The sequence below is a fragment of the Pseudomonas sp. NPDC087803 genome (assembly GCF_044742995.1).
Taxonomy (GTDB): domain Bacteria; phylum Pseudomonadota; class Gammaproteobacteria; order Pseudomonadales; family Pseudomonadaceae; genus Aquipseudomonas.
Genome location: NZ_JBIUVO010000025.1, coordinates 1 through 57,671 on the forward strand (window position 1 = coordinate 1; position 57,671 = coordinate 57,671).

Annotated in this window: 44 protein-coding genes and 1 tRNA gene (1 of these 45 running past the window's edge); 11 read left to right on the forward strand and 34 right to left on the reverse strand. The window is 61.3% G+C overall.

Features of this window, described 5'->3' with window-relative positions; all coding sequences use genetic code 11:
• Positions 1-539: aminotransferase class III-fold pyridoxal phosphate-dependent enzyme (locus ACIOUG_RS14725; RefSeq protein ID WP_401066564.1), on the reverse strand; the 539-nt coding region annotated here is incomplete at its 3' end.
• A 185-nt stretch (positions 540-724) separates the two neighbouring features.
• Positions 725-2,167 (reverse strand): NADP-dependent succinate-semialdehyde dehydrogenase, encoded by a 1,443-nt coding sequence (gene gabD / locus ACIOUG_RS14730; protein WP_401066565.1) that lies wholly within the window; start codon positions 2,165-2,167, stop codon positions 725-727.
• A 444-nt stretch (positions 2,168-2,611) separates the two neighbouring features.
• On the opposite strand from gabD, the gene ACIOUG_RS14735 reads away from it, so the two are divergent.
• A tRNA-Arg gene (locus tag ACIOUG_RS14735) sits at positions 2,612-2,688 on the forward strand.
• Positions 2,689-2,972: 284 nt separating this feature from the next.
• Complete coding sequence (locus ACIOUG_RS14740) at positions 2,973-3,974, forward strand: restriction endonuclease (protein WP_150369365.1); 1,002 nt, start codon at positions 2,973-2,975, stop codon at positions 3,972-3,974.
• A gap of 245 nt (positions 3,975-4,219) precedes the next feature.
• Here the strand turns inward: ACIOUG_RS14740 and ACIOUG_RS14745 are convergent, their stop codons facing one another.
• From ACIOUG_RS14745 to ACIOUG_RS14765, 5 genes are all read right to left on the reverse strand, one after another.
• Complete coding sequence (locus tag ACIOUG_RS14745) at positions 4,220-4,450, reverse strand: hypothetical protein (RefSeq protein WP_401066567.1); 231 nt, start codon at positions 4,448-4,450, stop codon at positions 4,220-4,222.
• A 56-nt stretch (positions 4,451-4,506) separates the two neighbouring features.
• Complete coding sequence (locus ACIOUG_RS14750) at positions 4,507-5,106, reverse strand: hypothetical protein (RefSeq protein WP_401066569.1); 600 nt, start codon at positions 5,104-5,106, stop codon at positions 4,507-4,509.
• Positions 5,103-5,690, reverse strand: a complete 588-nt coding sequence (locus tag ACIOUG_RS14755; RefSeq protein ID WP_401066626.1) for an RNA polymerase sigma factor — start codon at positions 5,688-5,690, stop codon at positions 5,103-5,105. Before ACIOUG_RS14755 ends, ACIOUG_RS14750 begins: the two co-directional genes overlap by 4 nt.
• Before the next feature lie 29 nt (positions 5,691-5,719).
• Positions 5,720-7,405, reverse strand: a complete 1,686-nt coding sequence (locus tag ACIOUG_RS14760; protein WP_401066570.1) for a von Willebrand factor type A domain-containing protein — start codon at positions 7,403-7,405, stop codon at positions 5,720-5,722.
• Between the two features lie 88 nt (positions 7,406-7,493).
• Positions 7,494-8,054 (reverse strand): YbhB/YbcL family Raf kinase inhibitor-like protein, encoded by a 561-nt coding sequence (locus ACIOUG_RS14765; RefSeq protein ID WP_401066572.1) that lies wholly within the window; start codon positions 8,052-8,054, stop codon positions 7,494-7,496.
• A 139-nt stretch (positions 8,055-8,193) separates the two neighbouring features.
• Between ACIOUG_RS14765 and ACIOUG_RS14770 the strand changes: the two genes are divergently transcribed.
• Positions 8,194-9,717 (forward strand): FAD-dependent oxidoreductase, encoded by a 1,524-nt coding sequence (locus ACIOUG_RS14770; RefSeq protein ID WP_401066574.1) that lies wholly within the window; start codon positions 8,194-8,196, stop codon positions 9,715-9,717.
• 124 nt (positions 9,718-9,841) lie between these two features.
• On the opposite strand, the gene pgaD is transcribed toward ACIOUG_RS14770, so the two are convergent.
• The 15 genes from pgaD to ACIOUG_RS14845 all read right to left on the reverse strand — a co-directional run bounded on the left by pgaD (position 9,842) and on the right by ACIOUG_RS14845 (position 25,575).
• The gene (gene pgaD, locus ACIOUG_RS14775; protein WP_401066576.1) at positions 9,842-10,375 is read right to left on the reverse strand and encodes a poly-beta-1,6-N-acetyl-D-glucosamine biosynthesis protein PgaD; all 534 of its coding nucleotides are present in this window, start codon (positions 10,373-10,375) and stop codon (positions 9,842-9,844) included.
• Positions 10,372-11,727 carry a poly-beta-1,6-N-acetyl-D-glucosamine synthase gene (pgaC, locus tag ACIOUG_RS14780; RefSeq protein WP_401066578.1) on the reverse strand — a complete coding sequence of 452 codons (1,356 nt, stop codon included), beginning with the start codon at positions 11,725-11,727 and terminating at the stop codon, positions 10,372-10,374. Before pgaC ends, pgaD begins: the two co-directional genes overlap by 4 nt.
• Position 11,728: 1 nt before the next feature.
• The gene (gene pgaB, locus ACIOUG_RS14785; protein WP_401066580.1) at positions 11,729-13,726 is read right to left on the reverse strand and encodes a poly-beta-1,6-N-acetyl-D-glucosamine N-deacetylase PgaB; all 1,998 of its coding nucleotides are present in this window, start codon (positions 13,724-13,726) and stop codon (positions 11,729-11,731) included.
• A gap of 12 nt (positions 13,727-13,738) precedes the next feature.
• On the reverse strand, positions 13,739-16,222 hold the full coding sequence (gene pgaA / locus ACIOUG_RS14790; protein ID WP_401066581.1) for a poly-beta-1,6 N-acetyl-D-glucosamine export porin PgaA: 2,484 nt from the start codon (positions 16,220-16,222) through the stop codon (positions 13,739-13,741).
• A gap of 246 nt (positions 16,223-16,468) precedes the next feature.
• A complete protein-coding gene (locus ACIOUG_RS14795; RefSeq protein ID WP_401066583.1) occupies positions 16,469-17,974 on the reverse strand; it encodes a YdgA family protein in 1,506 nt (501 codons plus the stop codon).
• A gap of 248 nt (positions 17,975-18,222) precedes the next feature.
• Positions 18,223-18,858 (reverse strand): hypothetical protein, encoded by a 636-nt coding sequence (locus tag ACIOUG_RS14800; protein ID WP_003220482.1) that lies wholly within the window; start codon positions 18,856-18,858, stop codon positions 18,223-18,225.
• Between the two features lie 93 nt (positions 18,859-18,951).
• Complete coding sequence (locus ACIOUG_RS14805; protein WP_401066585.1) at positions 18,952-20,394, reverse strand: efflux transporter outer membrane subunit; 1,443 nt, start codon at positions 20,392-20,394, stop codon at positions 18,952-18,954.
• Positions 20,391-21,293, reverse strand: a complete 903-nt coding sequence (locus ACIOUG_RS14810) for an efflux RND transporter periplasmic adaptor subunit (RefSeq protein ID WP_401066586.1) — start codon at positions 21,291-21,293, stop codon at positions 20,391-20,393. The genes ACIOUG_RS14805 and ACIOUG_RS14810 overlap by 4 nt, the downstream gene beginning before the upstream one ends.
• Positions 21,290-21,499, reverse strand: a complete 210-nt coding sequence (locus tag ACIOUG_RS14815) for a DUF1656 domain-containing protein (RefSeq protein ID WP_047601052.1) — start codon at positions 21,497-21,499, stop codon at positions 21,290-21,292. The genes ACIOUG_RS14810 and ACIOUG_RS14815 overlap by 4 nt, the downstream gene beginning before the upstream one ends.
• On the reverse strand, positions 21,496-23,559 hold the full coding sequence (locus ACIOUG_RS14820; RefSeq protein WP_401066588.1) for an FUSC family protein: 2,064 nt from the start codon (positions 23,557-23,559) through the stop codon (positions 21,496-21,498). The genes ACIOUG_RS14815 and ACIOUG_RS14820 overlap by 4 nt, the downstream gene beginning before the upstream one ends.
• The gene (locus ACIOUG_RS14825) at positions 23,556-23,984 is read right to left on the reverse strand and encodes a MarR family winged helix-turn-helix transcriptional regulator (RefSeq protein ID WP_007961473.1); all 429 of its coding nucleotides are present in this window, start codon (positions 23,982-23,984) and stop codon (positions 23,556-23,558) included. Before ACIOUG_RS14825 ends, ACIOUG_RS14820 begins: the two co-directional genes overlap by 4 nt.
• 146 nt (positions 23,985-24,130) lie before the next feature.
• Entirely contained in the window at positions 24,131-24,412 is a 282-nt protein-coding gene (locus ACIOUG_RS14830) for a type II toxin-antitoxin system RelE/ParE family toxin (RefSeq protein WP_401066590.1), read from the reverse strand.
• A complete protein-coding gene (locus tag ACIOUG_RS14835) occupies positions 24,402-24,647 on the reverse strand; it encodes a type II toxin-antitoxin system Phd/YefM family antitoxin (RefSeq protein ID WP_222017386.1) in 246 nt (81 codons plus the stop codon). The genes ACIOUG_RS14830 and ACIOUG_RS14835 overlap by 11 nt, the downstream gene beginning before the upstream one ends.
• A gap of 93 nt (positions 24,648-24,740) precedes the next feature.
• Positions 24,741-24,986: a DUF2789 domain-containing protein gene (locus ACIOUG_RS14840; protein ID WP_401066592.1), complete on the reverse strand. Its 246-nt coding sequence runs from the start codon at positions 24,984-24,986 to the stop codon at positions 24,741-24,743.
• A 127-nt stretch (positions 24,987-25,113) separates the two neighbouring features.
• Positions 25,114-25,575, reverse strand: a complete 462-nt coding sequence (locus tag ACIOUG_RS14845) for an aminoacyl-tRNA deacylase (protein ID WP_401066594.1) — start codon at positions 25,573-25,575, stop codon at positions 25,114-25,116.
• A 174-nt stretch (positions 25,576-25,749) separates the two neighbouring features.
• Between ACIOUG_RS14845 and ACIOUG_RS14850 the strand changes: the two genes are divergently transcribed.
• Together ACIOUG_RS14850 and ACIOUG_RS14855 are read left to right on the forward strand one after the other, a co-directional pair.
• Complete coding sequence (locus ACIOUG_RS14850) at positions 25,750-26,280, forward strand: NfeD family protein (protein WP_401066596.1); 531 nt, start codon at positions 25,750-25,752, stop codon at positions 26,278-26,280.
• Positions 26,281-26,282: 2 nt separating this feature from the next.
• Positions 26,283-27,041: a slipin family protein gene (locus tag ACIOUG_RS14855; RefSeq protein ID WP_003220464.1), complete on the forward strand. Its 759-nt coding sequence runs from the start codon at positions 26,283-26,285 to the stop codon at positions 27,039-27,041.
• Between the two features lie 18 nt (positions 27,042-27,059).
• Here the strand turns inward: ACIOUG_RS14855 and ACIOUG_RS14860 are convergent, their stop codons facing one another.
• Positions 27,060-28,655, reverse strand: a complete 1,596-nt coding sequence (locus ACIOUG_RS14860) for a glycosyltransferase family 39 protein (RefSeq protein WP_401066598.1) — start codon at positions 28,653-28,655, stop codon at positions 27,060-27,062.
• A gap of 369 nt (positions 28,656-29,024) precedes the next feature.
• Here ACIOUG_RS14860 and ACIOUG_RS14865 point away from each other — a divergent pair, with 369 nt between their 5' ends.
• The 5 genes from ACIOUG_RS14865 (at position 29,025) to ACIOUG_RS14885 (ending at position 35,736) form a co-directional block, all read left to right on the forward strand.
• Positions 29,025-31,091, forward strand: a complete 2,067-nt coding sequence (locus ACIOUG_RS14865; RefSeq protein WP_401066600.1) for a type VI secretion system tip protein VgrG — start codon at positions 29,025-29,027, stop codon at positions 31,089-31,091.
• Positions 31,088-31,945, forward strand: coding sequence for a DUF4123 domain-containing protein (locus tag ACIOUG_RS14870; protein ID WP_401066602.1), 858 nt, complete (start codon positions 31,088-31,090; stop codon positions 31,943-31,945). The genes ACIOUG_RS14865 and ACIOUG_RS14870 overlap by 4 nt, the downstream gene beginning before the upstream one ends.
• Positions 31,942-32,715, forward strand: coding sequence for a hypothetical protein (locus ACIOUG_RS14875; protein ID WP_401066604.1), 774 nt, complete (start codon positions 31,942-31,944; stop codon positions 32,713-32,715). Before ACIOUG_RS14870 ends, ACIOUG_RS14875 begins: the two co-directional genes overlap by 4 nt.
• A 69-nt stretch (positions 32,716-32,784) precedes the next feature.
• Positions 32,785-33,540 carry a hypothetical protein gene (locus ACIOUG_RS14880; protein WP_401066627.1) on the forward strand — a complete coding sequence of 252 codons (756 nt, stop codon included), beginning with the start codon at positions 32,785-32,787 and terminating at the stop codon, positions 33,538-33,540.
• A 12-nt stretch (positions 33,541-33,552) separates the two neighbouring features.
• Positions 33,553-35,736, forward strand: a complete 2,184-nt coding sequence (locus ACIOUG_RS14885) for a lipase family protein (protein WP_401066606.1) — start codon at positions 33,553-33,555, stop codon at positions 35,734-35,736.
• Between the two features lie 45 nt (positions 35,737-35,781).
• On the opposite strand, the gene ACIOUG_RS14890 is transcribed toward ACIOUG_RS14885, so the two are convergent.
• The 11 genes from ACIOUG_RS14890 to ACIOUG_RS14940 form a co-directional block, all read right to left on the reverse strand.
• Complete coding sequence (locus ACIOUG_RS14890; RefSeq protein WP_401066608.1) at positions 35,782-37,362, reverse strand: efflux transporter outer membrane subunit; 1,581 nt, start codon at positions 37,360-37,362, stop codon at positions 35,782-35,784.
• Positions 37,359-38,429 carry an HlyD family secretion protein gene (locus ACIOUG_RS14895; RefSeq protein ID WP_401066609.1) on the reverse strand — a complete coding sequence of 357 codons (1,071 nt, stop codon included), beginning with the start codon at positions 38,427-38,429 and terminating at the stop codon, positions 37,359-37,361. The genes ACIOUG_RS14890 and ACIOUG_RS14895 overlap by 4 nt, the downstream gene beginning before the upstream one ends.
• Before the next feature lie 26 nt (positions 38,430-38,455).
• On the reverse strand, positions 38,456-39,994 hold the full coding sequence (locus tag ACIOUG_RS14900) for an MFS transporter (RefSeq protein WP_401066611.1): 1,539 nt from the start codon (positions 39,992-39,994) through the stop codon (positions 38,456-38,458).
• Positions 39,995-40,214: 220 nt separating this feature from the next.
• Positions 40,215-41,132 carry a LysR family transcriptional regulator gene (locus ACIOUG_RS14905; RefSeq protein WP_401066613.1) on the reverse strand — a complete coding sequence of 306 codons (918 nt, stop codon included), beginning with the start codon at positions 41,130-41,132 and terminating at the stop codon, positions 40,215-40,217.
• 197 nt (positions 41,133-41,329) lie between these two features.
• Entirely contained in the window at positions 41,330-42,196 is an 867-nt protein-coding gene (locus ACIOUG_RS14910) for an ABC transporter permease (protein WP_401066615.1), read from the reverse strand.
• A 20-nt stretch (positions 42,197-42,216) separates the two neighbouring features.
• On the reverse strand, positions 42,217-43,077 hold the full coding sequence (locus ACIOUG_RS14915) for an ABC transporter ATP-binding protein (RefSeq protein WP_262142074.1): 861 nt from the start codon (positions 43,075-43,077) through the stop codon (positions 42,217-42,219).
• A 5-nt stretch (positions 43,078-43,082) separates the two neighbouring features.
• Positions 43,083-44,108 (reverse strand): ABC transporter substrate-binding protein, encoded by a 1,026-nt coding sequence (locus tag ACIOUG_RS14920; RefSeq protein WP_098966545.1) that lies wholly within the window; start codon positions 44,106-44,108, stop codon positions 43,083-43,085.
• Between the two features lie 18 nt (positions 44,109-44,126).
• Positions 44,127-45,023: a TauD/TfdA dioxygenase family protein gene (locus tag ACIOUG_RS14925; RefSeq protein WP_401066617.1), complete on the reverse strand. Its 897-nt coding sequence runs from the start codon at positions 45,021-45,023 to the stop codon at positions 44,127-44,129.
• A gap of 400 nt (positions 45,024-45,423) precedes the next feature.
• Positions 45,424-46,791 carry an HlyD family type I secretion periplasmic adaptor subunit gene (locus tag ACIOUG_RS14930; RefSeq protein WP_401066619.1) on the reverse strand — a complete coding sequence of 456 codons (1,368 nt, stop codon included), beginning with the start codon at positions 46,789-46,791 and terminating at the stop codon, positions 45,424-45,426.
• Positions 46,781-48,937 (reverse strand): type I secretion system permease/ATPase, encoded by a 2,157-nt coding sequence (locus tag ACIOUG_RS14935; protein ID WP_401066620.1) that lies wholly within the window; start codon positions 48,935-48,937, stop codon positions 46,781-46,783. The genes ACIOUG_RS14930 and ACIOUG_RS14935 overlap by 11 nt, the downstream gene beginning before the upstream one ends.
• A 34-nt stretch (positions 48,938-48,971) precedes the next feature.
• On the reverse strand, positions 48,972-50,324 hold the full coding sequence (locus ACIOUG_RS14940) for a TolC family outer membrane protein (RefSeq protein WP_401066622.1): 1,353 nt from the start codon (positions 50,322-50,324) through the stop codon (positions 48,972-48,974).
• 358 nt (positions 50,325-50,682) lie between these two features.
• On the opposite strand from ACIOUG_RS14940, the gene ACIOUG_RS14945 reads away from it, so the two are divergent.
• Positions 50,683-57,671: part of a retention module-containing protein coding region (locus ACIOUG_RS14945; protein ID WP_401066624.1), annotated on the forward strand (this coding region is incomplete at its 3' end). Its footprint extends 1,531 nt past the window's final position; the window shows 6,989 of its 8,520 annotated nt.

The window sequence follows — 57,671 nt, forward strand, 5'->3', positions numbered from 1 at the left end:
CTCACACCGTGCAGTTCGTTCGGGTACAGCGCGCGGAAGATGCCGCCTGGCATCAGGCCCATGCCGGCCGAGTAAGGCACGACCTTACCGGTCAGGCCCAGGGTCATCATGGTGCGACCGTGGTAAGCGCCGGTGAAGGCGATCACGCCGGCACGGCCAGTGGCGGCGCGGGCGATTTTCACGGCGTTTTCCACGGCTTCGGAACCGGTGGTCACCAGCAGGGTTTTCTTAGCGAAATCACCCGGCACCTTGGCGTTGATCTTTTCGCACAGTTCAACGTACGGCTCGTAGGCCAGTACCTGGAAGCAGGTGTGGGTCAGCTTGTTCAGCTGTTCGGTCACGGCGGCGATGATTTTCGGGTGCACGTGGCCGGTGTTCAGCACAGCGATACCGCCGGCGAAGTCGATGAATTCACGACCTTCAACGTCAGTCACGGTAGCGTTCTTCGCCGATTCAGCGAAGATCGGGTGAATCTGGCCAACCCCACGTGGAACAGCTGCGGTACGACGGGCCATCAGTTCAGCGTTAGTCTTGCTCATTACAGTCCTCATTCACCGCTCATCGGGCGGCGTGGTTCAAGGATTAAGCGGGAGGAATCGGCGGTGGCAGCATGCGATGATCGACTGCCACGGCGTTCCCGGCCGCAGAGAAAATTCCGGTTTGAAACGACGCAAAGGGACAGCGCTCTCGTGCCCTTTGCGTTTGCAACGATCCCTTTCCCGGCTTAGATGCCCAGGCAGAGGTATTTGATTTCCAGGTAATCTTCGATGCCGTACTTGGAGCCTTCACGGCCCAGGCCCGAAGCCTTGATGCCGCCGAATGGCGCGACTTCGTTGGAGATCAACCCGGTGTTGACGCCGACCATGCCGTATTCCAGGGCTTCAGCCACACGGAACACCCGGCCCAGGTCACGCGCGTAGAAGTAGGAGGCCAGACCGAACTCGGTGTCGTTGGACATCGCGATCACTTCGGCTTCGTCTTTGAAGCGGAACAGCGGCGCCAGTGGGCCAAAGGTTTCTTCCTTGGCGACCGCCGCGTCTTTCGGCACGTTGGTCAGGATGGTCGGCTCGAAGAAGTTGCCTTCCATCGCCTTGCCACCGGCCAGCACGGTGGCGCCTTTGGCCACGGCGTCAGCGATGTGCTCTTGCACCTTGGCCACGGCTTTCTCGTCGATCAGCGGGCCAGTGGTGGTGCCTTCTTCCAGACCGTTGCCGATCTTCAGCTTGGCCACCGCCACTTTCAGCTTCTCGGCGAACGCGTCGTAGACCGAATCCTGAATGTACAGACGGTTGGCGCAGACGCAGGTCTGGCCGTTGTTGCGGTACTTGGAAATGATCGCGCCTTCGACGGCCTTATCCAGGTCCGCGTCGTCGAACACGATGAACGGCGCGTTGCCGCCCAGTTCCAGCGAGACTTTCTTGATGTCCTTGGCGCATTCCGCCATCAGCTGACGACCGATTTCGGTCGAGCCGGTGAAGGACAGCTTGCGCACGATCGGGTTGCTGGTCAGCTCGCTGCCGATGTCGCCGGCGCTGCCGGAGACCACGCTGAACACACCTTTAGGGATGCCGGCGCGCTGCGCCAGTTCGGCCAGAGCAAACGCGGAGAATGGGGTTTGCGAAGCCGGCTTGAGCACCATGGTGCAACCAGCGGCCAGCGCAGGGCCGGCTTTACGGGTGATCATCGCCGCCGGGAAGTTCCACGGGGTGATCGCTGCGGTGACGCCGATCGGCTGCTTGATCACGATCAGGCGCTTGTCCGGCTGGTGACCCGGAATCACGTCACCGTAGATGCGCTTGGCTTCTTCGGCGAACCACTCGATGAACGAAGCGGCGTAAACGATCTCGCCCTTGGCTTCGGCCAGCGGCTTGCCCTGCTCGAGGGTCATCAGGCGCGCGAGGTCGTCCTGGTTCTCGATCATCAGTTCGAACCAGCGACGCAGCTTGCCTGCACGCTCCTTGGCGGTCAGTGCACGCCAGGCCGGCAGTGCTTTGTCAGCGGCTTCGATGGCGCGGCGGGTTTCGGCGGCGCCCATTTTCGGCACAGTGCCGAGGATTTCGCCGGTGGCCGGGTTGTTGACCTTGATCGTCTGACCGTTGTCCGCATCGACCCAAGCGCCATCAATGAAGGCTTGCTGGCGGAACAACTGGGTATCTTTAAGCTGCATGTCGGCTTTCCTTAACAGCACCGCGGCCTGCGCGGAGCAAAATTATGATTGTAGAAAGGCGCCTCGCAAGGCTGCCGTCAGGGAAATCATCTACCGGGTGAGGCGCAGCGATCGTGCGTTATTCACAGCACCTGCACATCAACACCCCGTCAAAGAGCGTTTGAAATCTCAAACGGATCGTAGGATCAAAGGGGGTAAAGGACAATAGGTCGTTCGAAAAAAAGAACAAAAACCCAGCGTTTGCTGGTTTTTTCAGATCAACGAGCAAACAGCCCCGGCCGCAGCCAAACCATAGATCAGCCAGGAAAAACCGCCAAGCGAGGGTTTTGCAGGACGTTACAGCTTTAAGGAATGCAGCGTCTGCGCACCGACACGCGCACTGACAAAACCCGCCCAAACCCGGCATGGACGCCCCGAGCCGACCTAGGTATGATGTCGCCCGCTGCACCAGTAGCTCAGCTGGATAGAGTACTGCCCTCCGAAGGCAGGGGTCGTGGGTTCGAATCCCGCCTGGTGCACCACTGATTTAAACGAGAAAGCCCCGGACTGTGATGGTCCGGGGCTTTTTTGTGGGCGCTGTTTTTTTCTGGCGAATGTTTACGCAAGGCTTGGACAGATGGGGCAGTTGTCAACTTAGAGTTGACAACTGCCCCAGTCGACGCACTAAACGTTATCGACGAAATCTTCGGCATTTGCCTCCCATGACTGAAGCATCTACCTTACTCTGCGATTCCTGCGGTGCGCTACGAGATGTCGGTCGGGAAACCAGCAATCGCATACAAAACTCAAAAACCAAGGAGGTGATATGACCAAAATGTGGATGATCCGTGGCGAGTCTGGTCGCCTATACGATGACTTCCGTGAGCGTGGCGTGGTCGCAATCGGATGGTCGCAGCTCGCACCGCTTGCCAAGCCCGGGATGTCGCGCAAGGAAGTCACTCGCCTCTATCAAGACATTGAGCCCAACATCAAACCCGGCACCGCCATATCAGGCGCATCGCAGGTTTGGCGCTTCATCAACGAAATACAGCCCGGCGATTGGGTCGTTACCTACTCTCCCGCCAACCGCACTTATCTCGTCGGCAAGATCACGGGCGATTTCAAACACAACCCTGACTTGGCCGACCTCGGTATGTCACTGACACGCCCAGTGCAGTGGATAGATCAAGAAGTTGATCGCGACAGCCTCACTTCAGCCAGCAAAAACAGCCTCGGTTCAACCCTCACGGTGTTCGTCGTTCCGGACTTTGCGCTACAAGAGTTAAAAGCGATGGCAGCGGGCAACAAGCCTCCTGCGCTACCGCCAGTCGAAGAAGAATATCCGGACAGCGATCCTCTGGCAGGTATGGAAAGTCTGGCGCTTGAACGTATCAAAGATTTGATCAGCGCTTTGCCGTGGGACGATATGCAGCACCTTGTCGCCGGTATTTTGCGAGCTATGGGCTACAAGACACAGGTCTCTCCGGCTGGCCCTGATCGCGGGAAGGACATCATCGCGTCACCGGATGGATTCGGCTTTGAAAATCCACGAATCATCGTGGAGGTTAAGCACCGCAAAGAGCAGATGGGCAGTCAGCAAATCCGAAGCTTTCTTGGTGGGCGGCACAAGGATGATCGCGGACTTTATGTGAGTACCGGCGGTTTCAGTAAGGACGCCTACTACGAAGCTGAGAGGGCTAATGTGCCGCTAACGCTTTGGACATTGGACAACCTCGTACGCGCATTGATTGAGCATTACGGCCAGACCGATTCGGAGACCAAGCGATTGATACCGCTAAAGATGACGTACCTGCCTGTTGCTGTCTGACACGCTGATGTTCTAACTCTCGAACGATACCCGAGCAGAGTTTCCAAACTGGGCAACCATCAAGTAAAACTTGACGGTTCGAGCCTCGTACTTGAGTCGGGTCAGGTAGCTTTCTTGGGTAGTTCTGAGGTGGTTTCTTGGGCAGTTTCTTGGGTAGCCCCAAGAAAATCGATCGTTGTTTTTCTAGCATCGCTGTCCGACACCCTCAGCGCTCAGTACTTTGGGGGGAGTTTCATGGTTATCCGTCACTCCGTCGTCCAGTCAAACTCGTCGTAATCCTCGTCTTCCTCTTCCTCCCCGACCTCCTCAAAAACCTCGTCTTCATCCACGACGTCTTCTTCCGATTGGTTCAGCAGAAACTCCTTGCGAGCCTCGGTAATCGCTCGCCGCATCTCCTCGCCCTTCTGCGGGCAGTTGAGGAGTTGGGCGATGCGGTCGATTTTTGCTGCCACTTTGTTCTCCAGCGCTTCAGCCATGGCCCGATAGTGCGCGTTTTTGCCGGGCAATGCCAAATGGCTGGGCGAACAAGCGGTCAGTTGTTGCGGATTTGCTCGAGTCGCAGGTCGAGATCCACGTCGGGGTAGCGTTTGTGCAGGTTGTTGTACAGCGCATCAGCGGCTTGCGACTGGCCGGAGTCGCGCAGGCGCAGGACTTCGCGCAATTGCGTGTCGAGGCCGTTGGCCGGGGCGGCGGCGCGTTTGCCGAGTCTGGCTTCGTCGGCGTGAATGGCTTCGCTTTGCATCGGCGCGGCCATTTCCATCATCGGTGCCGGCGCGGACATCGCAGCAGCGGGCGGAGCGGCCAGTGATCGCGCTTCCGGTGCTTGCTTGCGCGCCAGTGGCGCGGCCGGTTTGGCAGCCGGGACGAAGTCGAATTGCGCTTGTGGCTCCGGCGCGCGTTGCACCAGCGACAGCATCAGTGCCACACCGACAAGGCTGGCGAAGGCGACTTGCCAACGCGGTTTCTGGCAGGCCTTCAGCCAGCGTTGCCACAGGCTTGGCTTGGGCACCGGGGTTGCGCGGCGGGCAGCGGCGAGAATCAGCGCATCGAGCGGTTCTGACGGCTCGCCGCTGTGTTGCTCGCGATAATGCTTGAGCAGTTGCTCTTCGGGTGTCTGGCGGGCGTCAGTCATGTCAGTACCTCCTCGGCCAGCAGCCGACGCAGTTTTTGCTGGGCGTAGCGCAAGCGGCTCTTGACGGTTTCCAGCGGTGTTCCGGTGAGGCTGGCGATCTGCGCCAGGTCGAGGTCGCCGTGGGCGCGCAGCAGGAACACTTCGCGCTGATCGGCGGGCAAGGTTTGCAGAGCGCTTTCCAGGCGCTGGCTGTCGCGGCTGAGGTTGAGCAATTGTTCGGGATCGTTGGTCTCGTCGCCAACCGCATGCAGCTGTTCGTCGTAGCTGTCGTGCAACGGCCGCTGCGCACCGTGTTTGCGCCAGTGATCAATCAGGCGATTGCGGGCAATCTGGAACAGCCATGTACGAAATGTCGCCCGCCCCTGTGGCTGACTGGCGCTGCGGATCAGGCTCAGCCAGGTGTCCTGAAACACTTCGTCAGCCAGTTCCGGTTTGCCGCTCAAGCCGAGCAGAAATCGGTACAAACCCTGGCGATGACGGGCGTATAAAATCTCGAACGCCGCGCCGTCGCCGTCGCCCTCGCGGTAACGCGCCAGCAGCGTTTCATCGCTGCTGGCGGCCGGGCTGCCTGACGCAGCAAACAGCTGACTGATGAAGCCTTGCAAACGGCTCACTATTCAATCCGTCGCTCAGTGGGCATCGCATTCGATGCGGTTGAAGTGCGCAGGCTTTGCGCCAGCTCCACCAGTTGCACGAACTCGTTGCGCAAGCCGAAGCGGTCGTCGCCGCGAGCGCCACGGGCCAGTTTTTCGGTGTCTTTCAGGCTGAAATCGCCGGTGTAGCGAGCGTCTTTGAGCTGCTGGGAAAACGCCGCCACCGCCGCCACAAAACGCAGGTCCTCGCTGGCCGGTGCGACCTGATTGGCAATCGGCCGCTCGATCAGCAGACTTTTCCCACCTTCGGGCCGTTGATAACGCACACGCAGCATCGCCAATTCCCCATCCTTCGCAGCAACCGCCGCCTCCGATTTACCGTAGCGCAACGGTTCCAGCCAGCCCTTCTCACCTGCCGGTACGATTTCATACAGCGCAGTCACCGTGTGTCCTGCACCGACTTCACCGGCATCGACCTTGTCGTTGCTGAAATCCTCACGCTTCAGAGCGCGGTTTTCGTAGCCGAGCAGGCGATATTCACTGACCTGCGCCGGGTTGAACTCCACCTGCAATTTGACGTTTTTCGCCACTACGGCAAGGGTCGAAGCGAGTTGATCCACCAGCACTTTGCGCGCCTCACGCAGGTTGTCGATGTAGGTGTAGTTGCCGTCACCGGCGTCGGCCAGTTGTTCCATCAAGTGTTCATTGTAGTTATCCACACCGAAACCCAGGGTGGTCAGGGAAATCCCGGTCTTGCGTTTATCCACAGCCATTTGCTTGAGGCTGTCGAAGTCGCTGATGCCGACGTTGAAGTCACCGTCAGTGGCCAGCAGGATGCGGTTGATGCCGTTGGGGATGAACGCCTGCTGCGCCATTTGATAGGCCAGTTCGATGCCCGACGCACCAGCGGTTGAACCGCCTGCGGTCAATTGCTCGATGGCTGTGCGAATTTTCGCTTTATCACGTCCGGAAGTCGGCTCCAGCACCACGCGGGATTCGCCGGCATACACCACCAGCGACACTCGGTCCTGCTCGCGCAACTGATCGACCAACAGTTTCAATGTGCTTTTGACCAGCGGCAGCCCTTCGCGGCGATCCATCGAACCGGACACATCCACCAGGAACACCAGATTCGCTGGAGCCAGCTCCGCCACAGCCCGGTCGGAAGCCTTGATGCCGATGCGCAGCAAGCGGGTGTGCGAATTCCACGGGGTGGCCGCCAGTTCGGTGGTCACACCGAACGGCGAGCCATCGCTGGGCAGCGCGTAGTTGTAGGGAAAGTAATTGACCATCTCTTCCAGCCGCACGGCGCCTTCCGGTGGCAGACGCCCCTGATTGAGCAAGCGTCGCACGTTGGCGTAAGCACCCGTGTCGACGTCCGCGCTGAAGGTCGAGACCGGGGCCTCGGCCACGCTGTGGATCGGGTTGTCGGCCAGCGCCTGATACTGCTCGCGCTGCTCGTCGCGATAGCCTTGTGGATAACTTTCCGGGGTCGGCATCGCGGCGAAACTGGCCATCGGCGCCGGTCGCGCACTGCGCTTGGCCATGGCGCCATCGGCGATCAGCGCTTCATGCTGAATCGACGACTGTGGCTGGGCCGGCGCAGGAACGGCAGCCGATTCGGGATTGGACGACACGCCGCAACCGGCAACGGTCAACAACACACCGACGGCAATGGGTCGCAAAAAAGGCAGGGAGCGGGACATGGGGGCTGACCTCGGGATGAAAGTGATCCATTCATCCACTGAGACGGGCAGCCCCTTCAGATCGGGTTAAACCCCGCTGAAAATATTTTCAGCGGTGATAACGCCGCACCACGCTGCTGTTGCGCAGTACGTGGCCTTTGATTTTGTCCATCAGCTCGGCGCGGGTCAGGCCGGCAGGCAAGGCGTCCGGGGCCAGGTCCAGGGCGTAGAGCTGAATGATGTAGTGGTGGGCGCTGTCGCCAACCGGTGGGCACGGCCCGATGTAATGGGTGGTGCCTTTGGTGTTGGTGCCGCCCACGCCTTCGAGACTGGATTTGGCGCCGACGCCGGCCGGAATCTGCCGCGTGGTGGCTTTGATGCCGTAGTGAATCCAGTGATCGACGCCCAGGCCTTTCTGGCCGTCCGGGTCGTGCATGACGATCGCATAGCTCAGAGTCCCGGCAGGGCCCGCATTCCAGGCCAGCGCCGGCGACTGGTTCTTGCCGCCACAACCCGCCGCGTCGCTGGCCGCTGCCGCCGTAAACAGGCGATTGTCCGAGACACCGGGGATGTCGAGGGTAAAGCGCTCGGCCGCCTGCGCCGGAAACTGCACGCAAAGGGCGACGGCAACGGCCGCCAGCCAAGGGTTTAGAGAGGTCAATCGGGTCATTCCGGGAGCACCTTGTGCAGTTGGGCCTTCGTCGGCCTGCAAACTATAGCTGTACCGTTCGTACCTTGGCAGTGGCAATTGGCTGAACCTCGCACTGCGACGCAAACTCGTAAGAGAAATGCCTGCCAGGAGCACGAACATGTCCCTGCACCGTGTCGCCCGTTTCGCCGATGTCCCTGAAGACCGTGGCCTGCAAGTCGAAATCGGCGACTGCAAGATGCTTCTGCTACGCGCCAACGGCCAATTGCGCGCGTTTCAGGGCGAATGCCCTCACGCCGGCGCGCCGCTGGCTGACGGCGCGTTGTGCAACGGACGCCTGATCTGCCCGTGGCACAAAGCCGCATTTCGCGTCGAAGACGGCGCACTGTGCGAACCGCCGGCCCTCGACAGTCTCAAGCGTTATCCGCTGGAGCTACGCGGCGAGGAAGTCTGGGTCGACGATCAACCGCTGCCGGATGCGCACACCCCGCCGGCCGACGATCCGCGCACTTTTGTGATTGTCGGCGCCGGTGCCGCCGGCACGGCGTGTGCGGCGGCGCTGCGGGAGAAAGGTTTTGGTGGCCGGATCATCATGCTCGACCGCGAACCCGATGCGGGTTACGACCGCACGGTGCTGAGCAAATTTGTCCTCGCCGGCGAGATGTCGGCACAGGAAACCCCGCCGCTGCGCGATGAAGACTTTTATAAACAGCAGCGCATCGAACGTCGGCAAGGCGCAATCACTGCCCTCGACGCCTCAGCGAAAACCCTGCATCTGCACGACGGCCAAGCCCTGCGCTACGACGCCGCGGTGCTCGCCACCGGCGGCGAGCCCAATCCGCTGCAACTGCCCGGCGCCGACCTGCCGCAGGTTTTCGTCCTGCGCTCGAAAGCCCAGGCCGAACAGATCATGCGCACCGCCAAACCCGAGCAGCGGGCACTGATCATCGGCGACAGCTTTATCGCCCTCGAATGCGCATCGGCCCTGCGTCAGTTCGGCCTCGACGTCACGGTCATCGCCCGCCACGCCATTCCGTTTGCCGCGCAGTTCGGCGAGGCGGTGGGCAAGGCGATCAAAGCGCTGCATGAACTACACGGGGTGAAATTCATCACCGATCACGAAGCCCGGGAAATCACCGGCGACGGCAAGGTCGAGGCGGTGCTTTTAGACAACGGTTTGCGCGTCTCGGCGGATCTGGTGCTGGCGGGGGTCGGCGTGCACCCGGCCACAGAGGCGTTCGCTTCGCTGCCCAGAGAAAAAGATCAGTCGCTGCGGGTCGACGCCGGTCTGCGTGTCTGCGCGGGGCTATGGGCGATTGGCGATATCGCCACCTTCACTCTGAACGGTCAGCCGCAACGCATCGAGCACTGGCGTCTGGCTCAGCAGCACGCACGCATCGCTGCCGCCAACATGTTGGGCGCCGATGAGCATTATCTGGATGTTCCGTTTTTCTGGACCTGGCACTTCGGCAGGAACTACGACTACCTTGGCCATGCCGAGCATTGGGACGAAATCGAATTCATTGGCGAGCCTGAACAGCCGCCATTCCTTGGGCTGTTTGGCAGGAACGGCATGGTCGTGGCGGCGGTGGCGTGCGAGAAGGAACGTGAAATGGCCATGCTGGCCGAACGGATGAAGCAGCCACTGCCGATGGAGGAAGCGTGGGAGATGATCCGCGGGTGAATGCTGAATGCTGAATGCTGAATGCTGAATGCTGAACATTGTAGGAGCTGCCGCAGGCTGCGATCTTTTGATCTTTAAAATCAAAAGATCGCAGCCTGCGGCAGCTCCTACAGGGGGGCGTCGTTCAGGTGGGGCGATTCACTGGGTCGCGGTTGTCATCGTCCTCGGCGTGCAGAAAGATCACCCGCGGGTGCTCCAGCGGCGCCAGCGGTGGCGGCAGTTCCGCCGACTCCAGCGGCCGGAAGTTCAGCACCACATGGCTGATATCACCTTCCTGGTCGTTGTGGATGGTCATCACCCCGGGGGTGCGCAGTTTCTGCAAGCGGTCATCGCACAGGCGAAAGCTCTTGGTCAGCCCTTCATCGTCGACCACCGGTGCTGGCAATCGACGCTGGGCGAAGCTTCGGCTTTTACGCTGCTGATAACGCGCCCAACCAATCAGGATGATGGCGTTGACCAGCGCCACCCACAGGTAGATCTGCAACGTCCCCAAAGCCTCGAACGCCGAGTTGTCGATGCGTGGCCCACCGGCGTGGGTCTCGATCAACGGCCACAATCCGCGAATCAACAGAAACAGCAGGCCGACCCAGGCCAGCACGGTGAGGACCACATCGACCACCACCAGGAAGGGCCGCTGGCGGGTCCGGATGATTTTCATTTGATGACCTCCTCTTCGTCGTCGCCGACCGGTTTGATACCCCGGTCAGGGCTGACCCAGCGCGCACGCTTCTGGTGTTGACCAAACAGCACTTTGGGGAAACTGACCAATGTGGTGAGCAGGCTGACCAGCCAGAACGCGATCGGGTACCAGACCACCCAGAACATGGTTCGGCCCAATCCCGGCTCGTAGCGCCGATCGATGATGATGCTGACCGCGAACTGCACCAGGCAGACAAACGCCAGCAGCAACCCGGTAAACGCCGGGGGCATCAGGTGATGCACGGCAATCGATTCAGGCATGACCACGAACTTGCCGACGCCCCAGAAAATCACCGACAACAGGAAGGTGAAGGCCCAACCGGTCGACAGGCAGTATTCGAACAGCAGTGGCCACAGGTAACGATGGCGGTACTGCCAGATGCCGCGAATGTTCTTGAACAGCACCTCGGCGCCACCCTGCGCCCAGCGCAGGCGCTGCTTCCACAGACCGCCGAGGGTTTCCGGCATGAGAATCCAGCACAGCGCGCGCGGCTCGTAGAAGATGCTCCAGTGATCGAGTTGCAGCTTCCAGCTGATGTCGATGTCTTCGGTGATCATGTCCGGGCTCCAGTAGCCAACCCGGTTCAGCGCGGTACGGCGGAACGCGACGATCACCCCGGACACGGTGAAGATCCGCCCGAACACCCGTTGCGTGCGCTTGATCAGACCGATGATCGAGGAGAACTCGCCGACCTGCACCCGCCCGACCAGGGTCGAACGGGTACGGATGCGCGGGTTGCCGGTCACCGCACCAAGCCGCGCGTTGTCGAGCATCGGCGCCACCAGATAGGCCGCGGTATTCGGCGCCAGCAGCGCGTCACCGTCGATGCACACCAGATACTCACTACGCGCAGCAATCGCACCCATGCGCAGCGCCACAGCCTTGCCCTGGTTTTCCGCCAGGTGCAGCACGCGCAGCCGCGGGTCTTCCTTGGCCAGTCGGTCGAGCACTTCGGCGGTGTTGTCCTTGGAGCCGTCGTTGATCGCGATGACTTCGATGTTCGGATAATGCTGAGCCAGCGCCGCGTGAATGGTGTCGGCAGCGTTTTCGCCTTCGTTGTAGCAAGGGATCAGGATCGAGATCAGCGGCTCGCCTTCCAGTGGTGGCGGCAGGGTGTCGTCCTTCCATGGCCAGTGGCGTTCCCAGTGCAGCCAGAAATACAGGCCGCCGGCAATCCACAGCCCGGACATGAACAACGGGTAGAAGAACACGAAGTCCATCAGGAACTGCCCGGTGACCAGGAAGATCAACCCCAGCGGCACGCCGAGGACGAGCGCCAGAACAAGCAGGGCTAACAGTCTATCCAGCATGTCATGGGTTCCATTTGTTGGAGAGCGCAGGCCTTACGGTTTTCAGGTCCGGCAGGTTGTCGAGGAAGTTGTCCGGGTAGTAACCGAAACTGGTCGCACCCTGACGCTTGAGCCGGCCCATCCAGTCGGCCAGTTGCGCACCGTCGATGTCGGCCTGATCCTTTTTCGTCCAGTCGCGGGCCTGCAGTTCGAACACCGTGCGATCCAGCGCGCCGGGGCGCTGCTTGATCTTCGCCACCAGTTCTTCGAGCCACGGGCCGGATTGCGCCTGGGTCTGTTTTTCCATCAACGGCATGGCCATCGGCGCCGTCCAGTCGTAGGTCACGAGGAAGTCGTCGAGGTTCTGTGCGAACCAGGCTTCGCTGTCCGGATTGAGCACCGGCTCGGCGAAGATGTTGCGTGCGGTCAGCACCTGCGGGCCACGGATCGCCCGCACCTTGGCGGTCAGCTCGTTGGTGAAGTCGATCAGGTATTGGCTCTTGAAACGCGTCCAGCGCTGCAGCGCTGCCGGGTCCGCGCGCAGGGCAGCGATCGACCCCGGCAAGCCGTGCGCGGCATACGCTTTCAGCGCTTGCGGACTGGCGTCTTCGAAGTCCGAAAGCACCGCATCGTCGTGATAGAGGATGCCGTCGACCGAGGTCAGGCGCGCCACGTCTTCGTAGATTTCACCGATGATCCGCCGTACTTCCGGGTCGAACGGCGACAGCCGCCGGTACTGGTCCGGATCGACCGAGGTGGCGCCGGTCTTCGGATCCCAGCGGGTGACACGCGGCAGCTTCGCATCGAGGCCGAAACTCAGCACCGGCATCCAGGCGAATACTTTCACGTGAGCCCGAGTGCGCAGTTGCCAGGCAACACGGTCGAAGATGTCGGCGCGCACCGGCAGGTGACGGTTGGGGAAGTACAACGAGTGCACCAGCCCGTCACCCTTTGGATCGGCGAAGGCCTGCAGGAACACCGTGTTGGCGCCCATGTCGGCCATGCGCTGGATCAGTTTGCCGAGGTTGATTTCCTGCTGCGCCGGATCCGGGTCGTAGACATTGTCCAGATCGACGTGGACCACCCGCATGGTGAAATCCGACTGTGCCGCGACGATGCTGTTGGCGAAATGCTCGCCATCAGGATCGGAGGCCACCAGGAAGCGCGGGCTGCTCATCAGGTTGTCGAGAGCATCGAGACCGTCGTCCAGAGTCAGGGCCATTTGGTAGCCCTGCTCGCCGACCACGGTCAGCGAAGTGCCGTCCGCCGTGCCGTACGGCCAGACCCAGATACGCGGTTTGTAACCGGTGACCTTGCGGATCTTTTCCGAAATGGTGACGACGTCGTTGCGGATCCGCGCCTGGAAATCGGCCTCGGATTCGTAGCGTTTGGTCACCGGGTCGTAACGCCGCGTGGCAGCGGCCGGCTGCATGTTGCCCTGCGGATTGGCGAGGATGCCTTTGTGGCTGGCGTCGGTGTGCGCAGCGATTTCCACCAGCCCCGACTGCGAGATTTCCCGTACCTGATCCCAGGTCAGGAAATCGGAGCGTGCGCGGGGTGCGCCGGCAAAATCCACTGGCTGATTGAGCGGGGTGTCGATCCAGGTGCCGACCGGCGCCAGCAAGGCGTGCCAGTTATAGGCGCGCAGCACCGGCAACACACGGGTATAGAAACTGGAATAACCGTCGTCGAAGCTGAGCAGGATCGCCTTGGCCGGCAACTCCGGGCCACCCTTGCGCGCCGCCATGATCTGATCGACAGTGACCGGTTTGTAGCCGTTCTCGCGCAGCCAGGCCAGCTGTTCGATCATGCGCTCGGTGCGCACCGCCACCACCGCCTGATCTGGGTCACGGTCTTCAATGTCGTGATAGGCGATGCCCAGCACATGGTTTTTCGGCCACGGTTTTTCACTGGCCGCCACCGGACGTTGCGACGGCGGCGCGAAGGCCGGGGCTTGCTGGGCGCAGGCGCTGATCAGCAGCACTCCCAGCAGAAGGATGAAACGCGTCATCAAAGGCATCTTCAAACTCTTCTAGAAGCGGAAAGTGAGGTCGACGAGCAGACGCAGATCGGTCTCCCGATCACCGTCGTAGGGCCGGTTGATCACACTGAACAAACCGCCCACCTCGAACACGTCGTTCCAGGCATAACGCTGGCCGTAGCCGAGCATGGCCATGCCGCCGGTGCCGTGATCGCGCTGGCTGTACGTACCCGCCCCGGCCTGGAACTGCTGGCTCCAGGAGGTTTCGTAGCGGTGGTAGAGCACATGATTGACGTTGACCGTCGGCATGACACTGAAGTCCGACTTCGGGTTGAAGTACGGCACGTCCTCGGAATTGGAGTTATGGCTGGTGCCGACCTCCAGACCGGCATCGACCTGCACGTTCGGCGCGCTGTAGACGCCTTCGCGCCCGGTGAGCAAGGCTTCGACGCGGTTGTTGCCGTCGCTGAAGTGCGACGGGCTGACCGACAGCTTCCACTCGCGGCTCTCGTTGGCGCGCCAGCGGATGAACGCGTTGCCGCCGTTGGCCTTGATGTCGCTGTTGAGCGCGCGCAACGGCGTCTCGGCCGACAGATAGGCGAAGCTGCCGCCGTACTGCCAGTTGTCGTTGATGTCGCGGGCAATCGCGATGCGCGCGCCCTGTTTCGCGCCATAACCGTAATCGTGGTTGGAGACTTCGGCTTCCAGGCTCATGTCGCGGGTACGGCGCTCCAGACCGACACGCTGGAAGCGGTCGGTGCCGGTGCCTTCGGCGAAGTCGCCGGTGGCATAACCGGCGCCGACGAACACCCGCCAGTCTTCGTCAATTGGCGGGCTGTACAGGGTGCTCTGGATGCCGAAATCGCGGCTGCCACTGACCGCGCCCGCACCACCGCTGCCGCCACCTCCGTTGGCCTTGCCACCGTAGGCTTCGACGCGCAGTTCGGACATGTCGTGCACTTCACGCTCACGGGCCGCACGTTGCACTTGACGGTTGTCCGGAAAGCGCTCGACCACGTCATCGGTCAGCGCATCCATCTGCCGCCATTCCTGCAGGGTCATTGCGGTGCGTGCCTGAGCCAACTCCAGACCCATGTCGCGCGGGACCATGCTCTCGGTTTCCTTGAGCTGACTTTCGGCGCGGCGCGGCCATTGCCGGGCCAGGTACAGATCGGCCTGGGCCAGACGCAGGCCGACGTTGCCCGGCGCCTGATCGACCAGCGCTTGCAGGCGCTCCTCGCCGTGCGGCAGGTCGGAGCCGTAGGTGCCGGCCTGCGCCGCGAGTTGCTGGGCGTCCATCCATTCATCGTTGGGGTTGCCGATCGGCAGCCCCTTGAGTTCGACTCGTGGTTTCTGGGTCTTGGCCAGATCCTCGGCGACTTTGCGCGCTTCATCGGCGCGGTCGCTTTCCAGCAGCGAGTAGTACAACGCGGTGGTGTCTTCGAGACGATCACCGACATCGGCATCCGGTGCCGACAGCACTTGGCGATACAGGTCGGTGGAGATTTCCGGCTGGCGTTGATCCAGATACGATGCCGCCACCCAGCGCAAGGCGTAGGTCGGAATCTTCACCCCTTCGGCTTGCAGCTTCTGATATTCGCTGATGACCTCGGCGGTACGCGCCCGGGCCTTGAGCGCACCCATGCGGTCGATGCGCCAGCGAATTACGTCATCGTGGGCGCTGGCATCCGGGGTCCAGGTGGCGAGCAGTTGGTCGTAATCGGCCAACGCTCTGTCGGCGATCACGTAGCGTTCTTTTTCGCTGCGGGTGGCGAGTTCGGCCAGGCGTACACGCTCGGCGGCCAGGTCGCCTTCGAGGCGGCGCAAAGTGACCGGGTCGATCAGCCCCGGACGTTGATTGGCCAGGCGCAGCGCCGGTTCCGGCAGACGCGCCTTTTGCAGGGCGACCACGTATTCACGGGCGACGTCCGGCTTTCTGCCGGCGCGGATGAACGCCTGATCGTATTCAAACAGGGCGTCGTATTGCTTGCCGGCGCGGGTCAGGGCATAGCCCAGTGCGAGGCGACGCGAGGGATCATCCGGTTTGGCGGCGACCAGAGCCTTGGCGCGGGTCACGGCTTCGTCGGGTTTGCCCGAGTCGGCCTGGGTCAGGGCCAGCCCCAGTTGCAGGTCAGCGTTGTCCGGCTCCAGCGCCAAGGCCTTGTTGTAGACCTGGGTCGCCTGATCCCAACGCTTGAGGTTGCGATAGGCGCGTGCAGTGGCGGTCAGCGCCTGCACCGGCAGTACTCGGTCACGGCCCTGGGTTTCATAGACCTGCACCACCTCGGCATCGAGACCGGCCCAACTGGCGATCTGCAGGTGATCGCTGATCTGGCCGGTGGTCGACTGCCCCGGCGGCACCTGACGCAGCACGTTCAGCGCAGGCGTGGTCTGGCCGGCACGGGCATCACGCACCATCTGATCATAGGGCGTATCGGCAAACGCCAGTGCCGGCCAAAGCAACTGGCTGCACAGCGCGACACGAAACAACGGGCGTAAACCACGATGTAGAACAGGCACATCAATACGCGGCATTCGTCAGCATCCTTACATGGCCAGCCGGGTCGCAATGCCCCCCTTGCCCATTAGTAACGGCGGCCAAGTCGAGAGCACTCGGCCAAGCTTAGTCAGGCAGTCTTGCATGCAAGCGTAGTCGAATATTCAGAACACAATAATTGTTCAGAATCGTGGCGGCGGATCAGCCGAAAAGCCCAACGCCAGACAGCAAAATGCCCGGCGTCTGTGGATCAGAGGCCGGGCGTTGCTATTTAACGCGCAGGATTACTGCACTTGCGTGACGCCGGCGAACTTGCTCATCAGGAAGCCGACGAACTGCTCGACGGTCATCTTCTGGCCGTTGAATTCCACCTGATTGGCGGCGTAATGCAGTTTGGTCACCACATTGGTGCCGTCGATGGTTGCCAGCTGCGAACCGACCGCCATGCCGGAGAACATGTCGGCAGCGCCGCTCGCCTGATCGACGATGGCCTTGGCGTCAGTCTGACCGTCGAGTTGCGCCTGCACGCTGAGCAGATCGACCAGCATCGGCTTGGACACCTGGATATTCAGGTCCAGCAGCGCGATCAGTTGTTTGCCCAGTTGATCCGGCGGCAGGTCCATCGACTGCGGTTTGGTCAGGTCGATCACCAGACTGGCGCGGCTTTCACCGTTGGCGGTTTTCAGCGACAGGTTTTCCAGCGCAACCTGTGGACCGGCACCCAGCAGTTTCTGCAGATCAGCCTTGACCTGCGCCGACTCGGCTTCGGTCAGGTTCAGTTCCGGAGCCGGCAGGCCGGCTTCGGCAGCAGCGGCCGCTTCCTTCTCGTACGGCTGCAATTTGCTCTGGTAGATCTGCATCAGCGACATCGTCGACGGGATGTCGAGGTTCTTCAGGCTCATGGCCATGCTGGCCGAACCGATTTTCTTGTCGTTGAGGGTGACTTCACCCACCTGATAGTCAGCCCGGCCGGAGGCGTTGCTGCCATTCTCTTCGGTGAGGTTCTTCATTTCGAAGTTCTTCACGCCGAGCACCGATTGCTTGGGGCCGAAGGTGGTTTTGCTGTTGGTCAGCTCCAGGGTGTTTTCCCCGGTGTAGTAGCCGTAGCTGCTTTTGGCGAGGTTGCTGGCCAGGGTCAGACCGTTGAGTTCGACCTGCACCGGCGCCTGGTCTTGCGCCACGGTGACCAGTTTCAGGTTGTCCATGTAACCGTCAGCCTTGACCTTCTGGGCCTGGGCGCTGGCGGAGATGTTCATGGTCAGGCCGGAGAATTTCAGGCTCGATTGCTCGTCCAGCGCGGTTTCCAGCGGCAGCAACTCGATGCTGCTGGTGGTCGATTCGTCGTAGCCGATGTTGGTCACGCCCTTGAGCGGCGCGGCGCCCTTGGTGGCGGCAAACCATTTTTCGGTGGTCGGGCTCTTTTCCAGCTCGTAATTGCTGGTGGCCATGACCGGCAGCCATTTCAGCGATACCAGACGCGAGAACGGCAGCGGACCGTGCTCGATGTGGTCGACGAACAGCAGCTCGACCGGCTTGTCGCCGAACATCTCGCCCTCGCCCTTGAGACGGTAATGCGCGGTGCTGGTGAAGGTGTGACGCTCCAGCGACACCAGTTCCAGCGACGCGGTACCGTTGGAGCCGGCCATCGCGGTCTGCAGCTCTTTGTTGGCGTTGCTGACGGCGTTGTTCAGCACGCCTTCGATTTTGGTCCCGGTATACCAGGCCCCGCCAGCGCTGATGGCACCGATGGCAACAACAATCCCGAGAAGCACGCCTGCTGATTTATTCATGAATGACCTGATCAATGTCCGTGGCTGTAAGTGTGGTCGTCTTCCCTGAACCCGTGACCGGGTCGCGGCTCGACTCCGCTGAAATTAGCGGTGGAGATTAGCACTGGCCGCGCAAGGCGGCCCAATGTTTAAAGGTTAAAGAGTGTCTATGGACACGCGCAAAAGCAAAAAGATCGCAGCCTTCGGCAGCTCCTACATAAGGAATGCGTTTCCTGTAGGAGCTGCCGAAGGCTGCGATCTTTTGCTTTTCAGGAATACTGAACCTCGATCTCATCGAGTTGATGATCAAAGCTCTTCAATCGCGCCGTCCACGTATACACCAGCACTTCGAAATCCCGATCGATCACCGCTGCGCCCGGTCCCTCGGCGCGAGGGTCGCAGAAATCCAGTTGATAACGCTCACGAGCCATGGCCGTGGCGACATCCGACAGTTCGCGGGCATTGTTGAGCCAGTGCCAGCCTTCATCGGCAATCTGCTTGTCGAGTTCCAGGCACTGCTTTTTCAGGGCTTCGAGGCTTTTTTCCAGCGGGGTGCCGGTGAGTTCGCCCATGACTTCGGCGAAGGTCCGTCCCGGCTGCCAGTAGCTGCCCCAGAAGTAGCGGTCGAATACGGTCTCGACCCGGCGCAAGGCGACTTTGGTGTCCCAGATCAACACCAGGGTTTTGCCCTGTTCCAGCTGGCGTTTCTTGACCCGCTGCACCTGGACCGAGGCCCACGCGACGACGACGATTGCCATCACCGCGATCAACGCCGTGGCGCTGTCGAGGAAGACCATGGCCTTGTCGATCTGATGGGCCAGCATGATGCCGTAGAAATAGGTGGCCGACAGCAGCACCAGCGCTACCAGGGCGCACCAGAAGCCGAGAGCGTAAGGGTTTTTCATTATTGGTTTCCCCTAGACCAGCGCTAGCAATGTGCGCTGAAAGGGTGCGTTGCACGTGGCACCCTTCCAACACTTCAAAGCATAGCAACGGCTTCAGGGTTTGCTGGTGCTTGAGGCTTGCGTTCGTCCGCTTTCCCAACCGCCGCCGAGGGCGAGGAACAAATCGATCTGGCTCATGGCGACCTGGGTGTTGGCGGCGGCCAGTTGCGCGGTGACGTCGGTGTAGGTGCGGGTCGCCTGCAGGTCGGCGAGGAACGACTCGCGCCCGGCCTGGAAGAAGCGATGGGTCTGGTCCGCCGCCAGTTTCGCCGACTGCTCGGCATCGGCCAGCGCATCACGGCGTTGCAGCAAGGCGCTGTACTGGGCCAGGCCGGTCTGGGTTTCGCGGATGGCGTTGAGCACCACGCCGTCGAAATGCGCCAGCGCGCCCTGGGTGTTGGCTTCCGCCTCGCGAATACGGGCGCGGGCGCCGTTGGTCGGGACCTTCCAGCTCAGCGACGGGCCGAAGCCCCAGCGGTTGGTCGACGGATCGCCAAGGTCGTCAATAAGACCGACGGTGCCGATGGTCGCGCCGAAACTGATGTCTGGGTACAGCTCGCCCGTAGCGACGCCGATGCCCGCTGTCGAGGCCGCCAAGCGACGTTCCGCCTGACGGATATCAGGACGACGCTTGAGCAGCGCAGCGCCATCACCCACCGGCAACAATTGGGCGATTTTCGGCAACTCGGCACAGGTTGCGGTGCCGGCCGGCAATTGCTCGACCGGTTTGGCCAGCAGCATCGACAGGCGGAACAACCCGGCCTGACGCGCTGCCTCATAGCGCGGCAGGTCGGCGCGCAACGATTTGAATTGGGTTTGCGAACGGGTGACCTGGGTCTCATCGCCACGCCCGGCATCGCGCAGACGCTGGATCAGCGTGGTGCTCTGCGATTGCAGGTCGAGGGAGTGCTGGGCAATTTCCCGCTCTTCGTTGGCCGCGCACACTTGGGTGTAGGCGCGAACCACGTCGGCCACCAAAGTGATGCGTGCGGTGTCCGCCGCTGCTTGAGTCGCATCGGCGTTAGCCTTCGCGCCTTCGATACCGCGTTGCAGGGTGCCCCACAGATCGAACTGATAAGACGCGCTGATGCCAATATCGCCGACGTTGTCGACCGGGACTTTTTCCGGCAGCAAGAACGCCTGACCGGATTCCTGCAAACGCTGCGCGCCCATCTTCACGCCTGCGCTCCAGCCACCCGCCGCTTCGGCCTCATCGACTTGCGCGCGAGCCCGTTGAAGGTTCGCCGCCGCCACACGCAAGTCGGTATTCGAGGCCATGGCCTGCTGCACCAATTGATCCAGACGCGGGTCCTGATACAGCCGCCACCAGTCAGCAGGCACCGGCGCTGACACTACCGGTTTGCCCTCCACCGCCAGTTCGCCCTGAAAATCCTTGCGCTGCACCGCCGCGTCAGCGGGCAAGTGATAGTCCGGCCCGACCATCTGACAGGCCGAGAGCATCACGCCCAACCCGGCGATCATCAGGGCCTTGTTCATTGCGCGGGCTCCTGTTTGTGGTCGTCGCGGGGCTGATCGTCGATGATCGACACGGTGGCGGTACGTCCGGCGATCATGCGGAAATCTTCCGGCACCTCGTCAAAGGCGATACGCACCGGAATCCGCTGCGCCAGCCGCACCCAGCTGAACGCCGGGTTGACGTTGGGCAGCAGGTTGTTGCCGCTGGTGCGGTCGCGGTCTTCGATACCGGCGACGATGCTTTCGACATGCCCACGCAGTCTGGCCTTGTCGCCGATCACGCGGATATCCACCGACTGCCCGACATGAATGCCGTCGAGTTTGGTTTCTTCGAAATAGCCGTCGATGTGGAACGAGTTGCTGTCGACCACCGACAACACCGGACGCCCGGCGGTGACGAATTCCTGCACCCGTGGCGCGCGGTCGTTGACGTAACCGTCCACCGGGCTGCGGATCACTGAGCGGTCGAGGTTGAGCTGCGCGCTGTCCACCGTCACCAGCGCTTCGGCCAACGCCGATTGCGCCCGGGCGACTTTCGACTGGCTTTCTTCCAGCTGTTCGGCCGGCACCAGATTACCCAGCCCACGGTTACGCTTGGCTTCACGCTGCGCCTGGGCGAGGGTTTCTTCGCGATCGGCGACCGCCGCCTTGGCCTGACGCAGGGCCAGTTTGAAACGGTCCTGATCGATGCTGAACAGCACCTGACCGCGTTTGATCAACTGGTTGTCCTTGACCTCGACCTGCTGGATCAGCCCGGACACGTCCGGGGCGATCTGGATGATATCGGCGCGGATGTGGCCGTCGCGGGTCCACGGCGCAAACATGTAATACATCACCATGCGCCAGACGAGGACGACGGCAAAAGTCACGATCAGCAGGGTCAGGACCACGCGACCGATAGTCAGAAACGGTTTTTTCATGTCATCAGGTATCGACTGAGTGAGTCCACGCCGTACAGCAGCACGGCGTAGAGCGCCACGTTGAACAATGCCCGGTGCCAGACCAGACGGTAAAAGTGCACACGCGTGAGCACGCCATGCACCAGCAGAAACAACACATAGGTGATGCCCATCAGCACCAGCAGGGTGGGCAGGAAAATCCCGCTGATATCCAGATCACCGATCATAGGGGCGCTCCATCGGGCAGCGGTTCTTCGGCATCGCTCGTGCTGACGAATTCCACGCCGGGCAGCAATGCCAAGCGCAAACCGCTCAAGGCATGCAACAGGGTTAGTCGGGTTTCGTCGTCACCGTGACCTTTGAGCGCACGGCGCGCGCGATCCATGGTCATCAGCAGCGGGCTCGGTGCCGGCAGGCGTTCGCCGGCCTTCAGACACGCGCGAAAATACTCGCCGACCTCGGCCACCACTTGCTGCAGCAAAGCCTTCGGCGCACCGGTCACCCGTGGCGTGTAGGCCAGCAGATCGAGCAGATTCAGTCCCACGCGTACCTCACGCATGGCGATCCCGGTGTCCTGACCGGTCATGGCCAGACGCGGCAGGTGCTGCATCAAACGGTCAAGCAATTGCACGCCCAGTTGCCGGTGTTCGGCAAGGTTGGCCGGTTCGGTCATGCGCACGATGTCCTTCCAGCTGAAGCGGGTCAGACGCTTGGCGGCCAGTTCGACGCCGAACGGACGGGCGATCAGGGTCCAGATGAACGCGAACAACAAACCCATAGGGCCGGCCAGGTTGGAGTTCACAAAGGCGAAGAAGTCCGCGTCGTACGCGCCCTGAATGCTGATGAACGACGAGGTGTTGACCAGCGTCAGGAGCATGCCGAGATAGAAACGCGGTTGCACCGTCAGGGTGCCAACGCAAATGAACGGAATCGCAAAGGCCAACACCAGCATCGGAAAATCGTGCAGGTTCGGCAGAATCAGAAACAGGTAGAGACTGGCGAACAGTACCGACATCCCGGTCCAGAAAAAGAACCGGTAGATCTGCGGCGCCGGGTCGTCCATCGAGGCGAAGAAACTGCACGCTACCGCCGCCAGAATCACCGCGCTGCCACCGTCCGGCCAGCCGAGCAGAATCCACAGCACCGAAGCGACGATGATCGCCAGAATGGTCGAGGCCACCGAATACAGCATCATCCCGCGATCAAGGAATGGCGTGAGCCGCCCGAGGCGCCAGTGCCGGTACACCGCGCGCCAGCTGTCCTGACGCTCGCAGAGAATCGCGTCCTGCAAGCTGCGGCAGTCCTGCCACAAATCGATGAACTCACCGAGGCGATAAATCGAGTTGGAGAACAGCAATTGCTTGCGATCGTCCAACGCCTCGCAGCTTGGCTGCAGGGCCTGAAGCTGATCCTTGAGCGCCTGCCACCGATCAAGATCGGCGTCGTTATGACCGAGCCATTCCTGGGTCGCGGTCAGCAGCGGGGCAAACTTTTCCACCAGTTCCGGCGTGCGTCGCTCAAGGGCATAGAGCGAGTCTTCCAGAGCGTCGATCACCGGCAACAGGTGGATCATCCGCCCGCGCAGTTCCTTGGTGTTGCGCACGGTTTGCGGCCGGGCGCCTTCGTGGGGCAACTGGCCGATCATCAATTCGAGACTGTTGAAATTGGCGACCATGGCCATGCGCAGCGCGGCGATCTGTTCCGGCTGCACGTCACGGCTGAGAAACTTCAGGCTGTAGGTGGTGGCGTCGGCGAACCACTTGCCCACCGCGTCGTTGAATACCGGCGCCAGACGCCGCGGCCAGAACATTGCACCGATCACCGCCGCCACGGCGATGCCGAGAAAAATCTCTTCGGTGCGCGCTTCCGCCACATCCCACACCGCCAGCGGGTTATCCACGGTCGGCAAGGCAATCAGCGGCAAGGTGTAACCGGCGAGCATCAATGCGTAGTTATTGGCCGTGCGCAGGTGCAGCGACAGGAACAACAGGATCCCCGTCCACAGCGCGATGACCACCACCAACACGTACGGACTCTGCACGAACATCGGCACGAACAGCACCGCCGCCGCCGCCCCGAGAAAGGTGCCAATGGCGCGGTACAGCGCCTTGGAACTGGTCGGGCCGAGGAACGGGCTGGAGACGATATACACCGTGGCCATCGCCCAATACGGACGCGGCATTTGCATGAGCAAGGCGATGTACAGCGCAATCATCGACGCTGCAAAGGTACGGACCCCGTAGAACCAGTCGCGGGCCGGAGGTATGCCGGAGAAAAAACCGTTCAAGAATTGATCACCACAGGCGGATTGGCCGCCTCAAAAGCTCGCAGTACCCGAAGCGTTGCTTCCAGATCACTCTGGTCGATGCCTTCGAGCACTTCATGACGCAGACGCACCAGTTCGATCTCCACCGCTTGCACCAGTTCACGGCCGGTGTCAGTCAGGCTCAGGCACTTGGCCCGACGATCCTGCGCATCTTCGGTGCGGCAGACGTAGCCGGCGTGGCACAACTGATCGAGCAGGCGCACCAGTGACGGACTCTCCATCCCTGCTGCCTGCGCCACCTGCACCTGGCGCACACCCTCGCCCAAGCGCCCGATCATCAACAACGGCACGGCGCAGGCTTCGGAGATGCCATAGTTGACCAGCGTGGTCTGGCAGATCTTCCGCCAATGCCTGGCCGCCACCACCATGGCACTGCTGATGTTCATCTGGAGAGCGTCGAGGGAATTTGGCACGGGGAAATGCACACTGTTAGTTTGCTAACTATCAATATCGCATTGGCGGGGAATTTCAGTCAAGTTTTGAAACAAATAGGTTGTCAGGGGAGAAGAAAAAACGCCGAGGTCTGGACGACTCAGCGTTTTTTGGCTTTCTCATAGACACTGCTGCGCTCGCGTTTTCCCACAGCGACTACCGAAACAACGATTCGCTCATCTATCACTTGATAGACCAGACGGTAACCAGAAGCCTTCAGTTTGATTTTGTAGCAGTCAGGCATTCCATAAAGCGCATCAGCCGATACCCTTGGTAGCGATAACCTTTCAGCGAGCTTTTTCTTGAATTGATCTCGCAACGTATGACCCAGCTTGTTCCACTCCTTATGAGCAGACGGCAGAAATTCGAGCTTATAGGTCATCCAGGCTTACCGAAATGGGTGTTTCATGACTGCGGGAACGGACGATCTCGACCAGTTCCAAATCATCAAGCCGCTCCATCATGGCTTCGTAAACATCGGCTGGCACCATGTAACCCATGACGCGATTATGGTTCAGCACAGCCACAGCACCACCATGTGCGCCACTCAGCACTGCTGATGGATTTTTCTTCAATTCGGAAACACTGACCGCCATATCGGCAAGAACACTTTGCATAATAAAAGACCTCAATTGAGGTCGTGATATTGGTCTATTTAGAGCTTTCAGACAACCGCAAAAACGATCAGCCGCCAAATGGTTGCCAAATAATCATCCCTCCCGCCCCTGGCGCAACAACACATTCAACTGATCCACCACCTCCGCCCAATCCGCATCATCAAGAATCTCATCCCGCAAAAAATCCGCCTGGCTCTTGCTCCAGAAAAACGCGTCTGCGAGGTGCAACTCGGGTTTGAGTGGTGAATGGGTGGCGATGAATTGATCGATGCCGGTCGGGTCGCTGTCCAGTCCCAGTTGCTTGAACAGAGATGGGAGGCTGTGGGTGGGCTGTTCCATGGAAGACTCCTTAAAGAATGCGGTGGATGGGCGATTATTCGCGAGCAAGCCCGCGCCCACAGGGGATTGCGGTCAACCTGTGGGAGCGGGCTTGCTCGCGAAGACGTCAGTGGCCGCACCACAAATCCTAATGACTCAACTCCCGCACCTCGGCATGCGGCACCATTTTCAGAAACTCGGGCATGCTCATGTGCAGCAGGTAGTTGTGATTGCCGGCTTCCAGGTAGATGTCTTTCTGCCGGGTCAGCAGCGGGTCGATGACCATGTCCAGGCCATAGGAACCACCCAGTGGCGGCACGGCGCCGCGTTCGCAGTCATCGAAGATATGCGCCAGATTGCTCTCGCGGGTGATCTGCCATTCACCGCTGCTGCGCACTTTGCTCAAATCCAGGTGCCGGCTGGCGGGCAGCACGGCCATCAGGTAATGCCCGTGGTGGTCGTCGAGGATCACCGATTTGGCCACGCGTTCGGCGGGCACCCCGGAAACCCGCGCGGTTTCCAGGCTGCTGGCCGAATGTCGGTGGGCCACCACGTCATATTCGCAGTGCGCCCGATTCAGGCTGCTCTGCACTTTTTTTGCCATACGCATGCTGCACCTCGGTGTCACGCTGAACGCTCTAGCTGTTCTGCTGAGTCTAGTCCGGCAAGCCACTGACGAAGGGAAATCCGCTCACTGGACACATCTGTTCATTGATCAGAATTCATCCAGCGTCAGGCTCAACTAGACTCAATAAACCAGCCCCTGACTCTCGCGGAGGGTCACGTGAACAGCCGATGTTGTGCGTTTTTCCTGATACTGCTGCTCAGCGGCCCGGCCCTCGCCGCTGACGTCCCGTTGATGGCGGTCAATCCGGTCGGCCTGTGGCTGATCACCCTCGGCATTGCCTTTCTGATCGCCGAAGCCGCGCTGCCCAATTACGGGGTAATCGGCCTCGGCGGGATCATCATGTTCGTCATCGGCGCGCTGATCCTGAGCAACGCCGAGTTGCCGGTGCCGATGATCATCGGCCTCGGCCTGCTCAGCGCTCTGCTGCTGATCGCATTGATCGTCCGCGCCTTGAAAACCCGCCCGCGCCACGCCGTCAGCGGCGATGCCGGGCTGGTCGGCAGCGTGACGGCGGTGACCACCGTGCAAACGGACAACGCTCACCACGGCTGGGTGCAACTACAGGGTGAACATTGGCAGGTGCACAGCGCCACGCCCTTGCACACCGGGCAACCGGTGCGCGTGGTCGGGCGTCACGGCTTATTGCTGAAAGTCGCCGCGACCGGCGCGGTACGACACGGAGAGTGAACATGGGTCTGCAAATCGGTTTCGTTGCACTGCTGCTGTTGGTGATCGCCCTCGCCGGGTCGACCTTCCGCATCCTGCGTGAATACGAGCGTGGCGTGGTGTTCCAGCTCGGACGCTTCTGGCAGGTCAAGGGCCCGGGGCTGATTCTGCTGATTCCGGTGGTGCAGCAAATGGTCCGGGTCGACCTGCGCACCGTGGTGCTCGACGTGCCGCCGCAGGACGTGATCACCCGCGACAACGTCTCGGTGAAGGTCAACGCGGTGCTGTACTTCCGCGTGCTCGACCCGCAGAAGGCAATCATTCAGGTCGAAGATTTTCTCTCGGCCACCAGCCAGTTGGCCCAGACCACCCTGCGCGCGGTGCTCGGCAAACATGAGCTGGATGAACTGCTCGCCGAGCGCGAGCAATTGAACATCGACATCCAGCAGGTGCTCGACGCTCAGACCGACGCCTGGGGCATCAAAGTGGCGAACGTCGAGATCAAACACGTCGACCTCAACGAGTCGATGGTGCGCGCCATCGCCAAACAGGCTGAGGCCGAACGCGAGCGGCGGGCCAAGGTGATCCACGCCGAAGGCGAATTGCAGGCTTCGGAAAAACTCATGCAGGCCGCCGAAATGCTCGGTCGTCAGCCCGGCGCCATGCAACTGCGCTACATGCAGACCTTGAGTTCGATTGCCGGCGACAAGAGTTCGACGATTGTCTTTCCGTTGCCGATCGAGTTGCTCAAGGGGATGGCGGATCTGTCGGGCAAGTCCTGAGTCTGCGCAGACCGGCGATCAGCCTCCGGGTTTATCGGCGCCTGGCGCTATCACGTACAAACGGGCAAAAGCGCCGCCCGCATGCACATCACTGTGCCGCTGCCAGCCTTGGGGCAATGCTGCAAAGTCAGTGGGTTCGTCCAAGGTGCCGATCAGCCACACCCGAGTGCTGCCCTTGGGCAAATCACCGAGTTGGTCGAGATAAACCTCCTCGCTGACCAGCGTGCCGAACCCGTAAGCGTTGGGACGCGTGGAGCGCCCGTCCGCCGCCGGTGGCGTGTACAGGCGAATTTGCGCGTCGGTGCGGTTGTAGTAGATGTAACTGAGGTACCACATCATGTCGCTGGTAACGATCCGGTCACCCTCAGTGAAGTGCCGGTTGACGTAGTCGACCACCACACTGAACTGATCGTTGCTGTCGACCGTGGCGTTGTTCTTCACACCCACCAGCTCGACCCCGACGAACAGCACCAGAATCGCCAGCGCCAGCACGCGAGCGCCTGTGTATAGCCGATCAATCGCCAACGCCACCAGCATCGGCAACCCCAGCGCATAAGCGGTCAAGTAGCGCTCGATAAACACCGGCGAGATGAACGACACGCCAAATACCAGCAGGATCGGCGCCACGCTGTAACACAGCAACAGCAGACTGCCGCGAAATACGCTGCGATCACGATGCAGGGCAACGCCGATCACCGCCACCAGCGCCAATGGCAAAAGCAGAAACAGCCAGCCCGGCAGGGTCATGCCGTCGTCCTGGATCAGCAACGACCAGACCATCGACGGCAGTGAGCTGAGGGCCACCGGATCTTCCCAGCCGATGTCATTGCTGGCCTTGAGCTCCGGGATGTGTTGCAGCAGATCCAGCAGATTCGGCACCCACGGCAAGTACAGCAGCGCGATCAGCAGATTCGCCAGCCACCAGGCCGGGCGCTGGATGTGCCGCAGCCGATACCCCGGCTGCACGCGCACCGCCGTCAGGTACAGCCAATGGCTGATCACGCACAGAACCGTGAAGTAATGGGTGTAAAACGCCGCCGTCATCAGCAGCGCATAGGCCAGCAGATAACGATGCCGCCGCGGCTGCCGGACCCAGTAGACCAACGCAATCGTCGCCGCGATCAGCCACATGCCCAGCAGCGAATACATGCGCACTTCCTGGCTATAGCGCACGGCCGTGGGCAACAGCGCCAGCAGCAACCCGGCCAGCAGTGCGGCGCGGCGGGTGGCGAGCAGATCCACCAGCCACACACCGAGGCCGACGGTGATGATCCCCGGCAGTGCGCTCATCAGGCGAATGGACAGGACGCCGTCGCCGAACAGGCCGATCCAGCCGTGCAACAGCAGGAAATACAGCGGCGGGTGCACATCGTGGGCCGCACGCCCCCAGATTTCAGACAGCGAAAACTGGCTCAGCAGGACGCTGGAGCCTTCATCGAACCAGATCGCTGCCGCCGTCAGGTCGTAAAAACGCACCACCGCCGCCAGCAGCATGATCGGTAACAGCCAGTGTTCTCTGGCCCAACGAATCAGGCGCAGGGCAACCAGCCATGCACCGGGGACCGCGCGCGGATCCTGCGTGTCGCCAACCGGCGTTTCTCTGTGTGCCGCCATTGCGTCCTCTTGTTGCGAATTTTCTCGAACGGAAGGCTCCGAACCTGATCGTCACTTTAGGTCAGCGACGGTGGAGCCGTCGATGCCGTCCTGCTGTTTCACGACATCCGGCAACTCGCCAGGCACGTCCACATCTATGCCTGCGGCGCGGCCCGTCAGGGCCGACATCGACTGACCGTGTTCCACGCGCCGGTTAACGTATCACTGCAATTTGGGAAGCGTCTGACATCATTTCTGCGGCGGCCTTGTTAGCGTTGCACAAAACCGGCTCCGAGACGTTTGTTGCGCGCAAGACCATGGAAGGTCTGCGTGCAAGCGTTGCATCGACGTCCGAGAGCCTGTGCCCCGTCACAGGACAAGGAATAAAGGATGTCGACCGCCCATGCCTGCTTCAGCCTTTCGCTCAACGACTTTAAACACGACCTGCAAGTCCTCTCCTTCACCGGCCACGAATCGATCAGCCAGCCTTACTCCTTCGAAGTTGAACTGGTCAGCCAACGAGCCGACCTGAGCCTCGAAGGACTCATGCACCAGCAAGCGTTCCTCGCATTCGACCCGGCAGGCCTTGGCATTCATGGCGTGATCAATCGCATCGCCCGCGGCGATCGCGGCAAACGCCTGACGCGCTATAGCCTGACCCTGGTCCCGCGTCTGGCGTATCTGCAACATCGCAGCAATCAGCGGATTTTCCAGCAGATGAGCGTGCCGCAGATCATCACCCGGATTCTCGCGGACAATGGCATTCATCGTGACCTGCACCGGTTTCATCTCGGTGCCGACTATGCGCCGCGCGAATACTGCGTGCAGTCGGAGTCGGATCTGCACTTCATCCAGCGACTGTGTCAGGAAGAAGGCATTCATTACCACTTCCAGCACAGCCGGGAGCGACACCTGCTGGTGCTGGGCGACGATCAGACGGTTTTCCCAAGGCTGGATCGCCCAACGCCCTACCGGCAGGACAACGGTATGGTTGCCCAGACACCGGCGATCCAAAAATTCCAGGTACGGGTGGAAACCCGCCCTACGGCGACTGCGCGACGTGATCATGACTTTCGCAAAAGCCGATTTCTGCTCGAGGCCACCCACCGTCCCGACAGCGACTCGGCCCGGCCAACGCTTGAGGACTATCGCTATCCGGGGCGTTTCACCGATGGTGCGCGGGGCAAGCAACTGACCCACCGCGCCCTGGAAAGTCATCGCGCCGACTACTTGCAGGCTCACGGTCACAGCAATCAGCCGAATCTGCTATCCGGTCACTTCCTGCCGATCACCGAGCACTTCTGCGAACGAACCAATGACCTGTGGCTGCTGACCGAAGTCCGACATCGCGGCAAGCAGCCCGAAGTGCTTGAGGAAACGCTGGGCAATGCGTCCGGCGTCGATGCCGATGGCTTCACCCAGGGTTACCGCAACGACTTTGTCGCCACACCATGGGACGTGATCTACCGCCCGCCGCAATCGTTCGTGAAACCGCGAATCATGGGCAGCCAGACCGCCGTGGTCACCGGTCCCGTCGGCGAAGAGATTCATTGCGACGCGTTCGGCCGGGTCAAGGTCCAGTTCTACTGGGACCGTGAAGGGCAGCACGACGACCACAGCAGCTGTTGGCTGCGGTTGGCCTCGAATTGGGCTGGCAGCGCCCACGGCAGCGTGACCCTGCCCCGGGTCGGCATGGAAGTGCTGGTCAGCTTTCTCGAGGGCGACCCCGACCAGCCGGTGGTCAGCGGCTGCCTGATCAACAGCGCCAACCCGGCGCCCTACGAACTGCCGGAACACAAGACCCGCAGCGTGTTTCGCTCGCGCACCTCGCCGGATAACGGCGGCTTCAACGAATTGCATGTGGAAGATCGCGCCGGCCGCGAGCTGATTTACCTGCGCGCCCAGCGCGACCTCGAACACAGGATTGGCAACGACAGTCTCCTGGAAGTCGGCAACCAGCGCCGCGAGACCATCAAGGGCCACAGCATCAGCGTGCTGCAAGCCGAAGAGCAGCGTACCGTGCACGGCGACCGCAAAACCCGGCTGCATGCCAGCGATCACTTGCACGTCAGCGGTGATAGCCATTCCCGGGTCGATCAGTTGCAGGTCATCGAGGCCGGTCGGCAAATCCACCTCAACGCCGGCGATCATCTGGTACTCAACGCCGGCAACAGCATCAGCCTCACGGTCAGCGGCGAGCATCTGGTGATCGGTCACGGCGGCATTTTCAGCAGCAGCGCCATCCAGGTCGGCGGCAGCCCCAAATCTGTTACGCCGGCGAGGGCATTGATGCCCGATGGGGTCGACGACCTCGCGGCCCCGCCGCCATTGCCAGCCGTGCTGGCGTCCACGCAACTCGCGCTGCTGGCGGACAACAACGCTATGGGAGCGACGTTCTGCGCGCTTTGCGAAGCCTGCCGCGATGGCGTCTGTCTGCCACGGGAGAACGTCGCATGAACGACGCATTTCCGCGTCACTGGATGACTGGTCAATTCGCTTCAGGGCACGGCCTGTACCTGCTGCTGGACTCGCAGCCGCCACAACGGGAAACCCGGCAGACGCTGCTGCAAACCAGCGACTTCGAGCATTACCGCATCCTCTACAAAGACACACCCGCCGCCGAACTGGCGGACCACGGGCCGTTCGTGTTCGCCCTGGAGCGGTACGACGACAAGCGCATCGCGCCGTTGCTCGCCAGTCCGGAGAGCAACTGGGGATGGCTGTTCAGCCTGCCGCAAACCTCCCTGTCCGCGTGGGTCGAACACTGGCAGCAACGGCTGATTATCGGCGCCCGCCCACATCAGGCGCTGTACCGCTTTCACGACAACCGCGTGCTCAGCCGGACCCTGGCGTATCTGCCGACCGAAGACATTGCGGCCTACCTCGGCCCCGCCCTCAGCGTCTGCTACTGGCAGGGCACGCAATGGCAAAGCTGCGACAACCCGGCGCCCGGCCGCTATCCACTGCCAGCGTCTCCACCGTGGCTGCAAACACCCGCGCCTGCGGAGCAGACCCGCGAGATTCGCCTGCTTAACGCTCATCGCTATCTGCTGGCCGAACACGAACAAGCCTACGCCGACCTCGCCCGCACACAGCCACCGCAAACCTGGCTGCGCGAACGCTTGGCGCAGGCGGATGAGTGGGGTTGGCAGACCCCGCTGCAGCTGGAGTTCCTGCTGATTCACAGCGTGCGAGCGCCTGCCAGCGGCTTTGAGGCGCAGTGGCAAGTGCGCCCGGGGGAAACGCCGCTGGAACACTTCGAACGGGTGAGCCATTGGGTGAAACCGATGGCTGGAGAGGCAACGCAGTGAAACGATTTTTTCGATATGCCGGGTGGGTGGGCTGCATGGGGATGTTGCCGGGTTGTGTGGCGAGTCCGCCTGACAGCTTCACCTTCACGGCTGATTTGCCGCCGGGGTTTGTTTATCAAGCTATCGCCAAATACGAACCCGACGCAGGTGAAACCTGCACTGTTCCGGACGGCCGCAATACCGCCGTGGGGTACAACCTGCAGTGGCGTGAGAACTACGCGGCCGTTTCTGAAATAGCTATTCGCAGAACCGTGCGCGGCTGCCCGTTGGTGATCCGCAAAATCGATCTGGAACTCTACTTTGCATATGGCAAAGATCGAGGGGATTTCGCTTCAGACTATGCCGCCGTGGCCATACGCGGAGAACTTGAAGAAAAGTACAAAGGCACATTCGACGAAACCGGTGAAAGCCGTTTTTACGGCCAGTGCCAGTGGCTGTTCCGCACGATGGGACCGTACCGCCGCATCGTAAAACTCCTCGACTGCAAAAAAACCGATGAGTTTGGTGCGCTCGCGCGAGGTCGCCCTTTTGCCGCGTACACCCTCGATCAACTGCCGGGGAAAACCATTCGGATGAAGATCGATTTGGCGGCGGAAGAAAGGCCTGGTTGGGGAGACAGCTGGGTCAAGGTACCCAACGGCTGGAAGCGCTGCATGGGCAAAGGCTTTGAAGACCAGCGTGCTTACTGCAACGGTAATTACACCGATTTCAGCACCTTTCAAATGGTCGATGGCCGCATCTGCACCGTCTATCCCGGCTGCACGGAATAAGGAGTGTTCCACATGATGTCACTTGAAAAGGGGTTGCACAGCTACCTCACCGGACCTCGCTTGCGATGCATGGCGATGCTGGGTGGGTGCTTCGCTCTTATGGCTGGCTGCAAGAGCAGTCCGCCCGACAGCTTCACCTTCACGGCTGATTTGCCGCCGGGTTTTGTTTATCAAGCTATCGCCAAATACGAACCCGACGCAGGTGAAACCTGCACTGTTCCGGACGGCCGCAATACCGCCGTGGGGTACAACCTGCAGTGGCGTGAGAACTACGCGGCCGTTTCTGAAATAGCTATTCGCAGAACCGTGCGCGGCTGCCCGTTGGTGATCCGCAAAATCGATCTGGAGCTCTACTTTGCATATGGCAAAGATCGAGGGGATTTCGCTTCAGACTATGCCGCCGTGGCCATACGCGGAGAACTTGAAGAAAAGTACAAAGGCACATTCGACGAAACCGGTGAAAGCCGTTTTTACGGCCAGTGCCAGTGGCTGTTCCGCACCTCGGGCAAGCCACGCATCCTGCGAAAACTCCTCGACTGCAAAAAAACCGATGAGCTAGGCGTGCTCGCGCGAGGTCGCCCTTTTGCCGCCTACACCCTAGATCAACTGCCGGGAAAAACCGTGCGGATGAAGATCGATCTGGCGGCGGAAGAAAGGCCTGGTTGGGGAGACACCTGGGTCAAGGTACCCAACGGCTGGAAGCGCTGCATGGGCAAAGGCTTTGAAGACCAGCGTGCTTACTGCAACGGTAATTACACCGATTTCAGTACCTTTCAAATGGTCGATGGCCGCATCTGCACCATCTATCCCGGCTGCACGGAATAAGGAGTGTTCCACATGACGTCATTGGAAAACGAACTGCAATCACCATTGAACAACCGGATGCTCAGTTGCCCCACACAAGGGAACTGGTGCAGTTTTCAGCTAGTTGATGAACACGGACTGGCAGAAGCCTACGCGGGGCTGGCCTACGATGCGATTGATTCAGAGGGGCAGACTTACAGTGGATATCTGGATGCCAAAAGTTGCGGTCGGGTGACCAATTGCTGTGCCGGCCCCATTGCACTTTCATTCGATCACACTTACGAAGGACTTGATGAACCCTATAAAGACTTGATCAACAGGCTCCACTACCCCCTCAAAATCACCGAACTCCAGGTTCGCGCCGAACAAACCCGTTATCGCAATCCGGACGCCACCCGTAACCGCGAACAACCCGTTCCGAACGGCGACGAATACATACAGGTGGAGGTGCGCCATCTGGTCCGGCATGTCGCTCATCTACCACCCGAGGTCTATCGCCACTATCCCGCCAACAGCGGCCTGTCAGCGATCATGGGCAAGCATGCACAGGTCGGCGTCGCTCTGGCCTCGCGCACGCACACGGTGCTGGAAGTCCGTGCGTTGCGGGCCTTGCGCCCGATGCTGTCGACCGCGCCGGAGTTCTGCGCACTCAACCTCTACCAACTGGCATTGATGGCCACCCTGAGTTATTGCCCTTTTGGCCAGAAACCCGCCACCGCGCCGATCAAGGAACATCGGGTGACCTACCCCGAACAACCCAGTGTGGGCAACTGGTTCGCCGATGCCCTGGCCAAGTCCGATGAACTGTGGCGCGTCGACACCGCGCAAAAGAATGCCTATTACCCTTTGTATGAAGACGTGGCGTATTCGAGAAGGCTGGAAATCGTGCCGTTCGATCCGACGCTGTATGAGGTCAATGATCCAGCCCTTGGTGAGGATCAGGAGCACCCCGAGAAGGTCCACTTTCTCGACGACAGGCACCTTGGGAAAGAAGCGACTGACACCCAGGCGTTCATTACTCACAACGACGAACTGATCCTGATCGCGGTGCGTGGCACGTTTGAGATCATCGCCGATGGATTGCGCGATGCCGATGCACAGCAGATACCATTCGTTGAGGGTGTCGGCCAAGTACACCGAGGTTTTTATACCGCAGCACAGACCGCGTACGACTTCACTGTCAAATATCTTGAAAAATTCTACGCCGGCCAAAAACTACTCATCTGCGGTCATAGCCTGGGCGGTGCAATCACCCTGCTGCTCGCGGAAATGCTGCGCCGCAGGTCCGAAGACTACAACATCCAGCTCTACACCTACGGCGCCCCCCGCGCCGGCGACACCGTTTTCACCCAAGCCGCCGCCCCGCTGGTGCATTACCGCATGGTCAACCACAACGACCCGGTGCCCAGCGTGCCGGGCAGCTGGATGAATACCAAAGTCGGGGTCTACGGAACCGGCGCGGCGTTGATGTTTACCAACGTACCGGTCGGGCTGTCGGTGTTCGTCGCGGGCATTACAAACTGGACGGGGGAAGCCTACGACCATCATGGCACCCTGCATCACGCCATGCCGGTGGAGTTCGGGCGCCAGCAGACCTCTTCGATCCTGTGGGAGCCGGGCTGCGACACCATCACCCAGCACGCGGCGTGCACCCTCGCGCTGCAACAGAAAAACGGCCTGCCGGATCGTCCGGGATTGATGCGGCAGATATTCAATGCCGGGCATCACTCGATGGTCGGCGGCTATGTCCCGGCGTGCTGGGCCGCCTTGCGCCGCTGGCAACAGGCCCATGAGGCGAATCGCACGCGGGTCACTGATCGTGAATTTGACTGGGTGGAAGAGGCGCTGGCGCGCATTACCCGGCAATTGCGCGCCGCCCGCCAGGACTTGCTGGCCCGGCCAGCGGCCTACGTGCGCACCCAGGAGCGCACAATCGAGGCGATCAGCCACGAAGTCAGCCGCATCGAGACCACTCATGCCCGCTTGAGCGCCCTTCGGCATAAACGGGTCAGGGCCACGGACGTCTACGGCCTGCTCGCCGAACAGCCGGAGTTGCTTGCCGAGTGCGTGCAACGCTGGCGCGCGCACCCGGAAAACCTCAAGCAAGAACAACTCGCGCAGGCCCCGGACAACGCCAGCAACGATGCGCTGCTGACGTCACTGTACGGACATCCGATCGGTGCGCCGCATACGCTCGATATCGACTCGATCATCTAGTGCAACCGGACAGGGCGAAACGCTGGAAGCCTCAGCACCTGCCGATCAAATCGAACGCACCGACTTGATCCCCTGCGCCACCTCGCCCACCGGATACACCGACTCCCAGCCCCCACCCAACGCCCGGTACAACCCGACCATCGCCAGCGAGACGCCGGTCGAACTTTCCACCCACTGCTCCTGCGTCGCCAGCAACGCGCCTTGCACGGTGAGGACGTTGACGAAATCGACCACGCCTTCGACGTATTGCTGTTGCGCGGTGCGCAGGGCGATCTGGTTCTGGCGTACCGCTTCGGCGAGGCTGTCGCGGCGACGCTGGCTGGCGTTGTAGGCGGTCAACTGGTCGTCGATTTCATGCCAGGCACGCAGCACGGTCTGCTGGTAGGCGATGGCCGCTTCCTGTTGCTGGGCTTCGCGCAGTTGCAGCATGCCGCGCAGGCGTCCGCCGTCAAACAGCGGCAGGCTGAATTGCGGGCCGATGCCGAATGCACGTGAGCCCCAGGAGCCGAAGTCGCTCAGTTGCATCGCCTGCGAGCCAAGGTTGCCGGACAGGGTGATGCGCGGATAGAAATCACCCTTGGCCACGCCGATATTGGCGGTGGCAGCATGCAGGCGCGCTTCGGCCTGACGGATATCCGGACGGCGTTCAGCCAGTTGCGACGGCAGGCCGATGGCAACTTGCAACGGTGACTGCGGCACCGCGCCGCCTGTGGATAACTCTTTGGCCAGGGCTTGCGGCGGCTCGCCCATCAGCAGGCTGATGGCGTTGATCAATTGCGATTGACGTTGTTCGAGCGCTGGCAGGCGCGATTCGATGGCGGAGACCTGCGCGGCGGCTTCGGCGACGTCGAGATCGGTCGCCACACCGTCGTTGAGGCGCAGTTGCGAGAGCTTGAGGCTGTGCCGGGCGACGTCGAGGTTCTGCTCGGTGACCGCGCGAGTATTCTGCACGCCGCGCAGTTGAATGTAGTTCTGTGCAGTGTCGGCGAGGACCGCGAGCAGCACGCCGCGCCGGTCGTTTTCGGCGACTTCGAGGTTGGCATCGGCGGCTTCGGTTTCGCGGCGTACACGGCCCCAGAAATCCAGTTCCCAGGAGGCGGAGAAACCGGCGTCCCACAGATTGAAGGCGGAATCGCCGTTGTGCCCGGACGGATCGCTCAAGCCTTTGCCGCTGTTGCGTTGGCGGGCGTAGCTGCCGGTGGCTGCCGTCGACGGATAACGATCCGCGGTGATCACCTGACGCGCGGCGCGGCTTTGTTGCAGACGGCTGCTGGCCAGTTGCAGGTCGAGGTTACTGTTCATCGCCCGCTGGGTGAGGGCCGAGAGTTGCGGGTCGTGAAATACCTCCCACCAGCGTTCGTTCAGGGGTTCGCTGACGGCTTGGCTGGGAGCGGACTTGGCGGGTTTGGCCCAGTCGGTGATTTGTGTGGCTTCAGGCTTGTGGAAGTCGGGGCCGACGGTGCAGGCGCTGAGGCCAAACAAGCTCACCACAACAAGAGACTGAAACAGACTTTTGTGGCGAGGGAGCTTGCTCCCGCTCGAGTGCGTAGCACTCGCGATTTTTGGGGTCGCTTCGCAACCCAGCGGGAGCAAGCTCCCTCGCCACAGGTGTTTACGCAGAATCATCGCTGAGTCACCTCACGCACCGACGTCGCCGAACTGCGAGTATCAATGCTCGCCTCCACCGACATGCCCACACGCAAACGCTCGGCCAACGGCTGACCCGGCTCCAGCAGGATCTTCACCGGAATCCGCTGTACAACCTTGGTGAAGTTACCCGTGGCGTTGTCCGGCTTCACCGCGGCGAATGTCACGCCGGTGGCCGGAGCGATGCTTTCGACGCGACCGCTCAAGGCCTCGCCACCAAGGCTGTCGACGCGCACCTGCACATGCTGCCCCGGCTGCACGTCAGTGAGTTGGGTTTCCTGGAAGTTGGCCACCACATACGCCTGCTTCAACGGCACCACCGCCAGCAGCTTGCTGCCCGGCGTGACATAGGCGCCGACGCGTACTGCGCGCTCGCCGATCATGCCGTCCTGCGGCGCGGTGATGCGCGTATAGGACAGCTCGTAACTGGCGATTTCCAGCGCCGCTTGCGCATGCTTCAGATTGCCTTCGGCGGCATCGCGCTGCGCCGTGAGAATTTCGACCTGCTTGCGCTCAGCCGCCAGTTTCGCGCTGGCGGTGTCGAGCCGGGCGCTCGCCTGGTCAATGCGCGTACGGGCCTGTTGCGCGTTCTGCACTGTGCCGGCACCCACGCCAGCGAGGTGGTTGTAGCGATTGAGCTCCTGCTGGGCGAATGCCATTTCCGCCTTGGCCGAGACCAACGAGGCCTGCGCCTGAGCAATCACCGAGGTCTGCCGCTCCAGCGTGGCCTTGGCGTTTTGCAGCTGAGCGCGGGCGACCAGAGTTTGCGCATCGGCCGCTTCCGCGGCGGCGCGCAAATCGCGGTCATCGATCAACGCCAGCAGTTGCCCGGCCTTGACCCGCTGGTTGTCTTCCACCAGCACCTCTTTGATGAAACCCGCCACGCGCGGCACTACCAGAGTGAAGTCGGCAGAAACGAACGCATCGTTGGTGTTTTGCTGGGTGCGCTTGCCGAACAGTCCCGGCACCGCCAGGTACAGCAACACGCCGACCGCCAGTGCAGCGGCCACGGCCACCGCGAGTTTTTGCTTTGCTTGAGTTGTCATAAAAACCTTCGGTATCAGTGAAGCAATCAGGTCGGCGCACGGGGCGGAAAGATCCGCGTCGGCAGCCAGAAAATCAGCAGGATCAGCGCCACCGCGACGCCGGCCATGCACACATAGAGATCGGAAGACGTCAGCACCACGGCCTGTTCGTGCAGGCGATGGGCGAGGCCCGGATCGCTGCGATCGGCCAACGGTGAATTGCCGAGGTTGTCGATCAACATGGTCGAGTGGAAATGCAGGCGCGCGGTGGTCAGCGCCTCAATGATTCCGGTGGCGATCACCGCCGCCAAGCCTTTCACCGTGTTGAACCACGCCGAAGCAAACGGCCCGTCCTGTGGCTGGATGCTGCCGGTCGAGAGCATCAACAACGGCAGCACCGACATCGGCTGACCGAAAATCTGCAGCCATTGCAGGACGTAGAAATTGTCGCGGATCCACTCCGAGGTCAGCAGCGAGCCGCCCAGGCAGGACAGGGTCAACATGCTCAAACCGATGCCGAGCACCCAGCGGCAATCAACCCAGCGCAGGTTGCACAGTGCCGCCACCAGCGGCAGCGCGATCAACTGCGGCAACGCGGCGATCAGCATGATCGGCGCGGTCTGCACCGGGCGATAACCCTGGACCTGCGCCAGATAGCTTGACGGAATCAGCACCACCGCCTGCAACACCACCAACACACCGGCCAGGGTCATCAGGGCGAACGCCAGGTTGCGGATGCCGAGCATCTGCAACTTGAAAAACGGAATCGGCTGCGACCATTCATTGATGAGAAACGCCACCAGCAACAGCGAGCCGGCACCGAGCAAACCGCAGATCAGGCTCGACTCGAACCAGTCCAGTCGATTGCCTTGCAGCAAGCCGATCACCAGCATGCAGATCGCCGGAAAACCCAGCAGCAGGCCTTTCCAGTTGAATGTCTTGAGACGTTCCAGGCGCAGCGGGTCCTGCGGAATGCCCCAAGCGACCATTGCCATGGCAATCAGGCACGGCACGATGATTTGCCAGAACGTCCATTGCCAGCCGACGTACTCGCTCCACAGCCCGGCCAGCGGCGTGCCGAGCCCCGGACCAAACGTCGCCGTCAGCGCATAACCGGCCAAACCATAGAGCTTGAAGTTGGCCGGCAGAAAACGCAGGGCGACGGTCATCAGCATCGGCGGCAACGCGCCGCCGGCCAGACCTTGCAGGGTGCGCATCAGCAACAGGCTTTCGTAGTTCGGGGCGAACGGGCACAGCACGCCGAGCAGGGTAAAGACGCTGATCATGCAAAGGGTGAAACGGCGCAGCGAAAAGGTCACCGAGCACCAAGGGGCGAATGCCATCGCGGCGACCGAGGTCGCGGTGTAGCAGGCAACCAGCCACGTGCCCTCGTCGTAACCGATGTGCAGCGCGCCACGGATGTCGGCCAGCGCGACCTTGGTCACCATCTCGTTGAGGCCCGAGACCAGCACCGCCAGCAGCACGCCGACCAGGCCCGTGATGATCCGCGCCCCGAACACCGGTGGCGCGGCCGCCGTCGCCGGACTGGCCGCAGCGAGGGGCGCCGGGACCGACAGGGATGTCATGGATACACACTCCGGAAGGAAAAATACCGGAGCATTTTAGTAAGGCTTACTGCTGACGAAAATTGACTTATTGGCAGGTTATAAGTGCGTCAGACACAACGATTTCCCTGTAGGAGTGAGCCTGCTCGCGATGGCGTCATTTCAGTCGATGCTTTTGGCGACTGATACACCGCTATCGCGAGCAGGCTCACTCCTATAGAGATTTGCTTGGTTTGTGGAATCAGGGCTGGGCGGCCAGCCACGTTTCGTCGCAACACGCCTTGAGCGTTTCACGCAGCCAGCGGTGCGCCGGGTCCTTGTCGAAGCGCGGGTGCCAAGCCTGAGTCAGCATCAGCGTCGGCAACGGGATCGGCAGGTTGAACGAGCGCAGCTTCAGGCCCAGTCGGCGCACGCTGAGCAACGCTTCCTTGGGCACCGGCAGGATCAGGTCGGAATCCGGCAGGGCAAACATCGCCGCATGGAAGCTGGGCGCAATCACCGCCACCCGCCGCTCCAGGCCCAAGGCGTTCAACGCGGTGTCGATGGGACCACGGGCGATGCCACGGCGCGACATGCTGATATGTGAGTAACCGGCATAGCGTTCGGCGGTGATCTCGCCGTCGAGCAACGGATGATCCTCACGCACCAGACCGACGAAATGCGTGGAAAACAGGTTCTGCACTTTGACTTCCGGGGACACCGGACGGGTGTTGCTGACACTCAGGTCGATCCGTCCTTCACGCAGTGCTTCATCGTCGCCATCGCCCTCGGGGACGAAGCGCAATTCGCAGTGCGGGGCCTGCTGGTCAAGGGTATCGAACAGCTTGCCGCCATACACGCCGATGAAAAAGTCGTTGGCGCGGATGCTGAAGCGCCGGCGCAAAGTGCCCAGTTCCACGCTGTCGGCGGAGCGAAACAGCAGCGCCGCCTGCTCGACCACTTCGCGCACCTGCTCGCGCAACTCCAAGGCCTTTGGGGTTGGCACCAGGCCGCGACCGGCGCGCACCAGGATCGGATCGCCGATCGCCTCGCGGATCCGCGTCAGGGTGCGGCTCATGGCGGCGGGGCTGAGGTTCATCCGCCGCGCGGCGCCGACCACACTGCCTTCGTCGAGCAAGGCGTCGAGGGCGACCAAAAGGTTCATGTCCGGGAGTTGCATGCTGAGCACTCGTGGCTGATCTGGATTGATCTGGGTGCAATGCTAGCAAACATGCCTCAAGTTTGGCGGCGGCTGTACGGACGCCATCGCTGGCAAGCCAGCTCCCACAGGATTTTCGGCGGTCACAGAATTAGTGAACGCCACAATCCCTGTGGGAGCTGGCTTGCCAGCGATGGGGCCAGCTCAGTCGATACACATCAGCGCTGCATACCCCAGCGCTTGACGGTCACCCGCTCCAGCGTATCGAACACCAGGTTCTCCACCAGCAACCCGATCAGGATCACCACCGCCAACCCGGCAAACACCTTGTCGGTGTACAGCTCATTGCGGTTCTGGAAGATGTACCAGCCCAACCCGCCCTTGCCGCTGGTGGCGCCGAACACCAGTTCGGCGGCGATCAGCGTGCGCCAGGCAAACGCCCAGCCGATTTTCAGCCCTGCGAGGATCGACGGCAGCGCTGCCGGGATCAGAATGAACAGCACAAAACGCATGCCCTTCAGCCCGTAATTGCGCCCGGCCATGCGCAGGGTTTCCGAGACGCCGAGAAAACCGGCGTAAGTGTTCAGCGCCAGCGCCCACAACACCGAATGCACCAGCACGAAAATCAGGCTGTTCTGCCCCAGCCCGAACCAGAGCAAGGCCAGCGGCAGCAAGGCAATCGCCGGCAGCGGGTTGAACATCGAGGTCAGGGTGCTCAGCAGATCGCGACCGAACTGGGTCGACACCGCCAGCGTGGTCAGGGCAAACGCCAGCACGATGCCGATCAGGTAACCCTTGATCAGCACCACCAACGATATCCACACCTTGCCCAGCAACTCGCCGCTGAGCAGGCCGTCGTACAGCGCATGACTGGTCTGCAGAAAACTCGGCAGCAGCAGGTCGTTGTTCTGCACCCGGGCGATCACTTCCCAGAGGATCGCCAGCAGAATCAGGATCACACTCTTGCGCAACCAGCCCTGTTGCCACAGGCGTTGGCGCAGCGGCAGTTCGCGCTCGAGCGGTACGCTGGTCAATGGTTCAAGGACGGTTTCAAACTCTTGTCGTACAGACGATGGTTGGCTCATCGGGCAATCCTCCTGCGCGCTCAATAAGCGATGCGAATGTCGTTGAAGTCATGGTCACGCTCGGTTTCCGGCGACTGGCCTTCATCGAACAGCAAACGGTGAATGCGCCGCGCCGACTCCTGAAACGCCACGCCGCCGAGGCTTTGCAGATCGTATTGATGGCTGTGCACTTCGGCGCGTACCCGCCCCGGATGTGGCGACAGCAGCAGGATGCGGTTACCGACCACCAGCGCCTCTTCGATCGAGTGGGTGACGAACAGCAAGGTGAAGCGCACCTCTTCCCAGAGCAGCAGTAATTCTTCCTGCATCTTGCGCCGGGTCAGCGCGTCCAGTGCGGCGAACGGCTCGTCCATCAGAAGGATTTTCGGCTGCATCGCCAGCGCGCGGGCAATCGCCACCCGCGCCTTCATGCCGCCGGACAAAGTGTGTGGATAGGCGTCGGCGAACGCTGCCAGACCGACTTTTTCCAGATAGTGCAGCGCGCGTTCTTCGGCTTCCTTTTTCTTCAGCGTGCGCGAGGCCAGCAGCGGAAACATCACGTTCTGTTTCACGGTTTTCCACGGCGGCAGTTGATCGAATTCCTGGAACACCACGATCCGGTCCGGCCCCGGCGCATCCACGCGCTGACCCTGCAGACGGATCTCGCCTTCGCACGGCGCAATGAATCCGGCGACCGCTTTGAGCAAGGTCGATTTGCCGCAGCCGGACGGGCCAAGCAGAACGAAACGGTCCGCCGGATCGATTTCGAAACTGACCTGATGGGTGGCCCGCACTACCCGCTGCGGCGTGCGGTATTCAAGGCTGACTTGGTCAACCGCCAGCAGCGCCTGGCTGCTGGCGATCGGGTTGCTGGCCGCGTGGCCTTGCAAGGGGGCGTTCATCTCGATCAGCTCCCTTGCAGCGGTTTGGCGTCCTGGAAGAAGTAGTCCTTCCACGATTCCGGTTTGTTTTTGATCGCACCGACGCGGTAGAGGAATTCGGCCAGTGGATAGGTATTTTTCGGCGTGACGCTGAATTCGAATTGCGGGTTGTCGATGATTTTCAGCAACTCGGCGCGGTCGATTTTGGCCTTGGTCACGCGGATGTAGGTGTCCGCCGCCGCGCCCTTATCGTTCTGCGCAAATTGTGCGGCTTCGGTCAGCGCCTCGACAAAAGCTTTGTAAGTTTTCGGATTGTCGTTGCGGAATTTCTCGGTGGCGAACAACACCGTCGGCGAGTTCGGGCCGAGGATGTCGTAGGAGTTGAGCACTACGTGCACGTTCGGGTTCTGCAGCGCCTGATCCTGGAACGGCGGGTTGGAGAAATGCCCGGTCAGTTCGGTGCCGCCGGCAATCAACGCAGCGGTCGCATCCGGGTGCGGAACGGCGATGGTGTACTTGTCGAGGCGATTGAATTCCTTGTCACCCCACTGCTTGGCCGCGGCGTATTGCAGGAAGCGCGACTGCACCGACACGCCCACCGCCGGCACCGCAATGCGGTCCTTCTCGGTGAAATCGGCAATGGTTTTGACCTTGGGATTGTTGCTGACCAGGTAGTACGGGAAGTTGCCGAGCGAGGCTACGGCCTTGACGTTCTGCTTGCCGTGGGTGCGATCCCAGATGGTCAGCAGTGGGCCGACGCCGGCACCGGCAATGTCGATGGAGCCTGACAGCAGCGCATCGTTGACCGCGGCGCCGCCCGAGAGCTGCGTCCAGTCGACCTTGATGTCGAGGCCTTCCTGCTTGCCGTACTTCTCGATCAGGCCCTGATCGCGCACCACGTTGAGCAATAAATAGACAATCCCGAACTGTTCGGCGATACGAATTTCACCTTCGGCGTGGGCCACGGTCGGCGCCACCAGGCTGCCGGCAATCAGGCTGAAACCGAGGCCAATGGCCGCCGCCAGCGGTGCAAATGGAAGACGTTTGGACATGATCGAATCTCCGGCAAATCAGAAAGGCGCGTCGCCCTGAATGGTCGTGCGATACAGCTTGCGGCGCAGGTGCGCGGGGCAGCCGGCGGCGAGGTGGATCAGCGAACGGTTGTCCCAGAACACCATGTCGTGGGGCTGCCATTGATGGCGGTAGATGTTTTGCGGCAGCACGCTGTGGGCGTAGAGCTCGGCGAGCAGTTGCTGGCTCTCGTCCTCCGGCAGACCGACGATGCGGGTGGTGAAGCCTTCGCTGACGAACAACGCCTTGCGGCCGTTTTCCGGATGGGTGCGAACGATCGGGTGCACCACTTCGGCGACCTGCGCCAGTTGCTCCGGGGTCAGGGTCGGGCGCCAGTTGCCTTCGAATTTGGTCTCGCTGTAGCGCGCCGTATAGGAGTGCGCGGCCGAGCGGCCTTCCACGGCTTTGCGCAGCGCTTCGGGCAGGTTGTCCCAGGCTTTGTGCATGTCGGCAAACAAGGTATCGCCGCCCTCGGACGGCAATTCCTGCGCGTGCAGCATCGAGCCGAGGCTCGGCAGTTCTTTATAGGACAGGTCGGAGTGCCAGAACTTGCCGGCGTCGCCGAGACCGATGTTCTGGCCGTTCTCGACGATGTTGGAAACGATGAGGATTTCCGGATGATTGGCCAGCAGGAATTGCTTGAGCACGTGAATCTGCAACACGCCGAAGCGACGGCTGAAATCGATCTGCTGTTGCGGGGTGATGCGCTGGTCGCGGAACACCACAACGTGGTGATCCAGGTGCGCACGGTGAATGCGGGCGAAGTCCTGAGCGTTGACCGGCCGGGTCAGGTCCAGGCCGATGATCTCGGCACCGACGGCACCGCTGAACGGACGAATTTCAAAGCTTTGCGGCGCGGCAGTCGCGGCGCTTGGGGTGGCAGTAGCTGCGGACATCTTTCAATCTCCCACGCACGGCACGCTCATGGGCGCGCACGTCGATCAGACACTCACGCTGGATTGCGTGTTGGTTCAGGTCGTGCGGCGCGCCGATTGGTCGGCAGGTACGCAGGTGGATGACTTTAAAGCTATAAGAACGGGAAATTAAATACCGTTAATGAATAACGATATGGCGGATGGTGAGGAATGGACTGGATGGTGAGTGACGATTTGTGTCACTAAGTGGCGATTTGCTGATGTCCATGTAGGAGCTGCGGCACGCTGCGATCTTTTGATCTTGTTTTTAAATCAGAATCAAAAGATCGCAGCGTGCCGCAGCTCCTACAGGTTCATGTCTGGGCATAAGACCTGTGGGAGCTGGCTTGCCAGCGATGAGGCCGGTCAGGCCAGTGAAGATCTACCGCTCGTGCAACGCCTCGGCCCGCGCCCGGATGATTGGCTTGAGCAGATAACTCAGCACCGACTTCTTGCCAGTGATGATATCCACCGACGCGACCATCCCCGGGATGATCAGCAACGGCTTTTCATCAGTGCCCAGGTGGCTGCGCTCGGTGCGCACCTTGATGATGTAGTAGGTGGTTTTCTTGTCTTCGTCGGTGATGGTGTCGGCGCCGATCTGCTCCAGCTTGGCTTTCAGTCCGCCATAAATGGTGTAGTCGTACGCGGTGAATTTGACGATCGCTTCCTGGCCCGGGTGCAGGAAGGCAATGTCCTGCGGACGGATCTTGGCTTCGACCAGCAAGGTGTCGTCCAGCGGCACGATTTCCACCATGTCGCTGCCCGGCTGGATCACCCCGCCGATGGTGTTGACCAGCAACTTGTTGACGATGCCGCGTACCGGCGAGGTGACCAGCGTCCGGCTGACCCGGTCTTCCAGGGCCTTGCCGGTGGCCTGGGCCTTGTTCAGGTCAGTGCGGGCTTCGTTGAGCTGAGTCAGCGCTTCGCTGCGGAATTTGCCGCGCGTCTCGTCGATCTTGCGTTGGACTTCCTTGATTGCCGATTCGGCGCGTGGAATCGCCAACGTGGTGGCGTCGAGCTGACCACGGGTTTCGACTTCGGCACGCTTGAGTCGCAGCACCTCCACCGGTGACACCGCGCCCTGCGCCACCAGCGGCTCGGACATGTTGATTTCCTGGCGTTGCAGGCCCAGTTGCTGGCGATATTGCGCCTGCTTGGAGGTGAATTCGCGCAGCTCTTGCTGACGCTGGATCAGCTGTTCCTGCAAACCACCGATCTCGTCATGCAGTTGCTGACGGCGGCTGATGTACAACGATTCTTCGCTTTTCGCCTGACCCGGCACGGCTTTGAGCACGTCTTCCGGGAAATTCAGCGGGCGGTCATCGACCTCGGCGCTCAGGCGTTCGACGCGCAGCAGCATCGACAGGCGATCAGCCTCGGTTTCGCCGACATTGGAAGCGAACCGCGTGTCGTCGAGGCGAATCAGCGGTGCGCCGGCCTCGACGATCTGACCTTCCTTGACGAACATTTCCGAGACAATCCCGCCCTCGAGGTTCTGGATTTTCTGGATCTTCGACGACGGAATCGCCTTGCCGTCGCCCTTGGTTACTTCGTCGATCACGGCGAAGTTGGCCCACAGCAGCAGGAACAGGAAGAAGCCGATGATTGCCCAGATGGTCAGGCGCACGACGCGCGGGGCGTCCTCGATCAGCGCCTTGTTGACTTCGGGCAGCGGCTGGCCCTGCAACGAGGCAGAACCCTTGAAGTAGCGACGGATCGACTCTTTGACACCCGACTTAAGCAACACTGATCTGCCCCTTCTTCAACGCTTCCATCACCGCGGCTTTCGGGCCATCGGCGAGAATCTGTCCACGGTCGACCACCAGCAGGCGGTCGACCAGCGACAGCAGCGAGGCCCGGTGCGTCACCAGCACCACGGTCTTGTTTTCAACGACGGCAGCCAGACGTTGCTTGAGGCGTTCTTCGCCGGTGTTGTCCATGGCGCTGGTCGGTTCGTCGAGCAGCAGGATCGGCGGGTTGAGCAGCAGCGCCCGCGCCAGCGCGACGTTCTGCCGTTGGCCGCCGGACAGGTTCTGCCCGCGCTCGCCGACTTGCAGCTCGTAGCCTTGCGGATGCAGACGGGCGAATTCGTGGACGCCGGCCAGTTCGGCGGCTTGCAGCACCAACTCGTCTTCGACGTAACGCGCGCCGGAAACCAGATTGTCACGCAGGGTGCCGGCCAGCAGCTGGATGTCTTGCGGCACGTAGCCGATGTTGTAGCGCAGCTCGCTGACGTCGATCTGGCGGATATCCACGCCGTCCACCAGCAATGCGCCGTCGTCCGGCTGATACAGGCCCACCAGCAGTTTCGCCAGCGAACTCTTGCCTGAACCGCTGCGGCCGATGATGCCGATTTTCTCGCCGGGACGGATCACCAGATTGATGTTCTTCAACGCCGGGTTTTGTTGTTCCGGATAGGTGAAGCTCAGCTGACGGCACTCGATCGCGCCCTGCAGCACCTTGCGGCTCAGCGGCCGCTCTTCGAAATTGCGCTCCTGCGGCAGCTCCATCATCTGGTCGACCGAGGTCATGGTCACCCGCGCCTGCTGGTAGCGGGTCAACAGACCGGACAGCGACGCCAGCGGGCTCAGCGCGCGGCCACTGAGCATGTAGCAGGCAATCAGACCGCCCATGCTCAGGTTGCCGGCGATGATCTGGTACACGCCGAAGACGATCATGATCACCCCGGCCAGTTGCTGAATCAGCAGGGTGATGTTCATCGCCAGACCGGAGAGCATTTTCACTCGCAGCTCGAGGCGGCTGAGGGTGCCGATGGTCTGTTCCCACTGGTACTGACGCTCGCTTTCGGCGTTGTTGACCTTGACCGCATCAAGGCCGGCGAGGGTTTCGATCAGGCTCGACTGCCGCTCGGCGCCGAGGGCCATGGTGCGTTCCATGGTCGCTACCAGCGGCTTCTGCAACGCGTAGCCGATCAACAGGGCAATCGGGAACGCCAGCACCGGAATCCACACCAGGTGCCCGCCGAGAATCGCGATGACGATGAAGATCAGAATGGTGAACGGCAGATCGATCAGACTGGTCAGCGTCAGTGACGCGAGGAAGTCACGCAGGCTCTGAAATTCATGGATGTTCTGGGCGAAGCTGCCGACCCGTGCCGGGCGGTACTTCATGGCCATCCCGACGATACGCTCGAACAGCGTCGCGGAGATGATCAGGTCGGTTTTCTTGCCGGCCAGATCCAGGCACAGACTGCGCAGGCTCTTGAGGATCAGGTCGAAAATGTAGGCACCGGTGATGCCCAGCGCCAGCACCCAGAGGGTCGCTTCGGCCTGGTTCGGCACCACGCGGTCGTAGACGTTCATCACGAACAGCGGCGCGGCCATGGCGATGATGTTGATCAGGAAACTCGCGGCGATTGCATCGGCGTACAGCCAGCGCGAACGCTTGAGGGTGTCACGGAACCACGAGCGCGCACGCGGGATCAGCGTGCCGTGGTTGACGTCGAATTTGTGCTGCGGCTGGGCGAAGAACACTTTGCCGGTGTAGTCGTCGGCCAGCAGTTCGCGGCTGACCACCGATTCGCCGCCGTCGCTTTCGCTGAGCAGCACCCGCGCTTCGTTTTCGCCTTGCCAGCCGAGCAGGACAGCGCTGCGGCCATCCTTGAGCAGCAACAGCGCCGGCATGGCAATCGCCGGAATCTCTTCCAGCTTGCGTTGCAGCACCCGCCCCTGCAGTCCGGCGCGAGCCGCCGCACGCGGCAGCAGCTCGACACTCAGCCGCTGCTTGGGCAGCGGCAGGCCGGTGGTGAGCATCGCTGCACTGGCGGGCTTCTGGTGCAACATGCAAAGGGCGAGCAGACCGTCCAGTAACGGATCGTCGTGCAACGCGCGTGGATCATGACTGAGATGAACTCGACTGACTTCTGATTCCACGCTCGACACTCTTTAACAGTTGAAAAGGGATAACTCAGTTCATCCCAGGCAGCTGGACCTTGGGCTTCACGTCGTTCTGCACAACGGATGCCAATGGTGCGACCACTCCCTGGCTTTTGAGCAATTCGCCCATGGTCGCCTTGATTCGGTATTGAGTAAATAACTGAATGTTTTTGATTTCAGCCAAACGACGCGAAGCAGTGAACAACTCGTTTTCGCTGTCGAGCAAATCGAGCAGGGTACGCTCGCCGAGGCTGAACTGACGCTGGTAGGCGGTCCGTACCGCGGTGCTGTGATCAACGTATTGCTGAGCAATCGGCACCTGCGCATTGGCGTTGTTCAGGGCGTTCCAGGCCAGGCCCAGCTCTTCGTTCAACTGACGCAGGGCGTTGTTGCGGATGTCCAGCGCCTGGTTCGACAGGTACGACTTGGATTCCAGATCGGCCTTGTTGCTGCCACCGGAGTACAGGTTGAAGCGCATGCGCAGCATCGCCTGCCACTCGTTGTTGTGGCCGTTCTGACCGTCGAGATCGTTATCGGCGGTGCGCCCCAGCTCGGCGTCGAAACGCGGGTAGAAAGTCGACTTGGCGGTTTCGTACTGCTTCTCGGCAGCGGCGATATCGGACTCGGCCGAACGCAGGATCGGGCTGTTTTCCAGCATCTGCTGGCGCGCCTCATTGAGGTTGACCGGCATCATCGCCATGAACGGCGCCGGACGCTCCAACTGGTCAGGCATCTGGCCGACAGCACTGAGGAAGTTGGTCTCGGAGTCGGCGAGGTTGGTCTGTTCGGTGATCAGGTTGTTGCGCGCCTGAGCCATCCGCGCTTCGGCTTGATCAAGGTCGGCGCCGCTGCCAACGCCACGCTGGGTGCGCAGCTGGATCTGGTCGTAGATGCGCTGGTGGCTTTTGAGGTTTTCTTCGGCCAGACGCACGAATTCGCGGCGGGTCAGCACATCCAGGTACACCTGAGCGACGGTCAGCGCGGTGCGCTCGGACGTACCCAGCAGGGAGTAGGCACGGGAGTTGACGGTGGCTTGTTGACGCCCGACTTCACTGGACGTCGCAAAACCGTCAAAAACCATTTGCGAGAGACGTAAACTTGACTCGCTGCGGTTCAAAGTTTCCCAGTGGTTGCCACCACCGTTGGCGCGAGTGGTCACACTGTCGGTGCCCTCACGGCCATAACCGCCCAGCAGATCGACCTTGGGCAGGTATCCACCTTTGGCTGCCTTTAATTGATAATCCGCGGCCAAACGACTGTTGACCCCCGCCTGGATTTCCGGATGGACATCCAGTGCCTGTTGCATGGCTTCTGGTAAGGATTGTGCTTGGACGAAAGAGGCGGCGAGGGCGAACGGTAGAGCCTTGAACAAGTGCAAACGCATGGTAAAGATTTCCCAGGACTTCTTGTCTTGAATCACAGCAAAACGTGCTGCTGCGTCGGATGATTGGCAACCGGAATGACCGTATGTCGGAAAGTTCAAAATAGGAACTGGATCACACGCTGAGGGACAGGTCGCCGCGGAAATATCAATGTGACATTAGTGGGGCGATTGTTTAGGATGGCACCCATAAGGTCAATAGTTTGGCATAAAGTTAATAGCGAAAGAATCTAGCCAAATTATTGACGAAAAACAGCGTCAAACTTGATTCGCAAATTTTTAAAGTACGTCCAGACTGAATCGGCGCCGAAGCCGTCAGGCTATGGAAGTCAACTGAACGTAACACCCCGGAGAGTCTTCAATGAGCAGTGTTGTTGCCATCGTCAAAAGCATTGTCGGTCAGGTATTCGTGATCTCCCCCGAGGGTGTACGTCGCGTACTCGTTGAAGGCGACCGCCTGTTTGTCGGCGATCAGATTGATACCGGTCTGTCTGGCGCCGTGTCGCTGGAACTGGCCGATGGCCGCACTCTGGACCTCGGCCGCGATACCCAGTGGAGCGCCAGCGCGCCGGACTCCAGCACTGACCTGGCCGAAGCCACCGCGCAGGCCGCGCCCTCTGTAGAAGAACTGCAGCAGGCCATCGCCGCCGGCGCTGACCCGACCACCGCCCTTGAAGCCACTGCTGCCGGCGCCACCGCCGCAGGTACTGGCGCGGCAGGCGGCGGCCACAGTTTCGTGATGCTCGACGCCACCGCTGGCCGCGTCGACCCGACCATCGGCTTCCCGACTGCGGGCATCAACTCGGGTGCGCAAGCGGCACAGAACATCACCGGTGGCCAGACCACGGACACCACCACCAACGCCCTGCGTGAGTCGACCCTGAGCCTCAGCGCCACGCCGACCATCACCGAAGCCGGTGGCGTGCTGGTGTACACCGCGACCCTGACCCAGGCGCCGCTGACCGACCTGACCATCACCCTGTCCAATGGCGCGGTGATCGTGATTCCGGCCGGTTCCACCACCGGCACCGTCAACGTGCCGCTGGCACCGAACGACACCGTCTACAACGACCCGACCCAGATCGACGTGACCGTCACCGGCACCACTGGCGGCAACGGCATCACCGTGACCCCGCCGACCACCCCGGCCACGACCCAGGTCACCGACACCATCGACACCACCACCGTCACGCTGACGGCGGGCAACAGCGTTACCGAAGGCGGGCAGATCACCTACACCGCGACCCTGACCAACCCGGCACAGACGCCCGTCACCGTCACCCTGTCCAACGGCTCGACCATCACCATTGAAGCCGGCCAGACCACTGGCACCGTCAACGTGCCGACCGCGCCAAACGACGTCTACAACAACGGCAGCACCGTCACCACCACGATCACTGGTGCTACCGGCGGCAATTTCGAGAATCTGGTGCCGAACACGACGCCAGCCGTCACGAACATCGTCGATTCGCGCGACACCACCGGCCTGACCCTGACCGCCACCGGCAGCGTGGTCGAAGGTGGCCAGATCACCTACACCGCGACCCTGACCAATCCGGCACAGACGCCGGTCACCGTCACCCTGTCCAACGGTTCGACCATCACCATCGAAGCCGGCAAGACCACCGGTACCGTCAACGTGCCGACCGCGCCGAACGACGTCTACAACAACGGCGGCACCGTCAGCACCACAATTACCGGCGCTACCGGCGGCAACTTCGAGAATCTGGTGCCGAACACGACGCCAGCGACCACTACGGTCACCGACTCCATCGACACCACCAACCTGTCGCTGAGCGCTACCGGCACTGTGGCTGAAGGCGGTTCGATCGTTTACACCGCGACCTTGACCAACCCGGCCGGTACCCCGGTGACCGTGACCTTGAGCAACGGCTCGGTCATCACCATCGACGCCGGTAAAACCACCGGCACCGTGACCGTTCCAGCACCTGCCGATGACGTCTATAAAGATGCCGGCAAGGTTGAAGTCAGCATTACCGGTACTACCGGCGGCAACTTCGAGAACCTGGTGCCGAGCACCGTTCCGGCGGTTACCGAAGTCACTGACACCATCGACACTTCGACCGTGAAACTCACGGCCGATACCTCGGTGGCTGAGGGCGGCACCGTCACTTACACCGCCACCGTTGGTGCACCGGTGACCGGTTCTCCGGTTGTTGTGACCTTGGCGAACGGCCAGACCATTACCATCGAAGTCGGTAAAACCACTGGCACCGTGACTACCACGGCGCCGAACGATGCGCTGACCGGAAATCCAGCGCTGACCAACTCGATCACCAATGTCAGCGGCGGCAACTACGAGAACCTTGTCGCGGATAAAACCCCGGTTTCGACCACCGTCACCGATACCGTTGACACCACTGACCTGTCGCTGAGCGCCACCGGCTCGGTCGCCGAAGGTGGTTCGATCGTTTACACCGCCACCCTCACCAACGCTGCCGGCTCGCCGGTCACCGTGACGCTGAGCAACGGTGCAGTGATCACCATTGAAGCCGGTAAAACAACTGGCACCGTGACCGTTCCGGCACCTGCCGATGACGTCTATAAAGATGCCGGCAAGGTTGAAGTCAGCATTACCGGTACCACCGGCGGCAACTTCGAGAACCTGGTGCCGAGCACCGTTCCGGCTGTCACCGAAGTCACTGACACCATCGACACCTCGACCGTCAAACTGACTGCCGATACCTCGGTCGCCGAGGGCGGCACCGTCACCTACACCGCCACCGTTGGCGCGCCGGTGACCGGTTCTCCGGTTGTTGTGACCTTGGCGAACGGCCAGACCATCACCATCGAAGTCGGCAAAACCACCGGCACCGTGACCACTACCGCACCGAACGATGCCTTGAATGGTCACGAACCGCTGACCAACTCGATCACTGGCGTGACCGGTGGCAACTACGAAAATCTGGTCGCTGACAAAACCCCGGTCAGCACCACCGTGACCGACACCGTCGACACCACCAACCTGACGTTGAGCGCCACAGGTTCCGTCGCTGAAGGTGGCTCGATCGTTTACACCGCGACCTTGACCAATCCGGCAGGCACTCCGGTAACCGTGACCCTGAGCAACGGCTCGGTGATCACCATCGAAGCCGGTAAAACCACCGGCACCGTGACCGTTCCGGCGCCTGCCGATGACGTCTATAAAGACGCCGGCAAGGTTGAAGTCAGCATTACCGGCACCACCGGCGGCAATTTCGAGAACCTGGTGCCGAGCACCGTTCCGGCTGTCACCGAAGTTACCGACACCATCGACACCTCGACCGTCAAACTGACCGCTGATACCTCGGTCGCCGAGGGCGGCACCGTCACTTACACCGCCACCGTTGGCGCACCGGTGACCGGTTCTCCGGTTGTTGTGACCTTGGCGAACGGCCAGACCATCACCATCGAAGTCGGCAAAACCACTGGCACCGTGACCACTACCGCACCGAACGATGCCTTGAACGGTCATGAACCACTGACCAACGCGATCACTGACGTGAGCGGCGGCAACTACGAAAACCTCGTCGCCGACAAAACCCCGGTCAGCACCACCGTGACCGACACCGTCGACACCACCAACCTGTCGCTCACTGCGACCGGTACCGTGGCAGAAGGCGGCTCGATCGTTTACACCGCGACCTTGACCAATCCGGCCGGTACCCCGGTGACCGTGACCTTGAGCAACGGCTCGGTCATCACCATCGACGCCGGTAAAACCACTGGCACCGTGACCGTTCCAGCGCCTGCCGATGACGTCTACAAAGACGCCGGCAAAGTCGAAGTCACGATCAAGGATGCGTCCGGCGGCAATTTCGAAAATCTGGTGCCAAGCACCGTTCCGGCTGTCACCGAAGTCACCGACACCATCGACACTTCGACCGTCAAACTGACCGCTGATACTTCGGTCGCCGAGGGCGGCACCGTCACTTACACCGCCACCGTTGGCGCACCGGTGACCGGTTCTCCGGTTGTTGTGACCTTGGCGAACGGCCAGACCATCACCATCGAAGTCGGCAAAACCACTGGCACCGTCACCACTACCGCACCGAACGATGCGTTGAATGGTCACGAACCTCTGACCAACTCGATCACCGGCGTCACCGGTGGCAACTACGAAAACCTCGTTGCCGACAAAACCCCGGTTTCGACCACTGTCACCGATACCGTCGACACCACCAACCTGACGTTGAGCGCCACAGGCTCTGTCGCTGAAGGTGGCTCGATCGTTTACACCGCGACCTTGACCAATCCGGCCGGTACCCCGGTGACCGTGACCTTGAGCAACGGCTCGGTCATCACCATCGACGCCGGTAAAACCACTGGCACCGTGACCGTTCCAGCGCCTGCCGATGACGTCTACAAAGACGCCGGCAAAGTCGAAGTCACGATCAAGGATGCGTCCGGCGGCAACTTTGAAAATCTGGTGCCGAGCACCGTTCCGGCTGTCACCGAAGTCACCGACACCATCGACACTTCGACCGTCAAACTGACCGCTGATACTTCGGTCGCCGAGGGCGGCACTGTCACTTACACCGCCACCGTTGGCGCACCGGTGACCGGTTCTCCGGTTGTTGTGACCTTGGCGAACGGCCAAACCATCACCATCGAAGTCGGCAAAACCACCGGCACAGTCACTGCTACAGCACCGAACGATGCCTTGAATGGTCACGAGCCTCTGACCAACTCGATCACCGGCGTCACCGGTGGCAACTACGAAAACCTCGTTGCCGACAAAACCCCGGTTTCGACCACTGTCACCGATACCGTCGACACCACCAACCTGACGTTGAGCGCAACAGGTTCAGTCGCTGAAGGCGGTTCGATCGTTTACACCGCGACCCTGACCAACCCGGCCGGTACTCCGGTGACCGTGACCTTGAGCAACGGCTCGGTGATCACCATCGAGGCCGGTAAAACCACTGGCACCGTGACTGTTCCAGCGCCAGCCGATGACGTCTACAAGGACGCCGGCAAGGTTGAAGTCACGATCAAAGACGCCGCGGGCGGCAATTTCGAGAACCTGGTGCCGAGCACCGTTCCAGCCGTCACCGAAGTCACCGATACCATCGACACCACTGCGGTCAAATTGACCGCAACCGAGTCCGCGGCTGAAGGCGGCACCGTCACCTACACTGCCACTGTCGGCGCACCAGTGACCGGCTCTCCTGTGGTCGTGACGCTGGCCAACGGCCAGACCATTACCATCGAAGTCGGTAAAACCACCGGCACAGTCACCACTACCGCACCGAACGATGCGTTGAATGGTCACGAACCTCTGACCAACTCGATCACCGGCGTCACCGGTGGCAACTACGAAAACCTCGTTGCCGACAAAACCCCTGTCAGCACCACCGTCACTGACACCGTGGACACGACGAATCTGTCGCTCAGCGCCACCAACTCGGTCGCCGAGGGCGGTTCGATCACCTACACCGCGACCCTGACTAACGCTGCTGGCTCGCCAGTCACCGTGACCCTGTCCAACGGCTCGGTGATCACCATCGAAGCCGGTAAAACCACCGGCACTGTGACTGTTCCAGCGCCAGCCGATGACGTCTACAAAGACGCCGGCAAGGTTGAAGTCACGATCAAGGATGCGTCCGGCGGCAACTTCGAGAGCCTTGTTCCGAGCACTGTTCCGGCGGTGACTGAAGTCACTGACACCATCGACACCACGTCGGTGAAACTGACCGCGACCGAGTCCGCTGCTGAAGGCGGCACGGTCACCTACACCGCTACCGTTGGTGCGCCAGTGACCGGCTCGCCTGTGGTCGTGACCCTGGCCAATGGTCAAAACATCACCATCGAAGTCGGCAAAACCACTGGCACCGTAACCACCACTGCACCGAACGATGCGTTGAACGGTCATGCGCCGTTGACTAACGCCATCACCGACGTGAGCGGCGGCAACTACGAAAACCTGGTGGCCGACAAGACTCCAGTCAGCACCACAGTGACCGACACTGTCGATACGACTAACCTGTCGCTCAGCGCGACCGGCACCGTCGCCGAAGGCGGCTCGATCGTTTACACCGCGACCCTGACCAACCCGGCCGGTACTCCGGTGACCGTGACCTTGAGCAACGGCTCGGTGATCACCATCGAGGCCGGCAAAACCACTGGCACCGTGACCGTTCCAGCGCCAGCCGATGACGTCTACAAGGACGCCGGCAAGGTTGAAGTGACCATCAAGGATGCTGCGGGCGGCAACTTCGAGAACCTGGTGCCAAGCACCGTACCGGCCGTTACCGAAGTCACCGACACCATCGACACCTCGACCGTGAAGCTGAGCGCCGATACTTCGGTGGCTGAAGGCGGCACTGTCACTTACACCGCGACTGTCGGTGCCCCAGTGACTGGCGCGCCTGTTGTTGTGACCCTGGCCAACGGTCAGACCATCACCATCGACATCGGCAAGACCAGCGGCACCGTGACTACCACTGCACCGAACGATGCGTTGAACGGTCACGAACCGCTGAACAACTCGATCACCAATGTCAGCGGCGGCAACTACGAAAACCTCGTCGCTGACAAAACCCCTGTCAGCACCACCGTCACCGACACCGTCGACACCACCAACCTGTCGCTGAGCGCGACCCCGGCGGTGAACGAAGGCGGCCAGATCACCTACACCGCGACCCTGACCAACGCCGCCGGCACCCCGGTGACCGTGACCCTGAGCAACGGCGCCGTGATCACCATCGAGGCCGGCAAAACCACCGGCACCGTGACCGTCGATGCACCGAAGGATGACGTCTACAAGGACGCCGGCACCGTTGAAGCGACCATCAAGGGCGCGACCGGTGGCGACTTCGAAAACCTGGTCACCAGCAACACCCCGGCAGTGACTACCGTCAACGACACCATCGACACCTCCACCGTGTCGCTGACTGCCACCGCCAACGTCGCCGAAGGCGAAACCGTGGTTTACACCGCGAGCGTGACCGCACCCGTCACCGGCTCGCCAGTCGTGGTCACCCTGTCCAACGGCCAGACCATCACTATCGCCGTCGGTGAGACCACCGGCAGCGTGAACTTCGTCGCGCCGAACAGCCCGTTGGCGGGCGGCAGCTCGTTGAGCGTCGCCATCGACAAGGTTGCCGGCGGCAACTATGAAAACCTGGCGGCCGACAAGACACCGGCAAACACGTCGGTGTCGGACACCGTCGACACCACCAACCTGAACCTGACCGCCAGCGACTCGGTGGCGGAAGGTGGTTCGATTGTTTACACCGCGACCCTGACCAATCCGGCGGGCACTCCGGTGACCGTGACGCTGAGCAACGGCGCCGTGATCACTATCGAGGCCGGTAAAACTACCGGCACCGTGACCGTCCCGGCGCC

Coding starts and splice junctions, on each gene's coding strand:
- gabD (WP_401066565.1), bottom strand. CDS start 2,167: ATGCAGCTTAAAGATACCCAGTTGTTCCGCCAGCAAGCCTTCATTGAT.
- ACIOUG_RS14740 (WP_150369365.1), top strand. CDS start 2,973: ATGACCAAAATGTGGATGATCCGTGGCGAGTCTGGTCGCCTATACGAT.
- ACIOUG_RS14745 (WP_401066567.1), bottom strand. CDS start 4,450: ATGGCTGAAGCGCTGGAGAACAAAGTGGCAGCAAAAATCGACCGCATC.
- ACIOUG_RS14750 (WP_401066569.1), bottom strand. CDS start 5,106: ATGACTGACGCCCGCCAGACACCCGAAGAGCAACTGCTCAAGCATTAT.
- ACIOUG_RS14760 (WP_401066570.1), bottom strand. CDS start 7,405: ATGTCCCGCTCCCTGCCTTTTTTGCGACCCATTGCCGTCGGTGTGTTG.
- ACIOUG_RS14765 (WP_401066572.1), bottom strand. CDS start 8,054: ATGACCCGATTGACCTCTCTAAACCCTTGGCTGGCGGCCGTTGCCGTC.
- ACIOUG_RS14770 (WP_401066574.1), top strand. CDS start 8,194: ATGTCCCTGCACCGTGTCGCCCGTTTCGCCGATGTCCCTGAAGACCGT.
- pgaD (WP_401066576.1), bottom strand. CDS start 10,375: ATGAAAATCATCCGGACCCGCCAGCGGCCCTTCCTGGTGGTGGTCGAT.
- pgaC (WP_401066578.1), bottom strand. CDS start 11,727: ATGCTGGATAGACTGTTAGCCCTGCTTGTTCTGGCGCTCGTCCTCGGC.
- pgaB (WP_401066580.1), bottom strand. CDS start 13,726: ATGCCTTTGATGACGCGTTTCATCCTTCTGCTGGGAGTGCTGCTGATC.
- pgaA (WP_401066581.1), bottom strand. CDS start 16,222: ATGCCGCGTATTGATGTGCCTGTTCTACATCGTGGTTTACGCCCGTTG.
- ACIOUG_RS14795 (WP_401066583.1), bottom strand. CDS start 17,974: ATGAATAAATCAGCAGGCGTGCTTCTCGGGATTGTTGTTGCCATCGGT.
- ACIOUG_RS14800 (WP_003220482.1), bottom strand. CDS start 18,858: ATGAAAAACCCTTACGCTCTCGGCTTCTGGTGCGCCCTGGTAGCGCTG.
- ACIOUG_RS14805 (WP_401066585.1), bottom strand. CDS start 20,394: ATGAACAAGGCCCTGATGATCGCCGGGTTGGGCGTGATGCTCTCGGCC.
- ACIOUG_RS14810 (WP_401066586.1), bottom strand. CDS start 21,293: ATGAAAAAACCGTTTCTGACTATCGGTCGCGTGGTCCTGACCCTGCTG.
- ACIOUG_RS14815 (WP_047601052.1), bottom strand. CDS start 21,499: ATGATCGGTGATCTGGATATCAGCGGGATTTTCCTGCCCACCCTGCTG.
- ACIOUG_RS14825 (WP_007961473.1), bottom strand. CDS start 23,984: ATGAACATCAGCAGTGCCATGGTGGTGGCGGCCAGGCATTGGCGGAAG.
- ACIOUG_RS14830 (WP_401066590.1), bottom strand. CDS start 24,412: ATGACCTATAAGCTCGAATTTCTGCCGTCTGCTCATAAGGAGTGGAAC.
- ACIOUG_RS14835 (WP_222017386.1), bottom strand. CDS start 24,647: ATGCAAAGTGTTCTTGCCGATATGGCGGTCAGTGTTTCCGAATTGAAG.
- ACIOUG_RS14840 (WP_401066592.1), bottom strand. CDS start 24,986: ATGGAACAGCCCACCCACAGCCTCCCATCTCTGTTCAAGCAACTGGGA.
- ACIOUG_RS14845 (WP_401066594.1), bottom strand. CDS start 25,575: ATGCGTATGGCAAAAAAAGTGCAGAGCAGCCTGAATCGGGCGCACTGC.
- ACIOUG_RS14855 (WP_003220464.1), top strand. CDS start 26,283: ATGGGTCTGCAAATCGGTTTCGTTGCACTGCTGCTGTTGGTGATCGCC.
- ACIOUG_RS14860 (WP_401066598.1), bottom strand. CDS start 28,655: ATGGCGGCACACAGAGAAACGCCGGTTGGCGACACGCAGGATCCGCGC.
- ACIOUG_RS14865 (WP_401066600.1), top strand. CDS start 29,025: ATGTCGACCGCCCATGCCTGCTTCAGCCTTTCGCTCAACGACTTTAAA.
- ACIOUG_RS14870 (WP_401066602.1), top strand. CDS start 31,088: ATGAACGACGCATTTCCGCGTCACTGGATGACTGGTCAATTCGCTTCA.
- ACIOUG_RS14880 (WP_401066627.1), top strand. CDS start 32,785: ATGGCGATGCTGGGTGGGTGCTTCGCTCTTATGGCTGGCTGCAAGAGC.
- ACIOUG_RS14885 (WP_401066606.1), top strand. CDS start 33,553: ATGACGTCATTGGAAAACGAACTGCAATCACCATTGAACAACCGGATG.
- ACIOUG_RS14890 (WP_401066608.1), bottom strand. CDS start 37,362: ATGATTCTGCGTAAACACCTGTGGCGAGGGAGCTTGCTCCCGCTGGGT.
- ACIOUG_RS14895 (WP_401066609.1), bottom strand. CDS start 38,429: ATGACAACTCAAGCAAAGCAAAAACTCGCGGTGGCCGTGGCCGCTGCA.
- ACIOUG_RS14900 (WP_401066611.1), bottom strand. CDS start 39,994: ATGACATCCCTGTCGGTCCCGGCGCCCCTCGCTGCGGCCAGTCCGGCG.
- ACIOUG_RS14905 (WP_401066613.1), bottom strand. CDS start 41,132: ATGCAACTCCCGGACATGAACCTTTTGGTCGCCCTCGACGCCTTGCTC.
- ACIOUG_RS14910 (WP_401066615.1), bottom strand. CDS start 42,196: ATGAGCCAACCATCGTCTGTACGACAAGAGTTTGAAACCGTCCTTGAA.
- ACIOUG_RS14915 (WP_262142074.1), bottom strand. CDS start 43,077: ATGAACGCCCCCTTGCAAGGCCACGCGGCCAGCAACCCGATCGCCAGC.
- ACIOUG_RS14920 (WP_098966545.1), bottom strand. CDS start 44,108: ATGTCCAAACGTCTTCCATTTGCACCGCTGGCGGCGGCCATTGGCCTC.
- ACIOUG_RS14925 (WP_401066617.1), bottom strand. CDS start 45,023: ATGTCCGCAGCTACTGCCACCCCAAGCGCCGCGACTGCCGCGCCGCAA.
- ACIOUG_RS14940 (WP_401066622.1), bottom strand. CDS start 50,324: ATGCGTTTGCACTTGTTCAAGGCTCTACCGTTCGCCCTCGCCGCCTCT.